This window comes from Aeromicrobium sp. CFBP 8757, from assembly GCF_014841755.1.
Classification (GTDB): domain Bacteria; phylum Actinomycetota; class Actinomycetes; order Propionibacteriales; family Nocardioidaceae; genus Aeromicrobium.
This window is the reverse complement of sequence record NZ_JACYUM010000009.1, coordinates 1-56,900: the sequence shown is the minus strand read 5'-3', so window position 1 is coordinate 56,900 and position 56,900 is coordinate 1. Positions and strand designations below refer to the sequence as shown.

Genomic DNA, 56,900 nt, shown 5'->3' with positions numbered 1-56,900 from the left:
GGCGCGGTCACGGCCCCTACTGTGCCACCACCGCTTCGGCGCGACGCACGGGCGCGACGGTGCCCCGCGGCTCGCCCGCCCGCAGGAAGCGTCCGGTGCCGAGGGTCGTGCCGTACCCCTCGACGAACTCGCCGCGCTCGAACACCACCTCGCCCGAGACGATCGTGGCCGTCACGGCGTCGTCGTTGCGGTTGACCATCCGGCTCATGTCGCCGAACGCGGGCATCAGCGCCTCGTGGTAGCCGTCGACCTCGTCGCTCAGCCCCGCCGGGTCGACGACCACGACGTCGGCCCGGTCGCCGACGCGGATGCGTCCCGCGTCGATCCCGTAGAAGTCGCCGAGCTCGCCGGTCAGCTTGAAGACCGCCTTCTCGACCGACATGAACGGCCGCCGCGTCGACTGCGCCTGGTTCACGCGGTTGAGCAGGCGGATGCCGAAGTTGTAGAACGCCATGTTGCGCAAGTGGGCGCCGGCGTCCGAGAACCCGATCGTGATGCCGTAGCGGTTGATCAGCTGGTCCTGGACCTTCGGACGGGCGTTGGCGATGTTGGTCTTCCAGCGCAGCCGCGTGCCGTGCTCGACCACGAGGTCGAGGTAGCAGTCGACGGGGTGCAGGCCGCGGTCGCGGGCGACCTGCCCGATCATCAGGCCGACCAGCTCGGCGTCGGGGCACTCGGTGATCTCGGCGTCGTCGAAGTCGCGATGCCACACGCGCGGCGAGAAGCGGCGGTCGAAGTCGCGCCGGAACCAGCGGCGGTACGCCTCGTCGCTCAGCAGCTCGTTGCGCCCCATCTCCTCGCGCAGGTGCAGCGCCTCGCGTCCCGACCCGAACTCCTCGAACACGACCAGGTCGATGCCGTCGGCCCACACGCGGAACGTCGTCGGCAGGTGCTGCCACGTGAAGCGTCCGCCGCCCAGCTTGTTGGCGATCATCGCGAGCGGGGCGAAGATGCGCTGCACCCACGGCTCGGCCTTGGTGTCGGCGGCCGCGAGCAGCGACACCTTGAGCGGCTTGCGGACGCGGCCCATCGCGGTCGTCAGGTAGAACGCGATGTCGTACTTCTTGTTCAGGTTCGGGACGCCCTGCAGCACGCGGTCGCGCCGGCGGAGCACGCGGCTGAGACCGCGGAACTCCTTCCAGCTCGAGTACGTCGACGGCAGCGAGCGCGAGCGGTAGCGGTCGCCGTCGAGCTTGTCCCACGGGTTGGTCATGGTCGAGATGCCGAGGAAGCCGGCGTCGAGGGCGTCCTCGAGGCGGCGCTCGATCTCGGCCTGCTCGCTGCGCGAGGCCTTCTGCGCCGGGTCGGTCGACCGGCCCATGCCCATGACGCTGGCCCGGACGTCGGAGTGCCCGAGGAACGAGGCGACGTGCGGGCCGAGCGGCAGGCGCTCGAGCGCGTCGACCCAGCCCTGCGGCGTCGACCACGTCTTGGCGTCCTCGAGGGCGCCGAGGACGTGCGTGCGCGGCAGCGCCTCGACGCGGCTGAACAGGTCGGCGATGTCGAGCGGGGACGAGTAGACCGTCGAGAGCGAGCAGTTGCCGACGAGCACCGTCGTGACGCCGTGGCGGACGGACTCGTTGAGGCCCGGTGCGACCTGCACCTCGGCGTCGTAGTGGGTGTGCGCGTCGACGAAGCCGGGCATGACCCACTGGCCCGTCGCGTCGACGACCCGGGTGGCGGGGCCGGCCCGCAGTCGTCCGTCGGTGCTGACGGCGACGATGCGGCCGTCCATCACGCCGACGTCCGCCACGACGCCGGGCGCACCCGTGCCGTCGTAGTAGGTGCCGCCGCTGATGATGAGATCGAGCTCGTACATGTGGCCTCCGTCACATCGGGAGCCCAACATAGCGAGTGTTCACTCGCTATGTCTAGGGGTCGCGTCGTCGAGTGCTGGAAACCCGGCGCCGAGCGGTGCGTCGTGGTCGGACACGCCGTCCCAGAACGTCCACCCCGCACCACTCGGCGAGAGGGGGTCAGGTCGAGAGGAAGGTCTGGAGCAGGTCGTGGCCGCGGGGCGTCAGGATCGACTCGGGGTGCATCTGCACGCCCTCGACGGGGTGGGTGCGGTGCCGCAGCCCCATGACGACGCCCGAGGCCGTGTGCGCCGTCGCGAGCAGCTCGTCGGGCAGGGTCGCGGGGTCGACGACGAGCGAGTGGTACCGCGCGCACACCAGCGGCGACGGCAGGCCCGCGTAGACGCCGAGCCCGTCGTGGTGCACGAGCGAGGGCTTGCCGTGGACGACCTCGGGCGCCCGCACGACCGTCGCGCCGTAGACCTCCGCGATCGCCTGGTGGCCCAGGCACACCCCCAGCGTCGGCGTCGACGGCCCGAGCCGGCGGATCGCCTCGACGCTGATGCCCGCCTCGGACGGCGCACCCGGCCCCGGCGAGACGACCAGGTGGGTGAAGTCCCCCCGCTCGCGCGCCGCGACCAGCTCGTCGACCGACACGGCGTCGTTGCGGACGACCTCGGCGGCGCCACCGAGCTCGCCGACGTACTGCACGAGGTTGTAGACGAACGAGTCGTAGTTGTCGATGAACAGCACCCGCGCCCCCGTGGGCGGTGGGCCCGCGACCCGTCGCGGCGCCTGACGGGTCGCGGAGCCACCGCCCCAGCGGGCCCGCAGCTCGGCGCGCAGCCACGACGTCGTGCGGCCCGCGGGCCACGCACCGACGTCGGCGCACGACGTCACGGGCACGACACCGCGCAGCGCGTTGGTCACGAACACCTCGGTCGCCGAGGCCACGTCGGCGAGGGTCAGCCGGCGCTGCAGCACCGGCACGCCCGCCTCCCGCAGGATCTCGACCACCCGTTCGCGCGCCGTGCCCGGCAGGATGCGGCCGTCGACGGGCGGCGTCAGGACGGCGTCGTCGTGGACGACGAACAGGCTCGCCCGCGACGTCTCGAGCACCGAGCCGTCGGCGGCGACGAGCAGCAGGTCGTGGTCGGGCGGACCGTCGTGCTCGAGGGCCCGCCGGTCGGCCCACTTGTGCTGCCCCAGCCCGTCGGCCACCACGCGCGGCTCGAGCGTCCACGAGTCACCCGCGGGGTCGAGCAGGCAGGACGTCATCGTGACGTCGACGTCGATCGACGCCGCCGCGGCCCGTGGCACCGCGTCGATCCGCAGCCGGTGCGGGCCCCGCAGGGCCGCGGCCCGGCGGGCGACCGCCTCGTCGAGCCCGCCACGGACCGGACGCCCGTAGACCGCGCGCACGCTGGCGTCGAGGCGGGCCAGGTGGGCGTCGGGGTCGACGACCCTCCCGTCGAGCACGAGCAGCGTGTCGTACACGCCGAGTCGCTCGTCGGCCGCGACCGTGCGGGGCGCCTCGACGTCCGCGGCCGGCGCGGGCCCGGCATCGTCGGCATCGTCGGCGGTGTCGTCGGCGACGAGGTCGAGCACTCCCCCGATCGCCTCGACCAAGGGCCGCGCCTTGACGAGGCACTCGGCGTACTCGGCCGCGGGCGTCGAGTCGGCGACGACGCCCCCGCCCACGCCCAGCCACACGAGGTCGCGCGAGGCCGGGAACTCGAACGTCCGGATCACGACGTTGAGCTCGAGCCCCGCCCCGGGGCTGACGTGCCCGATCGCACCGGTGTACGCCTCGCGGCCCGTCGCCTCGAGCTCGTCGATGACCTGCATCGCCCGCACCTTGGGCGCCCCCGTCACCGAGCCCGGCGGGAACGTGGCCCGCAGGAGGTCGGAGTCGCGGACCCCCGGCTCGAGGTGGGCGACGACGTCGGAGACCAGGTGCCACACCGCGTGGCGCTCGGCCCGGACGGCCGACGGCACCCGCACCGAGCCCGGCACGCTGACGCGGCCGAGGTCGTTGCGCATCAGGTCGACGATCATGATGTTCTCGGCCCGGTCCTTGGCCGAGGCCACCAGCTCGTCGGGATCCGACCCGAGGGGCGCCGTGCCCTTGATCGGGGACGTCAGCACCTCGTCGCCCGTGCGGCGCAGGAACAGCTCGGGCGAGAAGCTCGCGAGGGCGCCGTCGGGGGCGTCGACGAAGGCCGCGTACGCGGGTCGCAGCCGCTCGACCCCGGCGCAGAAGACGTCGAGGGGGTCGCCCGAGAACGACGCCTCGAGCCGGGCGCAGAGATTGGCCTGGAAGATGTCGCCGGCCGCGACGTGGGCCAGCACGCGGCCGACCGCCGCCCGGTGCCCCGCGGGCGTCGGCGTCATCTCGAAGGAGCCGACGACGTGCGGCCGGGGCGACGGGTCGGGCCCGGCCAGCGCCCGCACGATGCGCTCGTCACGCTCGGGGTCGGACGTCAGCGACTCGAGCCACCACGCGCCGTCGCACCGGCGCAGCACGTGGTCGTAGAACGCCAGGCGGTGCTCGGGCTGGGGCTGCGGACGAGGGCCGGTGTCGCCGATCTGCTCGAGCCGCCGCCCGAGCCGGTACCCCCACGCGCCGATCCACCCGCCGCCGAAGCCCGCGCCGGCCGCCACGGGGTCGACGTCGATGCCGTCGAAGGGGTCGCCCTCCAGCACCTCGACGGGGTCGAAGGCGATCAACGCCTCGCCGTGGTGCCACGCACCCATCAGGGCGACGAGTCGCTCGCGCCCCCTGAACCGGCGCAGCACGTCGAGCGGGTCGGCCTGCAGGTCGAGGCGGCGACGCGCGATCTCAGTCGGTGCGCGTCTCGTCAATGACCTTCGCGCCCAGCTCGCGACTGAGCAGCGCCTCGGGGTCGAGCTCCTCGACCTGGACGACGGGGTCGTCGCGGTCGGCGGACGCGTCGGGGTCCTCGCGGGTCGCCGGCGAGTGCTGCTCGCTCATCGCCGCACGCACCGAGTCGGGCACCGCGACGGGCGGGCCGCTGCGGGTCGGCGCCGTCGGCGCGGGGGCGGCCGGCCGGCCGTGGTCGTCGTCGTGGTCGTCGGGGACACCGGGTCGTGCCCCGGGGTCGACGATCGCCTCGATGCGCCACGTCACGCCCAGCACCTCGTGCAGCGCGCGCTGCACGTAGTCGTCCGAGCCGCTGCTGAGGAAGGAGTCGCGGGCGCCGGTGTTGACCAGCGCGATCGTGAGGACCTGGCCGTCGAGCGCCATGACCTGGGCGTTCTGGCTCAGCATGATCCACGCGAAGCGGCGCATGTCGCGGATCTTGTCGAGGATCTCGGGCCACAGGCGCCGGACGTCGGAGATCGTGAGCTGGCCCGGCGCCGGGGCCGGCTCCGCGGCCGGCTCGGCGACGGGCGTCGGCTCGACCGGGGCGGGCTCGGCCCGCTCGGCCGCCGGGGCGGGCTCGACGGCCGGGGGCTCGTCGGCCGGTGCCGCCGGCGCCGGGGTGGGCTCGGCGGGCGCGGCCGGCTCGGCGGGGGCCTCGACGGCGGCGGGCGCCGGGGTCGGTGCCGCGACAGGCGCGGGTGCCGGGCTCGGGGCGGGGGCGGGGGCCGCGACGGCCGCCGGTGCGGGCGCGCCGCCGTCCACCCCGAGCCGCCGCTCGATCCGGTCGAGCCGGGCCTGGAAGCCCTGCGTGGAGTTGTCGGCGCCCGGCACCAGGATGCGCGCGCACATCAGCTCGAGCAGCAGCCGCGGCGCCGTCGCGCCGCGGAACTCCATCAGCGCGGCGTTGACGATGTCGGCGGCGCGGGTCAGCTCGGACGGGCCGAAGCCGTTCGACTGCGTCACGAGCCGCTCGGCACGGTCGCCCGGCACGTCGAGCAGGCCCTTGTCGAGCGCGTCGGGCACCGCCGCGACGATGACGAGGTCGCGCAGGCGCTGCAGGAGGTCCTCGGCGAAGCGGCGCGGGTCCTGGCCCGACTCGATGACCTTGTCGACGACGCCGAACACCGTCGACCCGTCGCTCGCCGCGAAGGCGTCGATGGCCTCGTCGAGCAGCGAGTCGGGGGTGTAGCCCAGCAGCTGCACCGCGAGGTCGTAGGTGACGCCGTCGGGCCCGGCGCCGCCGAGCAGCTGGTCGAGGACGCTGAGCGTGTCGCGCACCGATCCCTGGCCGGCACGCACGACGAGCGGCAGCGCGGTCGGTGCCAGCGCGACGCCCTCGGCGGCGCACAGCTGCAGCAGGTAGTCGCCCAGCGCCTTCGGCGGGACGAGCCGGAACGGGTAGTGGTGCGTGCGCGAGCGGATCGTGCCGATGACCTTGTCGGGCTCGGTCGTGGCGAAGATGAACTTCAGGTGCGGCGGCGGCTCCTCGACGAGCTTGAGCAGCGCGTTGAAGCCCTGCGGCGAGACCATGTGGGCCTCGTCGATGATGTAGACCTTGTAGCGGCTGCTGACGGGGGCGAAGAACGCCCGCTCGCGCAGGTCGCGGGCGTCGTCGACGCCACCATGGCTCGCCGCGTCGATCTCGATGACGTCGATGCTGCCGGGCCCGCCGCGCGCGAGGTCGCGGCAGCTCTGGCACTGCCCGCACGGATCGGAGATCGGCGCCTTCTCGCAGTTGAGCGCCCGGGCGAGGATGCGGGCGCTGGTGGTCTTGCCGCAGCCGCGCGGACCGGAGAACAGGTAGGCGTGATTGACCTTGTTGGCCGCCAGGGCGTGGCGCAGGGGGTCGGTGACGTGCTCCTGGCCGATCACCTCGGCGAACGTCTCGGGCCGGTAGCGGCGGTACAGCGCGAGGGGGGCATCCACACGTAGAGACTAGCCACCGCCCGCGACATCGCGGCGGCGACGGCGTCCTGGCGGTCAGGACGCGACGGCGTACGGCGTCAGCAGCTGGTCGGTCGGGGCCCGGTCGTCGGTCAGCGCCCGCGCGTCGCCGATCCACGTGCGCAGCTCGGTCCCGGTCACGACGCGCCACGGGACGTCGCGCTCGGACAGGCGCGACGTCAGCCCGGCGGCGTCAATCGGGACGTCGGACGCCACGATGACGAGGTTGCCGCCGCCCTCGAACCGGAAGGCGTCGGGGTCGCCGGCCACCGCGACGTGCTCGAAGACCCCGGCGATCGTCCGGGCCTCCGCCCGCGCGAAGTCGAGCGGCCCGTAGTCGATGACGTTGGCGACGTAGGTGCCGTCGTCGGTCAACACGCGCCGCACCTCGGCGATGGCCTCGGACGTCGTCAGGTGCCACGGCGGGCTGATGCCGCCGAAGGCGTCGCCGACCACGAGGTCACGGCTGGCGGCGTCGAGCCGGCCGAGGCCCAGCCGCCCGTCCTCGACCCGCACCTGCAGGTCGGGGCCGGTCTCGAGGCCGAGCCGGTCACGGTCGACCTGCACGACACCGGGATCGATCTCGGAGACGACGCTGCGACTCCCCGGACGGGTGGCCGCGAGCCACCGCGGGATCGTGAGGCCGCCCCCGCCCAGGTGGTAGGCGTCGACCGGCCGGTCGTCCGGGTGCACGGTGTCGACGGCCGCCGCGATCGTCCGCACGTACTCGAACTCGAGGTGCGTGGGGTCGTCGACGTCGACGTACGAGTGACGCAGGCCGTCGAGCACGAGCGTGCGTCCCCCGTCGCGCTCGGGATCGGCCACGACGGAGGCGCAGTGGTAGGTCGTCTCGACGTCGCACTCATCGGGCACGACGGCGGTCGCCAGGCCCCCGACGACCACGAGCGCCGCCGGACCGATGCCGAACCTCCAGCCCCGCACGAGCACCTCGACCGCGACCGCCGACACGACCAGTGCCGCGCCGAGACCCACGAGGATCCCCGTCACGGGGACCGTCGAGACCAGCACGAACCCCGTGACGACGGTGCCGAAGATCGCACCGGCCGTGCCGATCCCCGACAGGCGCCCGACCACGGCGCCGGTGCGGTCGAGATCGGTCAGGCGCAGCTTCGTGACCATGGGCGTGACGGCCGAGAGCAGCATGCCGGGCACGAGGATCGCCGCCGCCGCGACCAGCAGCACGAGGTCGTCCGAGCCGCTCGCCCCGGCGGCCCGCACGGTCGACGGCGTCGCCGCGACGACGACTCCCGAGATCGCCAGCAGGGGCCCGAGCGTGCGCCGCGGCGGCACCGTGTCGGCGGCCCGGCCACCGATCCACGACCCGATCGCGATGGCCGTCAGCGCGATGCCGATGACCAGGGTGTTGGTCTCGAGCGTCAGGCCCAGGTAGGGCGCGAGCAGGCGCAGCGCGACGAGCTCGACCACCAGCACCGCCGCCGACGAGCCGAAGACGAGGCCCGCCGCGGCGGCGTCGCCGAGCGACGCGGCCTCCCGGCCGTCGTGGTCCGTCACGTCGCGGGCCCCGTCCTCAGGCCGTGATGTCGTGCGCGCGCATCCACGTGTCGACGGCGGAGTACGCGGCCTCGCGGGGCTCGGCCTTGGAGATGAAGACGTCGTGGCGCGCCTTGTCGATCGGGACGACCGTGACGGCGTCGCCCAGGCAGCCGGCCCAGCGCGCGATCTGCTTGACGTCGAGCACCGCGTCGGCCTCGTCGACCCGCGGGGACCACTCGCGCGCGAACCACGACGTCGTCGAGCGCAGGACGAGCGAGGGCACGCCGATGTCGAGCCCGCGGTGCAGCTGCGCGTGCCCGCGGCGCACCGCGGTCAGCCAGCCGTACGACACCGGGAAGCCGTTGAGCGGCTTGAACGCGGTGTTGAACTCCCACTCGCCGTGCCCGCTGACGTGCAGGCTCGTGCCGTAGGCGTCGGTGAAGGGCAGCTTCATCATCGACGTGGGCCTGAGCTTGGCGACCAGCGCGATCGCCTGCGTGCCGCCCGTGCGCATCCACGGCTTGCCCTGCAGGTCGAACCACGGGCTGTTGAGCACGAGGCCCGCGATGCCGGCGCCCCGTGAGCCGCCCGGACGGCGGTTGAGCCGGTCGAGCCACAGCGGCAGGATCAGCCCGCCCGTCGAGTGCGCCGACAGCAGGACCGGCTTGCCGCCGGTCTCGTCGCGCACGATCGCGAGCGACGCCTCGAGCTCGCGGTCGTACAGCGCGAGGTCGGACACGTAGTGGCCCGTCTGGCCCTCGCGGCGCGAGCGGCCGCACTTGCGCAGGTCGAGCGCGTAGAACGCCAGGCCGCGCTCGGTGAAGAACTCGGCCATCTCCTTCTGGAAGAAGTAGTCGCTGAACCCGTGCACGTAGATCACGGCGCCGCGGACGTCGTCGGGCGCGGTGCGTCGCACCAGGGTCGCCTCGACGACCCCCTCGCCGTCCGGGTCGTCGCCGAGGGCGATGGTGTGCTGCTCGTAGCCGTCCCCGAGCTCGTCGGGCTCCCACCGTGTCATGTGCTTCTCCTGCGCTCGCGGGCCGTCAGCCGAACCCTACGCGGCGGACGGCAGGACCGGGTTGGGTGCACGACGCCCGCCCCCCATCATGGACGTGTGACGAGCACGCGCCAGATGCACCAGACCCTCGACCTCGCCCTCCGTGTGGGCGAGATGCTGCTGTCCAACGGCGCGGGTGCCGCCGACGTGACCGCCACGATGGACTCGGTCGCCCATCACCTGGGCATGCGCCAGGTGACGGTCGACGTCACCTTCACGACGCTGACGCTGAGCCACCAGGCCTCGTTCGACGAGGCGCCGCTGTCGCTGACGCGGCACGTGACGCACCGCGAGACCGACTTCGACGACCTGACCCGCGTCGACCACCTCGTCGCCGACCTGCTCGACGACACGATCGACCTCGACGAGGCCCGCATCCGCCTGGCCCAGATCTCGTCGACGGGGCACCGGGCCCCCCGGTGGGCCGTCACGCTGGCGTCCGGCGTCGTCGGGGCCGGCATCGCCCTGCTGATCGGCGGCGACCTCGTCGTGACGGTCATCGCCGCGATCGCCGCGATGGGCATCGAGGTGCTGCAGCGCTACATCTCGCGGCTGCGGCTCCCCCACTTCTACGCGCAGGCCGCCGGCGGCCTGTTCGCATCGCTGCTGGCCGTCGGCGTCGCGGCCTCGCACGTCGAGGCCGACTCGTCGCTCGTCATCACCGCGAGCATCGTGATGCTGCTGGCGGGCCTCGGCCTGATCGGCGCGATCCAGGACGCGCTGACGAACTTCTACGTCACCGCCAACGCCCGGGTGCTCGAGGTCATGATGTCGACGATCGGCGTCATCGTCGGGGTCAGCGGCGGGCTCACGTTCGGACGGCTCGTCGGCGTCGAGCTGACGGTCGAGCCCGGCGCGTCCGGCCTGTCGCGCCTGCCCCTGATGGTGGCGGGCGCCGCCGTCGCCGCGGCGGCGTTCGCCTTCGCCGCCTACGCCCCCCGCCGCGTGCTGCTGCCCATCGCGGCGATCGCGGGGGTCGCGGCCGCGATCTACCTGCTGATCGCCGAGCGCGACGTCGGACGCGCGTGGCCGGCCGCCGTCGCGGCGATCTTCGTCGGACTGGTCAGCTACGGCGTCGCGGGACGCGTCAACGTGCCGCCCCTGGTCATCGTGACGGCCGCGATCGTCCCGCTGCTGCCGGGCGTCTCGATCTACCGCGGACTGGGCCTTCTGGCGGCCGACGACCTCGCCGGCATCCTGGCCATGATCACCGCGATCGCGGTGGCCATCTCGCTCGCGGCGGGGGTCATCCTCGGCGAGTACGTCGCGCAGCCGTTGCGGCGCGAGGCGCGTCGTCTGGAGCAGCGCCTGGCCGGGCCCCGCCTGGTCGGCCCCCTCCGCGCCCGCACCAAGCGCAAGTAGCCGCCAGGGCGCGGCGGCGCCGTGACCGGTCACGGCCCGCGTCCCTGAGGCGGGCTTCGACCCCGAGTGGTAGGAATGGCGTGTTACCTGCCAGTAGGCCGAGGAGACCCATGAAGCTTCAGCTGTCCGACGAGGACATCGCATTCCGCGACGAGATGCGCACGTTCTTCACCACCCAGATCCCGCAAGACATCCGCGACACGGTCGCCGCACGCCGCGAGCTGTCCAAGGACCAGATCGTCCGCTCGATGCAGGCCATGAACGCCGCCGGCATCGCGGTGCCGAACTGGCCCGTCGAGTGGGGCGGCAAGGACTGGACCCCGCTCCAGCGCCACATCTGGCACGAGGAGATGCAGCTGGCCGGCGTCATGCCGCCGCTGGCGTTCAACGCCTCGATGGTCGGCCCCGTCATCGCCGCCTTCGGCTCGCAGGAGATCAAGGAGCGCTTCCTGCCCAAGACCGCCAACCTCGACATCTGGTGGTCGCAGGGCTTCTCCGAGCCCGACGCCGGCTCCGACCTCGCGTCGCTGCGCACGACCGCGGTGCGCGAGGGCGACGAGTACGTCGTCAACGGCCAGAAGACGTGGACGACCCTCGGCCAGTACGGCGACTGGATCTTCACGCTCGTGCGCACCGATCCCGACGTCAAGAAGCAGGCCGGCATCTCGTTCCTGCTGATCGACATGACGTCGCCGGGCCTGACGGTCCGCCCGATCGAGCTGATCGACGGCGGCCACGAGGTCAACGAGGTGTTCTTCGACGACGTGCGCGTGCCGGTCGAGAACCTCGTCGGCGAGGAGAACAAGGGCTGGGACTACGCCAAGTTCCTGCTCGGCAACGAGCGCGTCGGCGTCGCCCCCGTGGGCTCGACCAAGCGCACGCTGGCCCAGGCCAAGGAGTACGCCAAGACCGCCGGCCCCGGTGGCACGTCGCTGCTCGACGACCCGCTGGTCGCGGCGCAGATCGTCGACCTCGAGAACGACCTGCTGGCGCTCGAGCTGACGGCGCTGCGCGTCGTCGCCAACTCCGCCGACGGCAAGCCGCACCCCGCCTCGTCGGTGCTCAAGCTGCAGGGGACGGTGCTGCAGCAGGCCGTCACCGAGCTGTGGGTCGACCTCGCGGGCCCCAACGCGCTGGCCACGGGTGCCGGTGACGGCTCCGACGTGCCCGACCTGGCGCGCGTCGCCACGACCAACTACCTCAACTACCGGAAGGCGTCGATCTACGGCGGCTCCAACGAGGTGCAACGACAGATCATCGCCGGGACGATCCTGGGACTGAGGGGCTGACATGGACTTCACACTCGACTCCGAGCAGACCGCGCTGCGCGACGCCGTCCGAGGACTCCTCGGCAAGGCCTACGGCTCGTCCGAGACGCGCCGCGAGGTGACCAAGACCGATCCCGGCTGGGACGAGAAGACCTGGCAGCGGCTGGCCGAGATGGGCGCCCTCGGGCTGCCCTTCGCCGAGGAGGACGGCGGCTTCGGCGCCGGACCCGTCGAGGTGTCGGTCGTCGCCGAGGAGATCGGACGCGTCATCGCGCCCGAGCCGTACGTCGAGGCGGTCGTCCTCGCCGGTGGCCTGGTCGCCGCCGCGGGCACCGCGGAGCAGCGCGCCGAGATCATCGGCGCCCTGGCCGAGGGCACGCTCGTGCCGGCCTTCGCGCACACCGAGGCGCAGGGCCGCTACGGCCAGCGCGCCTACGCCGTGACGGCCTCCCACGACGGTGACGCGTGGACGCTGTCGGGCGTCAAGGAGCCCGTGCTGGGCGGCGCCCGCGCCGACCTGCTGGTCGTCAGCGCCGACGTCGACGGCGCCACGGCGCTGTTCCTCGTGCAGCCCGACGCCGCGGGCCTGACCCGCACGTCGTACTCGACGTTCGACGGCGGACGTGCCGCGCACGTCGCGTTCGACGCGACGCCGGCCACGCCCCTGGGCGAGGCGGGCGCCGACCAGTCGGCCGTCATCGCGCAGGCCGTCGCCGCGGCGCAGATCGCGTACGGTCACGAGGCGCTGGGCGCGATGGCGTTCGCGCTCGAGACGACGACGGAGTACCTGAAGTCGCGCAAGCAGTTCGGCGTCCCGCTCATGACGTTCCAGGCGCTGACGTTCCGGGCGGCCGACATGTACGTGTCGCTCGAGCTCGCCCGCAGCACGGTCACCTGGGCGACGCTTGTCCTGCTCGACGGCGACGCCGACGCGACGATCGAGGCGGCCTCCCGCGCCAAGCTGCAGGTCAGCAAGGCCGGGCGGCACATCGGCCAGGAGGCGATCCAGCTGCACGGCGGCATCGGCATGACCGCCGAGTACAGCGTCGGCCACTACACGAGCCGTCTCACGGCGATCGACCACGCCCTCGGCGACGGTCGCCACCACCTCGGAGCGCTCTCGGCGACGCTCGACGACCACGAGGTGCTCGAGCCCCTGCCGTAACCCCGGCAGGTGGCCCGGCCACGCACCACCGCGAGGGGCGGTGTCCCACCCACGTGTCCGCTCGCGGACGCGTGGCCGGGGCACCGCCCCTCGGCGGTTCGGCTCGGTGAGCGCGGCTGGGACCGCCGACGTAGCGTGGCGGGACGATGAACTCCACCGGTCGATGGCTGCTCGTGGTCGGGGTGGCCGCCGCCCTGGTCGCCGCCCCGATCGTCGTCCGCGTGCTCCCGGCCTCCGGCTCGGACGTCACCGCGGCCGCGCTGGGAGAGCGCATCGCGGCGTCGTCATCGGTGCCGTGGTCGGGCGAGGTGCGCACGCGCGGCACGCTGCAGGTGCCCGACACCGACTCGTTCGGAGGGGTCGTCGACCTGCTGGGCGAGAGCAAGACCCTCCGGGTCTGGTGGCGCGACGCGACCCACTGGCGGGTCGACGACACGCGGCAGACCGGTGAGTCCGACCTCGTCCGCGACGACACGTCGCTGACCCGCTGGGTCTTCGAGTCGGGCACCGCGACCATCACGCCGTACGCCACCGTGCGCCTGCCCGACACGTCCGACGTGCTGCCGAGCCGGCTGGCCGCACGCCTGCTCGGCGGGGCCACGACCGACGAGCTGAGCCGTCTGCCGTCGCGCCGCGTGGCGGGCCGCAGCGCGGCGGGCCTGCGGCTGACGCCCGCCGATCCCGCCTCGACGATCGACCGCGCCGACGTGTGGGCCGACGAGGAGTCGGGGCTGCCCCTGCGGGTCGAGGTCTACGGCAAGGGCGACGTGCTGCCGGTCGTCACGTCGGCGCTCACCGACGTCGACCTCGACCGTCCGTCCGCCGACGTCACGACGTTCGAGGTGCCCGCCACCGCCACGGTGCGCCGTCGCGACGTCATCGACGTCGCCGCCGGCGCCAACGCCTTCGCGCCGTTCGAGCTGCCGGCCGAGGTGGCCGGTCTCGAGCGCACGGGCGACGAGGACGAGCTCGGCGCGGTCGGGGTCTACGGACGGGGGCCCACCGCGCTCATCGTCATCCCGTTGCGGCGCGGGCTGGCCGGGCAGGTGCGCGACCAGCTGTCGACGGTCGCCTCGGCCCGCGGCGGCGACGCCGGGACGGCGCTCGAGGTCGGTCCGCTGTCGGTGCTGCTGACCGAGGGCGGACGACGGTCCCGCGGCACGTTCCTGCTGGCCGGCACCGTCACCCCCGAGACGCTCGCGCAGGCGTCCACCGAGCTCGCGCAGAAGGTGACGTTCCGATGATCCGCACCCGTGGTCTGACCAAGCGCTACGGCGCCCTCACCGCGGTCGACGACCTCGATCTCGACGTCCGCGAGGGCGACGTCTACGGCTTCCTCGGGGCCAACGGATCCGGCAAGACCACGACGGTGCGCATGCTGCTCGGCCTGGTGCTGGCGACGTCCGGCGAGATCGAGCTGGTCGGACGTCCCATGCCGGCGTCCCGCAGCGCGGCCCTGCCCCACGTCGGCGCGCTCGTCGAGGGGCCGGGGGCTTACGGGCACCTGTCCGGGAGGGCCAACCTGGCGGCGTTCGACCGGGCCGCGTCGGCCACGTCGCGCCGGGTGAGGTCGCGGCGCATCGTCGAGACGCTCGACCAGGTCGGCCTCGACCCGTCCGACCGGCGCCCCGTCCGCACGTACTCGCTCGGCATGCGCCAGCGTCTTGGTCTCGCATCGGCGCTGCTGCGTCGTCCCGCGCTGCTGGTGCTCGACGAGCCCACCAACGGCCTCGACCCGCAGGGCATCCGCGAGATCCGCGAGCTGCTCCTCGCGCTGAACGCCCAGGGCACCACGATCTTCCTGTCGAGCCACCTGCTGGCCGAGATCGAGCAGATGTGCACCCGGGTCGGCGTCCTCGACCGCGGGCGGATGGTGCTGCAGGACGACGTCGCGTCGCTCGTCGCCCCCACCGGCCGCGTCGCGGTGCACACCCCCACCCCCGAGTGGGCCGCCGAGGTGCTGGGGGCGCGGGTCGAGGACGTCTCCGGGCCCCGGCTGGTCGTGGTGTCCGACGACGCTGCCGGCATCAACGCCGAGCTCGTCGGGGCGGGTCTGCGGGTCGACGAGATCGGCCCGCTGCGGGTCAGCCTCGAGGACGTCGTCCTGCGGGCGAGCACCGAGCACGCCGGGGCACGCGCATGATCCGCCTCGAGCTCACCAGCATGCTGCGCCGCCCCCGCACCTGGGTCACGATCGCGATGCTCAACGCGCTGCCGCTCGTCGTGGCGATCCTGCTCGCCGTCACCGACCTCGGCCCGCGGCCCGGCACCGGGCCGCCGTTCCTCTCGGCCGTCCTCACCGACGGGACGCTGTTCCCGCTCGCCGCCCTCGGCATCGTGCTCCCCCTGTTCCTGCCCGTCGCCGTCGCGGTGATCGCCGGCGACGCGATCGCCGGCGAGGCCCAGGCGGGCACGCTGCGCTACCTGCTGATCAGCCCCGTCGGCCGCACCCGGCTGCTGGTCGCCAAGCTCGCCAGCACGATCGCGTTCGTCCTGCTCGCGGTCCTGGTCGTCGCCGTCGCCGCCTACGTCGAGGGCCGCGTGCTGCTCGGCTCGGCCGACCCCTCCGGCAGCGTCACGAGCGTCTCGGGCTCGACCCTCAGCCAGACCGAGATGATCCAGCGGACGGTCGTCGCGCTCGGCTACGTCACCGTCATGATGCTGGGCGTCGCGGCGATCGCGCTGTTCTTCTCGACCGTGACCGAGTCGGGCGTCTCGGCCGCGCTCGGCACCGTCGCGATCCTCATCGGCTCGACCGTCCTGCTCGGGCTGGACGCCGCCGACGTGCTGCAGCCCTACCTGCCGACCCGTTACTGGCTGGCCTTCGTCGACCTGTTCCGCGACCCGATCCGGTGGGACGGCGTGCTGCGCGGCCTGGCCTCGCAGGGTGCGTACCTGGTGGTGTTCCTCGGGGCCGCCTGGGCCAACTTCACGACCAAGGACGTCAACACCTGACGTCCTGCGGGATGCGCGGCTGCGCGGGCAGCAACGTCGTCCGCAGCGCGGCCAGCACCACCGGGTCGCCCGGCAGGTCGCCGTGCGACGCCGTCGCGGTCGGGCAGAACTCCTGCACGACGAGGTCCAGACCGCCGTCGAGCCGTGACGACTCCGTCGGCGTCACGACACGGTCGGACGTCGACCGCAGCGTCACCCACGCGGGGCCCGCGGGCGTCTCGTCGCCGGCGTTGAGCGCGCGGAGCAGGTCGCTGTCGGGGGCCAGCTGCTCGCAGGCCGTCGGGCAGCTGCCGGCCACCTCCGCGGCGAGCGCGGCGACGTCGGTGCCGTGCTGCGGCGACCCGATCGACACGACCCGTCGCGCCACGGCGGCGCCGCCCTCGTCGCGCGCCCACAGGCGCGCGACGACCCCGCCCGCCGAGTAGCCGACGACGTCGACCGAGGCGGCGCCCGTGCGACCCATGGCCCGCGACGCCGCCGTGCCCAGGCGGACGGCCTGCGCCCGCAGGTCGCCGGTCCCGCCGCCCGACGGTGCGACCACGACGACGTCCCGACCCTGCGACCTCAGCTCGGCCACGAGCGGGTCGAGCGAGGCGACACGCCCGCCGTAGCCCGGCACGACGAGCACGGGCCCGGGCTCGTCCTGCGCCGCGACGTCGTCCTCACCCGTCACCCGCACCCCGACCACGACGGACACGGCGACCACGGCAGCGACCAGGGCGGCGACGACCGTCAGCGCCAGACGACGACGGGGGCCGGAGAGGTGGTCGAGCACCCCTCCATCGTGGACCCGATCGCCGCGCGGCGCTCGCAGCCATGAGCGCACAAGACCTGCGGCCCGGGCCCGTCGAGTGATCGAACACACCGACAAACCACTAGCCTGCATGCATGCTTGACACACCCGATGATGGACCGCCCGTGCCGGTCTGGCGGTACGATCACCGTCGGCCAGTCTCGATCGCTCTGCTCGTCCGCGAGTGGGCACCGGTTGGGCTGCGCAGCTCCACTGGGTCCGTCCTCGCGTGAGCGGGCGCAACACAGGCCGGCCAGACGGTGAGCTCGGGCGGTTCCTGACACTCGTGAAGGAGGTCTCCGCCTTCTTGGTCGTGGGCGGAGTCAACTTCGGGGTAGATCTGCTCGTCTACCAGGTCACGTATTCACGGCTCGACCAAGGCGCTCTCGTCTCCAAGGTCGTGTCCACTGCCGTGACATCGACGCTCGCATACTTTCTTCATCGTCACTGGTCCTTCTCTCACCGCGCCAGAACCGGTTTGCGTCGCGAGTTCGTCTTGTTCGTAGTGCTGAGTGCACTGTCATTGTTTCTCGGTCTCGCCCTCATCGGGATCGTTCGTTACGGATTTGGTCGCGTCGATGTCGCTTCGCTCCAAGCGGCCAACATCGTCTCGATCATCACCGGTGCGATCTTCCGTTTCTGGGCTTACAAGCGCTGGGTCTTCCTGCCGCCGGCACGCGACGAACAGCGCGCCAGTTGACCTCAGGCCAGCTACGCGCTGCTAGCGTGAGGGCCTGTGGAGCCTGAGCTCTGCGCCGAATTTTCAAAAGGAGACGACCTGTGACCGATCCCGGCCAGGATCCCGGCGTGTACCGACCCGGATACTTCGAGACCAGACTTGCTCCGAACAAGAACAGGCAAGGCATCTGGCGGCACATCTGTGACTACCTGGGCCGCTGGATCGCCAAGGACGCCGATGTGCTCGAGCTCGGCGCTGGATGGTGCGACTTCGCAAACCTTGTGAAGGCCCGGGCAGTCACAGCCATGGATATCGACGCCGTCGTCGAGAAGGCCGCTGCTCCGCACGTGCGCGCGGTCGTCGGTGACTGCACCGACCTCTCCCGCTTCGCGGACGCCTCGTTCGATGTCGTCTTCGCATCCAACCTGCTCGAACACCTGGAGCGGCCCGTGAGCGACGCGCTCTTGGCAGAGTCTCACCGGGTGCTGCGTCCCGGTGGACGTCTGATGCTGCTCCAGCCGAACTTCAGGCTCAACCCCGGTGGCTACTTTGACGACTACACCCATGTGGCGATCTTCACCGATCAGTCACTTTCGGACTACCTGACCGCCTCCGGTTGGACCGTCGAGCACGTCGCCGCACGCTTCCTGCCCCTCACGATGAAGTCCAAGGGGGCAGGGCTCACGTTTCTAGTGCCCTGGTACCTCCGGTCGCCGGTCAAACCCCTTGCCGGGCAGATGCTCGTCGTCGCGCGGCGGTGAAACACGCCGAGACCGGCCGGCGAGTCACAGTCACCCCACCGGACGATGTGGACAGGGCCGGGCAAAGCTCCTGGCGATGGGCGGCCCTGCTGGTCCTGCCCTATCTCCTGCTGTCCCTGGCGTGGGTCTTCACGAACCCGCCCGGCGCGGCTCCAGACGAGCCCGACAACCTCGTCAAGGCGCTGGGGAGCAGGACACTCACAGCGGGGGAAGCCGGCCCGCCCGCGGCGACCGACGAGCCGTCTCTGCTCGTCAAGCGCAATGCTTCGATAACCCGCCTCTACGACATCCCTGGACGACTGGCGGGGATCTCGGACTTCACGTGCTACGCGTTCAAACCCACTGTCACGGCGGCGTGCCTGCCAGACGATCCACCACAGCACGACGGCTCCGTCGTGATCAAGACCCCCATTGGGGCCTATCCTCCGTTTCTGTACGTGCCGGTCGGCTGGGTGGCATCGCTGGCAGAATCACCCCAGTCCAGCTTCGTTCTGGCGCGTCTGGCTGTCACAGCGATCAGCTCATTCCTGCTCCTCGTGGGAGTCAGGCACCTGATCCGGTGGTTGGGGCGCAGCGCTGTCATCGGCGTCGTGGCGGTCCTCACGCCGATGGCTCTCTTTACCATGTCTGTGGTCTCACTGAGTGGGATCGAGCTGACGGCTGCACTGGCCGTCGCTGCGGTCGTGGCAGTTGCCATGCGGAGACCCGCGTCAGTACACGCTCCATCGACCCACTGGACACTCCTGGCCGCTGGGGCGTTTCTCGCCCTTAGCCGCCAACTTGGCGTCGTGACGTTGGCCGCCTTCGTCATCGTGCTGCTCGTGGTCACCGGCTGGGATCGCGTCAAGCGACTCCTCCTAGATCGGCAGCGGTCCTTCGTCGTGACCGTGGCAGCCTTGTTTGTCAGCGCTGTGGCAGTGGTCTGGTGGGAGCTGACCTACGACCACCCCGCCGACGTCGGCCCCGTGATCAACCGAGCGGCGGTGACCCCGTTCATCGACGGCTCATACGACTTGATGAGATCAGCGATCGGCAAGTTTGGCTGGCTGGACACGCCTCTTCCCGGCCTCGCTGTCGGAATGTGGATCTCGATCTGGCTAGGCACGCTGGTGGTTGGAGCGCTCGCCGCACGTCGCAGGGACTTCTGGCTCATCGTCGCCGGGCTGATCGCTACGTGGATCCTCTCCTACTTCATCTACGCGAGCGTCTTCTTCACCGTCGGTGCAGGAGTCCAGGGACGTCAGTTCCTCCCGTTCGCCACCTTCGCGTTCGTCGTCAGTGGAGCCGTACTGGCCGACCGGTTGCCCAACGTCGGACAAGCAGCGTCCGATCGGTTCTTCATCCTGGTCGGCGTAGCGGCCGGTTTCTCACAGGCCTACGCGATCTACTGGAACGCACGCAGGTACGCGGTCGGCACCGATGGCCCGCTATGGTTCTTCTCCGAAGCAGCATGGTCCCCGGTGCTCGGCTGGCCCGTTTGGATACTGCTCGGGTGCCTGGGCGGCGGCCTGTTGACGTACGTGACTATTCGTTACCGCCCGGGATCCCCCTCGGGCGCGCAGCAAGAAAGTTTGGTACACCATGTGGCACGGTAGGTCTTTAACAGTCATTCTCCCGACGTACAACGAGAAGGACAGCATTGCCGAATGCATTCGCGGTTTCGAGAGCCTCGGCCTCGTCGATGAGATCATCGTCGTCAACAACAATGCTGCCGCAGGCACGTCCGAGGAAGTAGCCACGACGGGCGCGCGGGAGGTGGTCGAGACCCAGCAGGGCTACGGAGCCGCGATCCAGCGTGGCCTCCGAGAGGCCCGTACCGACCTGGTGTGCGTGTGCGAGCCCGACGGGACATTCGATCCGCGAGACCTCCGCAAGCTGCTCTCGTACTCGGACGAGTGTGACTTCGTCGTGGGGTCTCGTACCGTCTCCACCTTCATCTGGGATGGCGCCAATATGGGCTGGTTCCTGCAGGTCGGCAACTGGTTCGTCGCAAAAATGATCGAGGTGCTGTTCAACACCACATCGCTGTCCGATGTGGGTTGCACGTTCCGCGTGCTGTCTCGTGAGCTCGTCGACGAGCTGCTGCCTACGTTCCGAAACACCGAGTCAGCCTTCGGCCTGGAGATGCTCCTGCTGGCGGTGATCCGGCGCGTCAAAGTGGTCCAGATTCCCGTCAACTACTTGCCCCGCGTTGGCGAATCATCCGTCACCGGTGATCTGAGCAAGACGCTCAAGCTCGGCTTCCTGATGATGGGCATGATCGTGAAGGCACGTGTGTGGCACGGCGAGCGACGCCCCAAGGCGTACCGCACCCTGCGCCACTGACCTGCGGACCTACTGGTCTTCGCCAACGGGCACGTGGGTGTCCACTCGGATCTTGTGAGAGGTGAGATCCTCCTGTCTTCAAGGAAGGTCGAGATCGTCTGGTTGCTATTGCGCTCCTGAGGATCGGTCCTCGCACTTCACCGACTGGGCGTTCATCCAGGGCACGGACGTCCCTTGGAGATGCGGGCCGAGCTCGTCAGCGCACGACCGGCTCGATGCCCACATCGGCCCAGCTGTGCGGGTTCTGTCGGCACGCAGTCCCCCTCGGTCGACGATCGTCGGACCGTTGCTCGTGCTGCCGGACGTCTCCCACTGCCGACCGCGAGCGGTCAACGATCGCCGCTGGCTTGTGGGCAAGGACAGAAGCATCGTTCGCGGACGCCGCCTCCGAGGTCACGCGAGTCCTCGAAAACGGCAGGCGCCACTAGCCGCGGCCCGACCAGGTCGCGCACCGCGCGTACACCCCGACGGGAAACGATCACTGAGTCGAGGACATCTGGCGCCGCCAGGAAGACAGATAGGACCCCTCGCGTACCCGACAGAGACCGCCGACCCTTGCTGCCTTCCGGCCCTGGGGGAGTTGAGCGACATATCGCCACGCGAGGGGCTTCCTCAAGTATACGGGACCTGAACGACGAGTCTGGCCGAGGGGCGGGCTGCATCGTGGTCGATTCCGGCGCCGCCGGCAGACCCACCCCGCGGCGAGGATGCGACCCACAGTTGCCGCGCGGCACTGGAGGCACCCGAATGATCTCGAGCGGAGGCTACAGGTAATCTTAGTGACGGAGGATTCGCATAGTGGCCTAGTGCGCTCGCTTGGAAAGCGGGTTGAGTGAAAGCTCTCAGGGGTTCGAATCCCCTATCCTCCGCCAACTAGGCGTCGTGAAGCGTTCCACGGCGATCGCGAACCCCAGGCAACGCTTTGCCGCACTTTCTCGGTGTCGATTCGAGACGATAGGCCCTGGACGAGAAGTGCTTCGGCGCACTCGCAAGCAACTATGCGCACTAGGATGTGCGCCTCGCGTGCATCGGGGTACCTCAGTAACCGGATCAGACCAGGGCAGAGCCAGTCACAGTTGCTGGACAGCTCTGGTGCATGACACGAAACCGTGCGGCCGAAGGTGTTGATCCGGTCGAGGTCGATCGCCGGCCGGCCGGTCCCGAGAGGTCGGCGGCGATGCAGCATGACGTTCTCGGCACCCGCACGATCGCTACCTGGAGAAGAAGGCCCGGGGGCGGAAGCCATTCGAGGTCACACCATCCTCGCGATGGCTGATGAGGATGGCGCCAGCAAGCGAACTGGTCGGTCCGATGTCCGTCGGTTGGCGCGCGCTCGGCTAGGTGGTGACGAACGGCTACGCCTCGTCGTCGTGCGAGCCGGACCCGCGTCCGCGCTCCCACGCCGTGACGAGACCGAAGGCGACCAGGACGACCATCCAGCCCACGACCGCGTCGACGACCCAGTGGTTGCCGGTGCCGATGATGACGACCGACATCATGAAGGCGTAGGCCAGCCCGATCAGCTGCACGATCCTGGGCACACCGGCCATGATCAGCACGATCGCGACCCACAGCGACCAACCCGCGTGCAGCGACGGGAACGCGGCCAGGTCGTTGGTGATGTCGCCCATGCCCTTGGGCGCCGATCCGTTCTGGCTCCACCACCCGATGTTCGAGTGCAGGCTCAGGATGTCGTGGTAGCCGTACTGCACCAGCCGCGGCGGTGCCGTCGGCATCAGCAGGTAGAACGACAGACCGATCAGCGACGCGAGCACCAGCGCGCGACGCGCCGTGACGTACAGGGGGCGGCTGCGGCGGTAGAGCCACACCAGCACGCCGAGCGTCACGAAGTAGTGGGTCGTGGCGTACCAGTAGCTGCTGGCCACGCCGATCCAGTCGTGCGCGAAGAAGATGTCGTTGAGCCACGACTCGATGTCGATGCGCCACGACTTCTCGAACGTCAGGATGTCGAGGGCGCGGCCGCGGGCCGGGGCGAACGCGGTGTCGGCGAAGGTCCGCGACACGACGTACCCGACGTAGAGCACCGCGATCAGCGCGATCTCGACGCCGGCACGACCGACGACGGGCAGCAGCGCGGCCGTGCGGGATCGCTGGACGCTCTGCGCCTGCTGTGTCGTCTGCGCCATCGCGCCTCCTGTGGCACCTGGTCTCACACGTGCGGACGAGGCCCAGGTGACTCGTCCCGTGTCGATTCTGCTGAGGTGTTACCCCTCAAGGCAACCGGGGTTCGCCCCGAATTCTTCCCCGAGTACCCCCGTCGTGCGATTCAGAACACGATACTGCCTGTCACCTCCGGCGCCTGAACAGGTTCTTGACGAGCTCGCGCGCGATCGTGCGGCTGGCCTCGCCCACCGCGCGGTCGACCGGCGACATCCTGCGTGAGCGCGAGCGCGAGGACGACCGCGGCGCCCGCCGGGGCGCCTGCTTCTCGAGCCGGTCGGCCTCCTTGCGCACGCGCGCGTCCTCGGCCGCGCGATCGGCCTCCGCGGCGCGCGCCGCCCCCTGCTCGCCGAGGATCTCGCTGGCCGAGCGGGGGTCGACCGCCGCGCCGTACCGGGCGAGCAGCGGCGAGCCCGCCACGGCGGCGGCGACCTGGTCGGACGGCGTGGGCTGCATCGAGCCCTGCGGCGCGCGCAGTCGCGTCCACGCGACCGGCGTGGGGGCGCCGCGATCGCTCATGACCGTGACGATCGCCTCACCGATGCCGAGCGACGTCAGCACCTCCTCGAGGTCGTACGACGTGGTCGGGTACGTCGAGACGGTGGCCCGCAGCGCCTTGGCGGCGTCGGGCGTGTGGGCCCTCAGCTGGTGCTGAACGCGCGAGCCCAGCTGGGCCAGCACGTCGCCCGGGACGTCCTTGGGCGTCTGCGTCACGAAGAAGATGCCGACGCCCTTGGAGCGGATGAGCCGCACGGTCTGCGTGATCGTCTCGAGGAAGTCGTCGGACGCGTCGGCGAACAGCAGGTGCGCCTCGTCGAAGAAGAACACCAGCCTGGGCTTGTCGGAGTCGCCGACCTCGGGCAGCTCCTCGAACAGGCGGCGCAGCAGGTACATCAGGAACGTCGAGAACAGCGCCGGCTTGTCCTGGACGCCGGGCACCTCGAGCAGCGACACGATGCCGCGGCCGTCGGGCGCCGTGCGCAGGAAGTCGGACACCACGATCTCGGGCTGGCCGAAGAAGTCGTCGGCCCCCTCGTCGGCGAAGCCGATCAGCTCGCGCAGGATGACCCCGACCGTCGCGGACGACAGCCCGCCGAGCGCCTTGAGCTCGGCCTTGCCGGCGTCGCCGGTCAGGTGCGTCAGGACGTCGCGCAGGTCGCCGAGGTCGACCAGCGGCAGCGAGGCCGACCGGGCGTAGTGGAAGACCAGGCCCAACGACGACTCCTGCGTCGCGTTGAGCCCCAGCACCTTGGCCAGCAGCGTCGGCCCGAACGCGTCGATCGTGGCCCGCACCGGCAGCCCCGTGCCGACGCCACCGAGCGCGTAGTACTCGGTCGGCGAGGCGACGGGCTGCCAGTCCTGGCCGACGCTCCGCGTCCGCGCCAGCAGCGCGTCGTCGGGCGTCCCGGCCGTCGCGATGCCGGAGAGGTCTCCCTTGATGTCGGCCGCGAAGACCGGCACGCCGTTGGCCGAGATCTGCTCGGCCAGCACCTGCAGCGTCTTGGTCTTGCCCGTGCCGGTCGCCCCCGCGACGAGGCCGTGGCGGTTGAGCATCGCCAGCGGGATGCGCACCGGCGCCGACGGGACGGGCACCAGGTCGGGCGGCGTGCCGTCGAGCAGGGCACCCATCTCGATCGCGACGCCGTCGAAGGCGTAACCGGCCCGCACGAGGTCGGCGATCTGCGACCCCGCCGCCGTGTCGGACGTCGTCGGGGCGCTCGCGGCGGCGGACGCCCTCGCATCGGCCGCGGCGGCCGCGAGCTCGTCGGCCCGCTGCTGCGCCGCCTGCGCGGCCGCGAGCGCGTCGGCCGCGGCCCGCGCCGCCTCGTCCGCGGCGGCCTGGGCGTCCTCACTCGTCGTCATGGCGTCAGGTTACCGCCGGGCGGCGGTCCGACTGCTTACACTGATCCGGTGATCTTCAGGAGGGTGAGCGAGGGGCGCCCCTATCCGGAGCACGGGCTGACACAGAGCTCGTGGGCCGAGATCTCCCCCTCCCAGGTGCGTCTGGACGATCTCACGACCACCAAGACCACGCTCGACCTCGAGCACCTGCTCGACGACGACTCGACCTACTTCGGCGACCTGTTCGCGCACGTCGTCAGCTGGCGGGGCGAGCTGTTCCTCGAGGACGGGCTGCACCGCGCCCTGCGCGCGGCCCTGCAGCAGCGCAACATGCTCCACGCCCGCGTCCACACGATCGGCAAGCACGTATGAGAACCGGTATGAGAGTCCTGACCCTGACGGTCGCCACCGCCGTGTTCCTGCTCGGAGGAGTCGTCGGCTTCCGGCTGCTGACCGCGAGCACCGGCGACGCCGTCGAGGCTGCCCCGACCTGCAGGAACGAGGTCATCACGGCCGGCGACCCGATCGACAGCAACGTCATCACGGTCAACGTCTTCAACGCCTCGTCGCGCTCCGGCCTGGCCAACCGCGCGCTGATCGAGCTGCAGGCCAACGGCTTCCGCGGCGGTCAGATCGGCAACAGCGACAGCGCCGCGGCACCGCGACGCGTCGCGATCCTGACCGACACGCCCGACGACCCCCGCGTGGCCCTGGTCGCCGCGCAGTTCAAGGACAAGGTCGAGTACGCCGCCCCCGACATCACGGTCGAGGACGGCATCATCGTCGTGGTCGGCGACCGCTACCGCGGTCTCAAGACCGGCGCCGCGACGTCGACCACCAGCGCGACCGACATGACGGTCTGCGTGCCGGTCGTCCCGCTCGCCTGACCCCGCCGCCCGCCCCGCGGGTCAGCGGGAGTCGCGGCCCCAGCCGGCCAGACGTCCGTAGCGGCCCACGGCCCGCAGCCGCGCCTCGGCCTCCTCGCGCACCGAGCGCTCCGCCACGACCAGCAGGTCGTCCTTGACGGCGATCCGGTCGGTGCGGTGCGGCACGAACGTGCGATCGTCGCGGACGATCAGCGAGATCGACGCCCCCACCGGCAGCCGCAGCTCGCCGACCTCGACGCCGGCCAGACGTGATCCCGTCGGCACCCGGATCTGCAGCAGGTCGGCCGAGACCCGCTCGAGCGGTGCGGCCTCGACCTCGACGTCGCGGGCCTCGTCGGTCAGCACGCCGCAGGCGGCCGCGAGCTGGGCCAGCGGAGCGGCCTGCAGCAGCGTGTAGATCACGACGGCCACGAAGACGACGTTGAACAGGTCGCGCGATCCCGGCACCTGCGCCGACAGCGGGATCGTCGCCAGGACGATCGGCACCGCGCCCCGCAGGCCGGCCCAGCCGACGAAAACCTGCTCGCGCGGGCTGCGGCCGAACCAGACGGCGCACGCCATGACGGTCAGGGGACGTGCGACGAACGTCAGGATGGCGCCCACCACGAGCCCGTGCCAGACGTGCCACCACTGCAGCTCGTCGGGGCTCGCCAGGAGGCCCAGCATGACGAACAGGCCGATCTGCGCCAGCCAGCCGATGCCCTCGACGAACGAGCGCGTGGCGGTGCGGTGCGGCAGCTCGGCGTTGCCGAGGATCAGGGCCGCGACGTAGACCGCCGCGAAGCCGCTCGCGTGGATGCCGGCCGCCGCGCCGTACGCCAGCACCGCGAAGGCGAAGACCACCAGCGGGTAGAGACCCGATGCCGGGAGCGCGACCCGGCGCAGCAGGTACCCGCCGAGCCAGCCGATCGCGATGCCGATGACGGCACCGACGACCAGCTCGAACACGATCAGCCCGATCAGGTAGCCGATGCCCTTGTCGGCCACCTCGCCGGCGCTGATCGCGACGACGAGCACGACGATCGGGGCGTCGTTGAGCCCCGACTCCGCCTCGAGCGAGCCCGTGACGGACGACTTCAGGGGCACGGTGCGCAGCACCGAGAACACCGCGGCGGCGTCGGTCGGCGTCAGCACCGCCGCGATCAGCACCGCGAGCTCCCAGTCCATGCCCAGCAGCAGGTGGGCCCCCAGGGCGACGACCAGGACGCTGATCGCGGACCCCAGCGTCGCCAGCAGCAGGCCGTAGCCGAGATTGGGCCGGACGTGCTCCCACTTCGTGGTGAGTCCGCCCTCGGCCAGGATCAGGACGAGGCCGCCGAAGCCCAGCGCGTGGGCGAGCTCGACGTCGGCGAACTCGATGCCGAGGCCCGAGCTGCCCAGCACGAGCCCCAGGCCGAGGTACACCAGCAGCGACGGGAGCCCGATGCTGACCGACAGCCGCACCGCGAGGATCGCGAGGATCAGGACGGCCGCGCCCACCAGGAGGTACCGGTCGAGATCATGGACGTCCACGGGTCCTCCTTCCACGGGCTCGACCGAGCCCTGATTCTATCGGTCGCGACGACGTGTCCCGACCGGTTCGGGTGGCGGTGCACCCCGCGCTCGCCTTGACTGGCACCGTGGACCGACGCAGCGCACTCGCGATCATGGCGCTCGGCGCCCTCGCCGCGGCCTGCTCGAGGCGGGGCGGCACGGACGACGACGGTGGACGGGAGACCCGCGTGGAGATCATCAGGTACGGCGACGACCCGTCGCAGCGGGCCGAGCTCACCCGGCCGTCGGGGTCGTCGAAGGGTGTCGTGGTCGTGATCCACGGCGGCTTCTGGCGCGACCAGTACGACCTGTCGCTCGGCCGTCCCCTGGCGACGTCGCTGGCCGCGGAGGGCTGGACGGCCTACAACGTCGAGTACCGGCGGGTCGGCAACGGCGGCGGCTGGCCCGAGACGTTTGACGACGTCGCCGCGGCGATCGACCGGCTCGCCGAGGTCGACGGGGTCGACACCGCGAAGGTCGTGACGCTCGGTCACTCCGCCGGCGGCCACCTGGCCGTCTGGGCGGCCGGACGCCCGCGGCTGACCGACGAGCGCTGGACGTCGCCCGCCGTGCCCGTGACGGCGGCGGTCTCGCAGGCCGGCGTGCTCGACCTCGCCGCGGCGATCGCCGCCGACCTCGGATCCGGCGCGGTGCAGCGCTTCATGGGCGGCACGGTCGACGACCGCTACGCCGAGGCCGACCCGGCGGCCCTCGTGCCGCTGGACGTCCCCGTGCGCTGCGTCCACGGCACCGACGACACCACGGTGCCGCTGAGCCAGTCGACCGGCTACGTCGAGCGGGCGACGGCCGCGGGTGCCGACGCGACCCTCACCGAGGTCGAGGGCGACCACTTCGTCGTCATCGACCCCACCTCGCGCGCGTGGGCCCAGACGCTGGAGATCCTGGACGCGCTGTGATCTACGGTCTGCTGGTGCTGGTGTTCCGGGGCGTCAACGCCGTCGGCGGGCACCGCACCGTGCGCGTCGGCCGCGAGCGCCTGCCGGCCGAGGGCGGCGCCGTGCTGGCGATCAACCACACGAGCTACGTCGACTTCACGTACCTGGGCATCAGCGTCCGCGACGTCGACCGCCGCCTGATCCGCTTCATGGGCAAGATCGAGCTGCGGCGCAACCCCGTCGTCCGCTGGCTCATGTGGGGCTGCCGCGTGATCCCCGTCGACCGGTCGGCCGGTCACGACGCCTACCTCGCAGCCGTCGAGGAGCTGCGGGGCGGCGAGGTCGTCGGGATCTACCCCGAGGCGACGATCAGCCGCAGCTACGAGATCAAGCGGCTGAAGACGGGAGCGGCCCGGATGGCGCTCGAGGCCGACGTTCCGATCGTCCCGTGCATCGTCTGGGGCTCGCAGCGCATCGCGCCGAAGGGCGCGGCGAAGCACTGGGGCCGCACCGGCACGCCCGTCATGGTGGCGCTGGGCGAGCCCGTGCCGCCGGCGGGGACGCCCGAGCAGCTGACCGAGGCGCTGCACGCCGCCATGACCACGCTGCTGCACGAGGTGCAGGACGCCTACGGCGACCACCCGGCCGGAGCCGACTGGGTCCCCGCGCGGCTCGGGGGGTCGGCGCCGACCCTCGCGGAGGCCGACGCGCTCGACGCGTCGGGCGACTGACACGTCCCTCGCACGCCCCCGGACGCAGGAGACGGGCGCCCGACCAGCGTGTGGTCGGTGCGCCCGTCTCGGGAACGACTTCAGCTCTTGAAGGCGTCCTTGATGTTCTCGCCGGCCTTCTTGACGTCAGACTTGGTCTGGTCGCCCTTGCCCTCGGCCTCGAGCGACTCGTCGTTGGTCGCCTTGCCGGTGGCTTCCTTGATCTTGCCCTTGGCGTCTTCGGCCGCGTTGCTGATCTTGTCACCGAGTCCCATGGGGGGCTCCTTTCGTCGACTGCTGACGCGGTACCCCGGGCTGCGGGGCCTCAATCGGGCCGATCACTGAGAATCTGCTGAAGTGCCGGGCGTCGCCTCGTGGTGCCGCCGGCCGTGCGTGCGGCGGTCCTCCTTCATTTCCGCCTCGAACAGGTGCCGGCGGCCCGCCGCCAGCCGGTCGCGCGCCGCGCGCTCGTGCTCGGCGAACGCCGCGTAGTAGCCCGCGTCGTACTCCTCGACGACCTGGAACGACCACCGCCCCTCGAGGATGTTGCGGCCCACCAGGTCGGTCTCGATGGCGTCGGCGACGTCGGCGTGCCCCGCCTCGCGCAGCAGGTCGACGGCCTCGCCCAGCGCCAGGTCGGCGGTGCCGCACCGGCGGTGGAAGGCGTACAGGTGCCCTCTCGCCTCCTCGACGGTCTCGAGCGCCTCGCTCAGCTTGCCGAGCGCCTCGACCGTCGCGTCGCTGACGTCGGGGGGTCGTACGTGGTCGGCATCGGGTCCGTCGCTCATGTCCTCACGCTAGGTCGGATCGACCGACGGGGCACGTCAGGGAGCCGGACGCCTCAGACGCCGTGCCGCGACGCCTTGGCGTCGTAGAGGCGGTGGTCGGCCCGCTCCAGCATCGACTCGGCCGAGTCCTCGGGCTTGGCCATCGCTACCCCGGCCGACCAGGCGCCCGGCGAGCCGGCCTCGAGCCGGTCGACGATCGCGCGGGCCTGCTCGAGCGTCGTCTCGGGCAGCACGATCAGGAACTCGTCACCGCCCGTGCGACCGACCGAGTCGTGCTGGCGCACGCCACCGATCCAGTGCCGCGTGACGGCGGCGAGCAGGTCGTCGCCCGCGCCGTGCCCGTGGGCGTTGTTGACCTCGCGCAGCCCGTCGAGGTCGATCACGACGACCGAGATGGGCCGCTGACGACGCGTCGCCCGGGCCAGCTCGCGGGCCAGCACCTCGGTGATGCCCCGCCGGTTGAGCGTGCCCGTCAGCGGGTCGGTGCGGGCGAGGCGGTCCATCCGTGCCTTGACGCGCGCGAACACCTCGGTCGCGACGACCGTCTGGATGAGCATCGACGCCGCGAACGGCACGAGCGTCGGACGGTCGTGGTGCAGCACGGCGACGAGCCACCAGAGCGCTCCGGCGTAGAGCACGACGCGTCCGACCACGGGCCGCAGGAACCAGATCGTGTAGACGCCCACGATCGGCAGGATCGTGCCGTTCGCGAAGGCGCCCAGCATCAGGTGGGTCGTCCACGTCAGGCAGCCGACGGTCGCGAGCTGGACGACCGTCATGACGAGGGCCTCGTCGACCGTGAACCGCGCGCCCCGTGCGAGCGTCCACACGAACATCAGGACGGCCACGAGCGCCAGCGCGGCGATGACCCCGCGGGGGTTCTTGCCGGGCGTCCACCACACGGCTCCCGCCACGAGGAGCACCGCCCCGCTGCCGTACATCGCCGCCGTCGCGGTCGTCAGCGGCGGCAGCGCTCGCAGCGCCCGCCCCGCCCTCGTGCTCGTCCACTCCATGACATCGCTCCCGACGCGATCGTATGAGCACTGCGGGGGGCGGGGCGAGCGGTCGGGGCAGAACCACCCGACCGGGCCAGGCGGTCTAGTCCGAACGAACCTCGAGCGCATGGGCCATACGACGGATCGCGTCGTCGAGAAGGGGCGGCGATGTCGCGAAGTTCAGTCTGACGTGCCCTGCACCACCGGATCCGAACGTCAGACCGGAGTTGAGCGCGACCCGGGCGTGCTCGAGGAAGAACGCCGCGGGGTCGTCGCCGAGACCCAGCGCCCGGCAGTCGAGCCAGGCCAGGTACGTCGCCGACCCCCGCGCCCAGCGCACGTCGGGCAGGTGCTCGTCGAGCAGGTCGCCCAGCAGCCGCCGGTTGTCGGCCAGGTCGGCCACGACGGCGTCGAGCCAGGGCACACCGTCGCGCAGGGCCACGGTGTGGGCGAGCACGCCGAGGTGGCTCGGGCCGTGCGAGACGATCTCCGGCAGCCGCGCCAGGTCGGCGGAGGCCTCGGGACCCGCGACGACCACCGCAGCCTTGAGACCCGCCAGGTTCCACGCCTTCGACGCCGACGTGACGACGAAGGCGTCCTCGGCCCCGGCGACCGACAGGTAGGGGACGAAGCCGTCGGGCACGAGCGGGCCGTGGATCTCGTCGGCCACGACCCGCACGCCGTGCTCGCGGGCCAGGGACGCGACGGCCCCCAGCTCGTCCGCGGTGTGCGTGACGGCGGTCGGGTTGTGCGGGTTGCACAGCAGGTAGGCGGCGCGGCCCGCCGCGACGCGGAAGGCGTCCTCGAGGGCCGCGAGGTCGAGACGGCCGTCGGCGCCGAGCGGCGCCTCCACGACGGTGCGACCCACGTGCTCGACGACGTCGAGGAACGGCGGGTACACGGGCGGGCTCACCACGACCGGCCCGCCGGGCTCCGACACGAGCCGCAGCACCTCGGCGATCCCGGTCATGACGTCGGCCGCGTACGCCGTGCGCGACGGGTCGAGACCGTCCCACCCCCACCGCCGCGCGGCGAAGTCGGCCAGGGCCTCGGCATACCCCGTTCCGTGGGGGTAGCCGGTGTCGCCGCTCTCGATCGCCGCGGTCAGCGCGGCCCTGATCGACGCGTCGGGGACGACGTCCATCTCGGCGACCCACAGGGGCAGGACGTCGTCGGGGTACTGCCGCCACTTGATGCTGGTACGACGGCGAAGAGTTTGTTCGTTCAGGTCGCGGAGGGGATGGAGCGGGCGCATGATTCCATCATCGCTGCGAACGTGACACAGGTCCTGTTGCATAGCCGAAGGCAAAGTGTCACTCTGAGTTACAGGCCTTAGTGAACACTTGTACACCGAAGGGGACGTCCATGACCGCACCACTCATCGAGCGATCATCGGCGGTCCGTCGGCTGCGCCAGCTCGGCAAGGCCATGACGACGCCCCTGCTGCCCGACGACTACCTCGCCCTGATCAACCCCCTGTGGTCGCAGCGCGAGCTGCGCGGCCGGGTCGAGAAGGTCGTCCCCGAGACCGAGAACGCCGCGACCCTCGTCATCCGTCCGGGCTGGGGCTGGACGTTCGACCACGCGCCGGGCCAGTACATCGGCATCGGCGTCGAGATCGACGGCCGATACCACTGGCGCTCGTACTCGCTGTCGTCCGTGCCGCTGGTCGAGGGCAAGACCGTCAGCATCACGGTCAAGGCGATGCCCGAGGGCTTCCTGTCCGACCACCTGGTCAACGGCCTCGAGCCCGGCACGATCGTGCGGCTCGCCGCGCCCCAGGGCGACTTCACGGTGCCCGACCCGCCGCCGGCCAAGATGCTGTTCCTCGTCGGCGGCAGCGGCATCACGCCCGTCATGTCGATCCTGCGCACGCTCGACCGCCGCGACTCGATCCCCGACGCCGTGCTGGTCTACTCGGCGCGCAACGAGGACGACATGATGTTCGTCCACGAGCTGCGGGTGCTGGCGCTGCGGTACCAGAGCTTCACGTTCTACGAGCGGTTCACCGACGCCGACGGCATGCTGACGGCCGACCAGCTCGACGACGTCTGCCCCGACTGGGCCGAGCGCACCACCTGGGCCTGCGGCCCGGCCGGCATGCTCGACGCGTTCACGCAGCACTACGAGACGTACGGGCTGTCCGACCAGATCCACGTCGAGCGGTTCACGCTCGCGACGGCCGACGGCACCGCGTCCGGTGGCGAGGTCACGTTCGGCGTGGGCGGTCCCACCGTCGACGTCGACGGCGCCACGACCCTGCTCGAGGCCGGCGAGAAGGCCGGCGTCAACATGCTGTTCGGCTGCCGCATGGGCATCTGCCACACGTGCGACGTCCCGCTCGCGTCCGGCCGCGTCCGCGACCTGCGCAACGGCGACGAGCACGGCGAGCCCGGCGAGTACATCCAGACCTGCGTGTCGGTCGCCGCCGGCGACTGCACCCTGTCGCTCTAGTCATCCAGCGCGTGCTCCCGCACGTGCCACCCCCGCACGATCCAACCCACCGAAGGAGAACCAGCATGGCGTTCTCAGACGTCCGTGAGTACACCCACCTGTCCGACGAGGAGATCGAGGCGATCGGCGCCGAGCTCGACGAGATCCGCCGCGAGGTCGAGGCGTCCCGGGGCCAGGCCGACCGCGACTACGTCACGCGGGTCATCACGCTGCAGCGCCGGCTCGCCGCCGCCGGCCGCATCACGCTCTTCGCGAGCTTCTTCCCGCCCGCGTGGCTGCTCGGCACGCTGATGCTCGGCTCGGCCAAGATCCTCGAGAACATGGAGATCGGCCACAACACGATGCATGGCCAGTGGGACTGGATGAACGACCCCGAGATCCACTCGTCCAACTGGGAGTGGGACACGACGCAGCCCGCCGAGCAGTGGAAGCACTCGCACAACTACATCCACCACCAGTTCACCAACGTGCTCGGCCACGACAACGACGTCGGCTACGGCATCCTGCGCATGTCGCGCGACCAGAAGTGGACGCCGTACAACCTGGGGCAGCCGATCTACAACTTCATGCTCGCGGCCTTCTTCGAGTACGGCGTCGCGCTGCACGACCTCGACATCGAGTCGATCCGCAAGGGCGAGAAGGACCCGAAGCTGCTCAAGAAGCAGCTCAAGCAGATCGGCGACAAGATCGGCAAGCAGGCGTTGAAGGACTACGTCATGTTCCCCGCGCTGACCGGGCCGTTCTTCCTGCAGACGCTGACCGCCAACTTCACGGCCAACATCATGCGCAACTTCTGGTCGTACATGATCATCTTCTGCGGCCACTTCCCCGACGGTGCCGTGCACTTCACGGAGGAGGAGCTCGAGGACGAGACGCGCGCCGAGTGGTACCTGCGCCAGATGCTCGGCTCGGCCAACTTCGACGGCGGGAAGTTCCTGCACCTCATGAGCGGCCAGCTCGGCTACCAGATCGAGCACCACCTGTTCCCCGACCTGCCCAGCAACCGCTACGCGGCGATCTCGGTCAAGGTCAAGGACATCTGCAAGCGCTACGACATCCCGTACACGACCGGACCGCTCTACAAGCAGTACGGGCAGACGCTGCGGACCATCATGAAGCTGTCGCTGCCGAACCGTCGCACGAGCGACAACCCGGCGCCGGTCGCACCCCGCGAGAAGCGACGCCTGCGCGACGACGAGCGTCCGACGCGCCGCTCGGAGCTCGGCAAGTGGTCGGGCGCGGCGTCGGTGTGACGGCGGGGCTCGCCGGGCGTCCGTCGCTCGGCGGGCTCCCCGTGCCGTTCGCGTGCGAGGACGACGGCGGGGCGCTCGACCACTCCTCGGTCGTCAAGCGTCGTGCGATCCGGTGCGCGCTGAGCCGCGTGTGCGGGATCTGCGGCGACCCGCTGACCCGTCCGGTCGCCTTCATCGGCGGCTCGGACGAGGCCGACGCGGGCCTGTTCGCGTTCCCGCCCGTCCACCTCGACTGCGCCCACGAGGCGCTCGACCTGTTCGTGCCGATCGGCGGGAGGCACCTCGGCCACCCCGAGGCGCCGCTGACGTGGGCGCTCGTGACGACGGGCGGCTTCGACCTCATCCGTCCGACCCGCCGCGGCGACCCGGTCGCCTTCCACCCCAACTCGGTCCTCGAGACCCAGCTGCGCGACTGAGCCATCTGCCGGCGGGTGAGGTCAGGGGACCCGGGCCGTCCAGCCCGGGTCCTGGTACTTCGACACGGCGAGCGCGCTCGCCTGTTCGAGCGTCGGGTCGTCGATCTGCACCGTGGTCAGGCCGTAGCTGGCCTCGAAGTGGCCGAGCATCGCCGACACGACGGCTCCGCGGCTCATGCCGGTCTGGCTGCGGATCGGGTCGACCCGCTTGGCGGCGCTGACGTGCCCCTTGTCGCTGAGCTTCTCGCGGCCGATGCGCAGGATGTCGAGCATCGCGGCTGCGTCCATGTCGTACGACATCGTCACGTGATGAAGCACGACACCACTCGCGAGTCGCTTCTGAGCGGCCCCGCCGATCTTGCCGAGCGGCGACGCGATGTCGTTGAGCGGGACGTAGGTCGCCTCGACTCCGAGCTCTCGCAGCGCCCGGACGACCCACGCGTCGAGGAAGGCGTACGAGTCGGCGAACGACAGCCCTTCGACCAAGGTCGCCGGCACGTACAGCGAGTACGTGATGGTGTTGCCGGGCTCGACGAACATCGCGCCGCCACCGGAGATCCGCCGCACGACCGTCGCCTCGTGGCGGGTCGCCGCCTCGACGTCGACCTCGTTCGACAACGACTGGAACGAGCCGATGATGACGGCGTTCGACGCCCACTCCCAGACACGGAGCGTCGGGCTCCGCAGGCCGTCACCGACCTGGCGCGCGACGACCTCGTCGATCGCCATCTGCATCGCGGGGTGCTGGGGTCCGGCCTCGAGCAGCTCGAACGAGTGGTCGTGCCAGGCCGTCGAACGTCCCAGCGCCCGCAGCACCGCGTGGGCCACGGCGGGCGGGTCGAAGCCCACCATGACGGCGTCGCCCCGTGCGCGGTCGACCGTCTCGACCAGCGAGCCGAGACTCGCGTCCGCGGGCAGGCCCTCGAGCGCATCGGACATGTGACCCAGTGCCTCGTCGGGCTCCAGGAAGAAGTCACCACTCAGGACGACGTCACGGATGGCTCCGTCGACGACCTCCAGGTCGGCCACCACGAGCTTTCCGCCCGAGACCTTGTACTCGCCGTGCATCGTCGTCGACCTGCGGTCGACCCGATCAGGCGATCGCGTCGAGTGCTGCGAACTGCGCGTCGGTCAGCTCGATCGCGGCGGCGCCGACGTTGTCCTCGAGGTGCGAGACGGTCGACGTGCCGGGGATCGGCAGCATGACCGGCGAGCGCTTGAGCAGCCACGCGAGCGCGAGCTGGGACGGGGTCGCGTCGTGCTCGGCGGCGAGCTTCTCGAGCGGTCCGCCGTCCTTGACCAGGCCACCGGTCGCGAGCGGGAACCACGGGATGAAGGCGATCCCCGCGGCCGTCGCGTGGTCGAGCAGCTCCTCGGCCGAGCGGTCGGTCAGGTTGAACAGGTTCTGGACCGACACGATCTCGGCCGTCTGCTGCGCCTGCTCCAGCTCGGCCACGCTGACCTCGCTCAGGCCGATGTGCCGCACCTTGCCGGCGTCCTGCAGCTCCTTGAACGCGCCGACCTGCTCGGCGATCGGCACCTCGGCGTCGATGCGGTGCAGCTGGATCAGGTCGATGCGCTCGACGTCGAGCTTGCGCAGGCTCAGCTCGACCTGCTGCTTGAGGTAGGCCGGACGGCCGACGGGGATCCACTCCCCCGGGCCGGTGCGCGTCAGACCCGCCTTGGTCGCGATCACGACGTCGTCGGCATACGGGTGCAGCGCCTCGCGGATGATCTCCTCCGAGACGTTGGGACCGTACGAGTCGGCGGTGTCGAAGAACGTCACGCCGAGCTCGACGGCCCGACGCAGGACGGCGACGGCCTCGGCGCGGTCGCGGGGCTCGCCCCAGACGCCCTCGCCGGTGATCTGCATCGCGCCGTATCCCAGACGCGTGACGGGCAGGTCGCCGCCGAGCTGGAAGGTTCCGGACGGGGTGGCAGAAGGTGTGGAAGTCATACCAAGGTCAAGGAGGCCCCAGCGACGGATATTCCGCGGACTACTTCCAGACCCGCACGAAGTCGACCGTCGTGGTCCCGACGTCTGGCGTCGCCGCGGTGACGGCGTTGGCTCCCGCACCCAGCCCCTGGGTCATGACCAGCATGAACTCGCCCTCGAACGCCTTCTTGGCGGCGTCGTCGGAGATCTGGTGCGTCACACACGGCACCCCGTTGTACGCGATCGAGATCGTCGTCGGGGTCCACTCCAGCGTGTAGGTGTTGAGCACGGTGGGGTCGGGGATCGTGCAGTAGTTGTTGGTCACGCTCGGGTCCCAGTGCCCGTAGTGGACGTAGGGGATGGCCCGGTCCGGGTACTGCGAGTAGAACTCGGCCACGTCGATCTCGCCCGAGTAGGGGAAGGCCGCGGCGGGGTTGGCCGGGTAGAGCCACAGGGCACCGTGGTGGCCGGCGACCTTGGTGGCGGGGAATGCGGCGCGGAACTCGACGCGCCCGCGCGCCTGCGCGAACATGCCGACGGTGCTGACGGATCCCGCGGTGTGCTGCACCTGGGCGTCGCCGGTGGGCCCGGCACCCTGGCACGTGAAGGGCGCGGCCTCCTTGCGCACCGTCAGGTGCAGGGCGCCGCCCGACACCGAGACGTTGGCGGGGTCGTCGACGTAGCAGTCGGCGCCGATCTGGTAGCCGTTCGTCGGGCTGAACGCGGTCTGCTGGGGCAGCCACTTCGCCCGGTCGAGGGTGCTGCCGTCGAACTCGTCGGAGAAGGTGCACGTCCACGGCGAGCCGTGGGTCTTGACGAGCGCGGCGTCCTGGCACGACGTGCTGGTCGTCGCCAGGCTCGTCGCGGGTGCGCGCTCGGGGGCCGGCGCAGACGCGGGGCTCACCGCGGGGCTCGCCACGCGGGGGGCCGTCGCCGGCACCGCCTTCACGCGAAGGGTCTGCGTCCGGCGAACCGTGCGGACGGGGCCGGGCCGCCCCTTGCGGACCTCGCGGTAGGTCACCTTCGTGGTGACCTTGTACGAGCCCGCCGGCACGCGGGCGAGACGGACGCCCCGGGCCATCCAGGCCGAGCCGCGTCGCACGTCGACCGTCGCCTTGGTGACCCGGACGCCCTTGCGCGCCGCGAATCTGGGCGCGACCCGCGCCGTGTCGCTCGTCGAGACGGTGGGGCTCGCGAGCGTCCTGATGGTGACCGGCGACGGACCGGCCTGTGCCGGACCTCCGACAGCCATGAAGCCGATGACCAGGCTCGTCGCCATCATCACCGTGCGTGTTCGACGTGCCGCATGCGTGTGTCGCATCTGTGACCCCTCTGACCAGATAGCGAGGTCGACCCCACCGGCGGCCGTCGGGACGACGGACTCACGGTCCAGGTGCGTCGAACCCCGCCGAAGCGGGTCTCCCATCGATGCGCCGAGCCGTGTGCTGGAACTGCTGATCTCCCTCTGGTTCCAGAGTCTAGTGCAGGACGGACCAGAGGGTCAGGTGAAATATGAGGAGACCGTCACGTTCGCTCCCGGCAGGACGACCCGGTCCGCGCGATGATGGGCCCATGCGACGCGTACCGCTGGGCGACAGCGACCTGCAGGTGTCCGAGATCATCCTGGGCTGCATGAGCTACGGCGACCCCGCGCGGGGCACGCACCCGTGGTCGCTGCCCGAGGACGAGAGCCGGCCGTTCATCCGCCGCGCCCTCGAGGCCGGCATCACGACGTTCGACACCGCCAACATGTACTCCGACGGCTCGAGCGAGGAGATCGTCGGACGCGCGCTGGCCGACTTCACCCGCCGCGAGGACGTCGAGATCGCCACGAAGGTGTTCTTCCCGATGGGCGGCGACCCGTCCACGGGCGGTCTCTCGGCGTCCGCGATCGCGCAGCAGATCGACGACAGCCTGCGCCGCCTCGGCACCGACTACGTCGATCTGTACCAGATCCACCGCTGGGACCCCGACGTCCCGATCGAGGAGACGATGGAGGCGCTCGACCGCGTCGTGCAGTCGGGCAAGGCACGCTTCATCGGCGCCTCGTCGATGTGGGCGTGGCAGCTCGCGCAGGCCCAGCACGCCGCCGACCTCAACGGCTGGACGCCCTTCGTCTCGATGCAGGACCAGTACAACCTGGTGCAGCGCGAGGACGAGCGCGAGATGCACCCGTTCTGCCTCGACGAGGGCATCGGCGTCATCCCGTGGAGCCCGCTGGCCCGCGGACGGCTGACCCGCGACTGGGACGACCAGAGCACCGCGCGCAGCGGTTCCGACCACGTCATGGAGAAGTTCTACGGCCACACCGACGAGTCGGACCGGGCGATCGCCGGCGCGGTCGCGTCGATCGCGGACGCCCGCGGGGTCTCGCGCGCCCAGGTGGCCCTCGCGTGGGTGCGCCAGCAGGACGTCGTCACGGCCCCCATCGTCGGGGCGACCAAGCCGCTGCACCTCGACGACGCGATCGCCTCGGTCGACCTGGTGCTCGACGACGCCGAGCTCGCCGCCCTCGAGGAGCCGTACGTGCCGCGACGCCCGGGCTTCTGAGCCCGGCGGCCGTTGCCGGGGTCGCGCCCGTGGCGGTACCGTCCACACATGGCCGACGTGACGCAGGACACACCTGACGTCCCGGGCCGACGCCCGTGATCCCCCTCGCCGGGACGGTCATCGGCGCGCTGGACGCCGCCCTGTCGTCGCGCGTCGTCGCTCCCGTGGGTCCCCGCGCCGCCGTGGGGCTGGCCAAGGGCCTGGTGCGCCACCAGTCGTCGCCCGCGGTGCTGCTGGCGCACAGCGCGAGCCGGTGGCCCGACCGTCCGGCCGTCGTCGACGACCTCGGCACCGTCACGGCGCGCGAGCTCTACCAGCGCGTCCGGCTGCTCGCGGGCGTGCTGCACGCCCGGGGCATCGGTCGCGGCAGCACGATCGGGCTGCTGTGCCGCAACCACGCGGGATTCGTCGAGGCGGCCTTCGCGGCGATGTGGGTCGACGCCGACCTGGTGCTGCTGAACACCGACTTCGGCGCCGACCAGCTGGGCGACGTCGGCCGTCGCGAGGGGCTCGACCTGCTGGTGCACGACGCCGAGCTGCAGCGCGTCGTCACCCGGTCGGGCCTCGACGTCCCGACGCTGGTCAGCGACGGCCACGGCTCGGGCTCGGTCAGGGGGGCGTGCGACTTCGGGCACCCCGCACCGCCCAGCCGCCGTCACACCGGGCGGCTCGTGATCCTCACGTCCGGCACCACCGGCACGCCCCAGGGCGCACCGCGACGATCGCAGGGCGCGGCCTACGTCGGTCCGCTGAGCACGATGCTGCGGTCGATCGGTCTGCGCACCGGCGACCCCGTCCTGGTGCTGCCGCCGCTGTTCCACGGCCTGGGGCTGGCGTACCTCGTGATCGCGATCGCCCTCGGCTGCCCCGTCGTGCTGATGCGGCGCTTCGACGCCGAGGAGGCCCTGCGGGCCGTCGAGCGTCATCGGGTGCGCGTCATGTTCGCGGTGCCCGTCATGCTGCACCGCATGCTCGACGTGCCGGCGGCCGTCCGCGAGGGGCTCGACCTGGGCTCGCTGCACGCCGTCCCGTCCGGAGCGGCGCCGCTCAACCCCGTCCTGGCCGGACGCTTCATGGACGTGTTCGGCGACGTGCTGCTCAACATGTACGGCTCGACCGAGATCGGCTGGGCGACGCTCGCCGACCCGCACGACCTGCGCGCGGCACCCGGAACCGTCGGCCGACCCCTGCGAGGCGTGTCGGTCCGTGTCGTCGACGACGACGCACACGACGTGCCGACGGGCGCGGTCGGACGCGTCGTCGTGCGCAGCCCGATGACGGCGCCGTCGGGGGCGACCAGCAGTCGCGAGGTCGTCGACGGGCACGTCGGCACCGGCGACGTCGGGCACCTCGACGGGCACGGTCGTCTCTTCGTCGACGGTCGCGACGACGACATGATCGTGTCGGGCGGCGAGAACGTGTTCCCGGGCGAGGTCGAGGACCTGCTGCACGGACACCCCGGCATCCGCGACGTCATGGTGCACGGGGTCGACGACGAGCAGCACGGGCAGCGTCTGCGGGCCGTCGTCGTGCCGGAGCCGGACGGCGGCCCGTCCCCCGACGTGATCCGCGCGTACGTCCGCGACCGGCTCGCGCGGTTCAAGGTGCCGCGCGACGTCGAGCTGGTCGACGAGCTGCAGCGGTCGGCGACGGGCAAGGTCCGCCGGGGTCAGTGATGCCGGGCGGCGGGCGTCAGGCCCAGTCGACGAGGTGCAGGCGCTGCACGCCGGGGACGCCCTTGAGCTCGGCCTCGCGCACCTCGAGCACCGTGACCTCGTGGTCGCCGAGCGCGTCGACGACGGCCTCGCTCACCAGCACCTCGCCGCCGTCGGCCTGCGCCGCGACCCGGGCCGCGAAGGCCACGTTGCGGCCGAAGAGGTCGCCGTCACGGTGCACCGCCGACCCGCGGTGGGCGCCGATGCGCACCCGGACGCCCGCCAGCCGGCCGCGGCGCACGCCCGCCAGCGACCGCTCGATGTCGCACGCCGCCGCCACGGCCTGCGACGCCTCGGCGAAGGCCACCATGAAGCCGTCGCCCTGCGTCTTGATGACGTGGCCGCCCTGACGATCGATCGCCTTGGTGAGGAGACGGTCGTGCCGCGCGAGCAGCTGCACCCACCCGTTGTCGCCCAGACGGTGGTTGAGCTCGGTCGACCCCTCGATGTCGGAGAACATGATCGTGACGGTGCCGTCCGCGGCGGCGAGCCGCGCGAGGTCGGGGCGCTCGACGTCCGCCCACAGCGCCAGGTCGTCGATCGAGCTGCGGATGACGCCCTTGACGCCGTGGTCGCGCAGCTTGATCGCGGTGCCGACGACGCCGCGCACGGCCTCGGTGGGCGTCGGCACGGTCAGGCGTGGCCGCGACGACTGGTCCTCGAGCCACCGGACGCGTCGGCGGGCCCGGCCCAGCATCGCCCGCAGCACGACCACGAGCACCGCGAGGGCGCCGCACAGCGCTGCCAGGACGATCTCCAGGACGGACACAGCGCCACGCTAGCGCCTGGCGATGTGGCGCGCCGGACGATCGTGGGTCCACGCCGCGACGCTGTCGCACCGCCACCGATCCCGATGTTCAGCAGGTCAGCCTGCCCGGCGCGTGACGCGGGGCCGCCGATCGTTCACCGGACGTTGGCCCGAGGTTGCCGCACGCGTCATGCGGCGCCCGTACGGTGGAACACGAGTCGGAGGGCAGCACGGCCTCCGGTGCACGCAGAAGTCCCCGCCGTTACCGCTCCGGCCGGGGACTTCGGTGCGTCACGGGGTCTTCGACCCACGCGAGTGCTGCATTCCGGAGCCCGAGTGGTGCGGTCCGGACAGACACGCCGTCCCGGAATGTCCGGTCCGCACCACTCGCGAGTCCTGGGAGTCGGGGGCTACTCGGGGCCGGTGCTGTAGACGATGGGGTCGTCGTCGACGGGTGCGGCGGGCTCGTCGAGCACCGAGGCCGGCTTGGTCGGCCTGGCCTTCGGGGCCGGGGTCTTCTGGTCGACGGCCTTCTGGGCCTTCGTCGCGCCGGCCGCGGGCTTCTTGGGCGTCGCCTTCTTCGCCGGACCCTGACGTGCCGTGGCCCGCTTGGCCGTCGAGCGCGTCGCCGGGTTGGCGGTGGCCGGGGCGGGATCGGCGAGCGTCGTCGTGGCACCCGGGGTGGGCTCGGGCGCCGGCGCGGCCGGCTGGGTCACGGGGTCGGCCACGACCGAGGGCTTCGGCGGCGTGATGTCGACGACCGGTGCGACGTCCGTGGGCGCCGGCGCCGGCTCGTCCGGACGCCTGACCGGCTCGTCGTGCGCGCCGCTGCCGCCGGGCAGCACGCGGTGCAGCAGGCCGGTGGCGACGCCGACGCCGGTGCGCAGCACCACTCCGGCGAGCTGCTGGGTCAGGTGGAGGGGAAGCGTGACGAGGGTCGGGATCAACGGGTGCTCCAATGTCGGGGGTGGGAGTTCTCGTGGTCGTACCCACGACACCGGAGGTCACGCGGTCGGGACCGTCACGTCCTCCCCGTCACCGCGTCCCGTCCACCGTCAGGCGCTGTGCGCGGGGTAGTCGGTGTAGCCCTCGGCCCCGCCGCCGTAGAACGTCGCGGGGACGGGCTCGTTGAGCGGCAGGCCCTCGGCCAGGCGCAGCGGCAGGTCGGGGTTGGCGATGAACGGACGGCCGAACGCGACGGCGTCGACCAGGCCCGCCGCGATCAGCGTCTCGCCCTTCTCGGCGCTGTAGCCGCCCGCGCCGACGATGACGCCCGGGAACGCCTCGCGCAGCTCGCGCCGGAACGGCTCGTCGAGCGACGGGCCGCCGGCCCAGTCGGGCTCCGACAGGTGCAGGAACGCGAGGTCGCGCGACGCGAGCTGCGCCGCGACGTACAGCCCCATCTCGCCGCCCTCCGCGTCGTCCAGGCCGTTGAAGGTGCCCTTCGGCGAGATGCGGACGCCGACGTGCGCGGCGTCCCACTCCCCGATCACGGCGTCGACGACCTCGAGCAGCAGACGCGCGCGGTTCTCGAGCGATCCGCCGTGCTCGTCGTCGCGGTGGTTCGACTCGGCCGACATGAACTGGTGCAGCAGGTAGCCGTGGGCGGCGTGGATCTCGACGGCGTCGAAGCCGGCCTCGCGGGCGTTGCGCGTCGCGGCGCGGTAGTCGTCGACCAGGCGCGGCAGCTCGTCGGTGCGCAGGGCCCGGGGCGTGGGGCAGCTCACCCGCTGGGGGGTGCCGTCCTCGCCGCGCACCGTCGTGCGGTTGCGATAGGGCAGGGCGCTCGCCGAGACCGTCGGCTCGCCGCCGTGGAACGACTCGTGCGACACGCGGCCCACGTGCCACAGCTGCGCGGCGATGCGTCCGCCCGCGGCGTGCACGGCGTCCGTGACCCGGCGCCAGCCGGCGACCTGCTCGGCGCTGTGGATGCCCGGCGTGTCCATGTAGCCCTTGCCCTCGGGCGAGATCTGGGTGCCCTCCGAGACGATCAGACCCGCACCCGCGCGCTGCACGTAGTACTCGACCATCAGGTCGTTCGGCACGTCGCCGGGTGGGGTGGCGCGCATGCGCGTCAGCGGCGCCATGAGCACGCGGTTGGGCAGGTCGAGCGCCCCCACGCGCAGCGGGGTGTGCAGGACGTCGGGTGCAGAGGTCATGCGCCGAGCCTACGGAACGCCGCGTCGCGGCCTCCGTGAGCCGTTCCGTCCGACACAATGAGCCCATTCAGCCGCGGCGACGTCGCGGCGGGGCCGGTGAGGAGACGCCGTGAGGTCTGGGTGGCGGGTGTACGCGGCCGCGTCGACGACCGTCGCCGTCGTCTACCTCGCGATGCCGTCGGGCACCCCGGCCGACCTGCTGTACCTGGCGGTCGGCCTGTCGTGCGTCGCGGCGATCGTGCTCGGCGCCGCCCGCAACCGGCCCTCGACGGCGACGCCGTGGTTGCTGCTGGCGGCCGGACAGGGCGCATGGGTCACCGGTGACGTGGTCTACGGCGGGCTCGCGGCCGACGGCAGCACGCCGTACCCGTCGCTCGCGGACGTCCCGTACCTCGCGTCGTACCCCCTGCTCGCCGGCGGCATCGTCCTGCTGATGCGCACGCAGCGCCGCACCCGCGACCTCGCCGGGGTCGTCGACACCGCGATCATCACGGTGGGCTTCGGGCTGCTGTCGTGGTCGTTCATCGCGGGGCCGCTGATCGAGGACCGCACGACGACACAGCTCGGTCTCGTGGTCGCGATCGCCTACCCCGCCGCCGACATCGTCCTGCTGGCCCTGGTGCTGCGCCTCATGACGGGGCAGCACACGTGGAGCCCCGCGTTCCTGCTCCTGGTGTCCGCCACCGGCACGTCCGTGGCGGCCGACACGATGTTCGCGGCGTCCGCGGGCAGCCACGCCGGATCGTCGGCCGTCATCGAAGCCTTCTGGCTGGGCTCGTACGTCCTGTGGGGCGCGGCCGCCCTGCACCCCGACATGGTCACCCTGACCCGTCCGGCGCCCCGGGGGCCGACGCCGTTCACGCTGGGACGCCTGGGGGTGCTCGCGACCGTCGTGCTGCTCCCGGCCGCACTGCTGGCCAGTCGCGAGCTCGTCGGCGTGCCCGTCGACCCGACGACCCTGGTGGTGGCCTCGGCGGTGCTGGCGTTGCTCGCGATGGGCCGCATGGCCTGCGACATCGACGAGATCCGGGCGACGGCGCACCAGCGCGACTCGCTGCGCGACGACCTGTTCGACCGCGCCACGACCGATCCCGTCACCGGTGTGGCCAACCGGCCGTTCGTCCTGCAGCAGATCTCCGCCGCGCTCGAGCGGGGGGTGCGCGACGGCACCCCGTCGGCGCTCGTCGACGTCCACCTCGGCGGGGTGGCGCGGATCCTCGAGGACATGGGCTTCGACCACCGCGACGACACCCTGCACGCCGTCGCCCGACGGATCGAGCAGGTGCTGGCGGCCGACGACGTCCTCGCCCGCGTCGGGCCGGAGGAGCTCGTCGTGCTCGTCGAGCGGCTCACGCCGTCGTCCGACCTGGCCGGGCTGGCCCGCGACATCGTGCGGACGGTCGACACGCCCCTGCTGATCGGCGGTCGGCAGGTCGGCGTCTCCGCCGCCGTCGGCATCTCGGTCAGCCTGGACGGCAGCACCGACGCCGACGACCTCCTGCACCAGGCGCGCCTCGCCGCCCGCCGGGCCCGGTCGAGCGGGTCCGAGCGCATCGAGTTCTTCGACGCGACGCTGCGCCAGGAGGAGGCCGACCGCCTCGACGTCGAGACGGGGCTGGTCGAGGCCCTCGCCACGGGCGGTCTCGAGATCCACTACCAACCCGTCGTCGGGGTGCGCACCGAGGTCGTCGACGGCTACGAGGCCCTCGTCCGCTGGGACCGACCGGGCCACGGCCTGCTGCTGCCCGACACCTTCATCCCGGTCGCCGAACGGTCCGACCTCGTGTGCGAGCTGGGCCGCTGGGTGCTGCACGAGGCGACCCGCCAGCTGGTCGACTGGACGCGCGGCGACCCCATCGGCGCCGGCGGCCTGACCGTCGCGGTCAACGTGTCGGGCCGCCACCTGGCCTCCGGCACGATCGTCGACGACGTCGCCGATGCCTTGCGCGCGTCGGGCCTGGCGCCCCACCGGCTCACGGTCGAGGTCACCGAGACGGTCCTCGTCGACGAGCCGCGCGCGACCCTGCACATGGCGGCGCTGCGCAGCATGGGCGTCAGCGTCGGCATCGACGACTTCGGGACGGGGTACACCTCGATCGCCCGGATGCGCTCCCTGCCGGCCGACGTCGTCAAGATCGACCGGAGCCTGGTCGCCTCGACCGAGCAGGGCGCGAGCGAGCTGCTCGCGCTGGTCGTGCACGCCGCCCACGCGTGCGGACTGCTCGTCGTGGCCGAGGGCGTCGAGCAGCGGCACCAGCTGGACGCCCTGCGTGGGCTCGCGTGCGACTCCGCGCAGGGTTATCTTTTCTCGCGCCCCCTGGCAGCAGATCTCGTCCCGCACCGCAGCGGCACACCGAAGGAGCTCGCATGAGCACCGCGCCCACGAAGCGAACGTTCAGCCCGGCCGATCCCGCCAACATCGACGCGGTCCTCACGCAGCAGGAGCGCGACGTGCGCGACGCCGTCCGCCGCTTCTGCGACGACCGCGTCGAGCCGCACGTCGCGACGTGGTTCGAGGACGGCGAGCTGCCCGTCGTCCGCGAGCTGGCGGTCGAGCTCGGGACGCTCGGCGTGCTCGGCATGCACCTCGACGGCTACGGCTGCCCCGGCATGACGGCCACCGAGTACGGGCTCGCGTGCCTCGAGCTCGAGGCGACCGACTCGGGGCTGCGGTCGCTGGTGTCGGTGCAGGGCTCGCTCGCGATGTTCGCGATCCACCACTGGGGCTCGGAGGAGCAGAAGAACCAGTGGCTGCCCGAGATGGCCGCCGGTCGTGCGATCGGCTGCTTCGGCCTGACCGAGCCCGACTCGGGCTCCGACCCCGTCTCGATGCGCAGCCGCGCCCGCCGCGACGGCGACGACTGGGTGCTCGACGCCCGCAAGATGTGGATCACGAACGGCTCGGTCGCCGACGTCGCCGTGGTGTGGGCACAGACCGACGAGGGCGTCCGCGGGTTCGTCGTCCCGACCGACACCCCCGGCTTCTCGGCTCCCCTGATCAAGCACAAGATGTCGCTACGCGCCTCGGTGACCAGCGAGCTCGTGCTCGAGGGCGTCCGCCTGCCGGCCGATGCCGTCCTGCCCGAGGTCGTGGGGCTCAAGGGGCCGCTGACGTGCCTCAACGAGGCCCGCTACGGCATCGTGTGGGGCTCGATGGGCGCCGCGCGCGCGTCGCTGCAGTGCGCCCTGGAGTACGCCGGGCAGCGCACCCAGTTCGGCCGGCCGATCGCCGGCTTCCAGCTGACGCAGGCCAAGCTCGCCGACATGACGCTCGAGGTCGTCAAGGGCACCCTGCTGGCGCTGCACCTCGGTCGCGCCAAGGACGCCCACGGCCTGCTGCCGGTCGAGGTCAGCCTCGGCAAGCTCAACAACGTCCGCGAGGCCCTCGACGTCTGCCGCACCGCCCGCACGATCCTCGGCGCCAACGGCATCAGCCTGGAGTACCCGGTCATCCGGCACATGAACAACCTCGAGTCGGTCCTGACCTACGAGGGGACGTCCGAGATGCACGCCCTCTCGATCGGCCAGGCCCTCACCGGCATCCCCGCGTTCCGGTAGGGCGACACCGGACGCTCAGAAGTCGCCGGACCCCGTGACGAGCAGGACGACGGAGAAGATCCCGACGAGGATCGCCGCGACGGCGGCCGCCAGCGCGCACACCGCCAGCACGAGCGAGATCCAGTCTCGCCGGCCCGGCAGGACACGTCGCCATCGACCGAGGCGTTCTGTGAAGGTCACGACCAGACGATAGCCGCGACGGGGACGGCCCGAACGACGAGCAAGGCCCCCGTCCTCGCCGAGGAATCGGCGGGAACGGGGGCCCTCATCGTGCGGTGGCGGTGGGATTTGAACCCACGGTGGGCGTGAACCCACACAACATTTCGAGTGTTGCACCTTCGGCCGCTCGGACACGCCACCGCCGAGTACCTTACCCGAGGCCTGCCGAGGCGCCGAACCCGCGTCCTGCGCGACAATGGCGAGGTGCAGACCTCCACGATCGACGAGCTCGTCGGACGCGCCGCCGGGCTCGTCACCCCAGGGCGCCGCGCCGTCCTCGGCCTCTGCGGCGCACCCGGCGTCGGCAAGTCGTCGCTGGCCGTCGCGGTGGTCAAGAAGCTCCGCGCGACCGGGGTCGAGGCCGTCCACGTGCCGATGGACGGCTTCCACCTCGCGGACGTCGCGCTGGTCGAGCGGGGCCTGCTCGACCGCAAGGGGGCGATCGAGACGTTCGACGGCCACGGGTACCTCGCGCTGCTGCGACGCATCCGCGACGACCGCGACCACGACGTGCTCGCGCCGACGTTCGAGCGCGAGCTCGAGCAGCCGATCGCCGGGGCCATCACCGTGCCGCCCGCCGCGACGATCGTCGTGACCGAGGGCAACTACCTGCTCGACGAGACCGAGCCGTGGCTCGAGGCACGGTCCGTCATGGACGCGGTGTGGTTCGTCGACCTCGACGACGACCGTCGCCGTTCGCGCCTGGTCGGCCGGCACGTCAAGCACGGGAAGACCAAGGCCGAGGCGCAGGCCTGGGTCGACACGGTCGACGAGCCCAACGCGCAGCGCGTCATCGCCCGCCGCGGTCAGGCCGACCTGGTCGTCAGGGTGTGACCCACGGGTCGACGTCGACCCCGAACACCCAGCGACGCCCGGGCCACTCCGTGAGCGACCACACCTGACGGCGCTGCGGCCAGTGGGCGATGTCCTCGGGGCCCGTCGGCAGCACGCCGCGGTGCCGGTGCAGGTGCCCCGGTCGCCCTACCCACAGGTCGCCCGGGCGCCCCTCCCCGGCGCTCGCCGTCACGACCCACGTGTCGCCGACCAGCGTGGCGCCCTGCATGCGGGGCTGCCCGTCGTGCAGCTCGGCGGCCGTCGACCGACCGTGCTCGTCGCAGCTCAGCAGCCGGGTGTCGCGGTCGAGCGGGTAGCGGACGAGCCGGTGGGTCGGGCTGTCCTTCGTCCCGTACTCGCCGGCGACGAGGCTGTCGGTCTCGGCCCCGCGGTCGAGCGACAGGAACGAGTACGTCAGCGGCGCGTGATCGGCGTCCTGCTCCGCGGCGTAGGCCGACGCCTGTGGCAGGACGTAGCGGTAGCCGCGCGAGCGCACCCGGTTGCGGACGTGCGTGAGGTCGTCGAGCCGGAACACCCTGACGCCCGCCCCGCTGCCGGCGACGAAGAGGTGGTCGCCGTACCAGACGATGCCGCCGGCGTGCACCCGTACGGGCCGCAGCAGGTGCACCGGCCCGACCCGCACGGGCTCGACCAGCAGCACGTGGCGGTACGTCGGCGCGGGCCCGTCGACGTCCGCGACGACCGTGATGCGCGAGCCCAGCAATCGCCGCGCGAACCTGCCGTGGGCGTACCAGCTCGTCAGCAGCACCCCGCGCCCGTCGACCGTGCCGGACGACTCGTCGTGACCGTAGGCGTCGGCGGACGTCGTGATGCCCTGAGGCCACCAGCGGTCGGTCGCGGCGTCGCGGGCGTCCCACACGAAGCCCTCGGTCGCCGCCTCGCCCGGCACCTCGACGCGCCGGCCCGTGCGGTTGGTGTCGGCCAGGACGGCCCGCAGGCCGACCCGCCGGAAGCCCCGCCCCAGTTCGCGCAGCGGTCCGAGCGCGGCGAGACGGAACCGGGAGGCGAGGTCGTCGGGCACGGATCCACCCTAGGCGGGCCGCGACCATCCGCGATCCGTGACGCTCACGGCGTCACGGACCGGGGATGACGCCGTAGGCGTCACAGATTGCGCGGCCGGGTCAGGCCCTGGGGCCCTCGGCGATCGAGCGGAACGTCTCGCTGAACAGGTCGAACTCGTCGTCCCTCGACCGTCCCGTGCCGGTGCCCTTGAGCAGGCTCGCCAGCTCGCCGGTGGCCCGCTCGATGCGCTGCTCGAGCGCCGGCGCGCCCTCGGAGCCCCAGTCGTGCGTCGACGCGAACACGCCGGTCGGCACGACGAGCGCCTGCAGATAGGCGAACAGCGGTCGCAGGGAGTGGTCGATCGCGAGCGAGTGCCGGGCCGTGCCGGCCGTAGCCGCGAGCAGGACGGGCTTGCCGATCACGGCATCGGTGTCGATGACGTCGAAGAACGACTTGAACAGCCCCGGGTACGACGCCTTGTAGATCGGCGTCGCGACGATCAGCCCGTCGGCAGCGGTCACCTTGTCGAGGACGTCCTGCAGCCGCGGCGAGGCGAAGCCCGTCAGGGTCGCGTCGACGACGTCGTGCGCCAGCTCGCGCAGCGTGACGACCTCGACGGACACGTCGGCCGCCTGCCGGCCCAGCGACTCGACGAGCCGGTCGGCGAGCAGCCGCGTGCTCGACGTCTCGCTGAGGCCCGCGGTGATCGCGACGACGGTGGTCATGCGTCGGCCTTCGCGAGCGCCGCGTCGCGCGCGGCGACCCGGTTGGCGTGGGTCGGCGCGTCGGGCACGCCCGCGGGGCGCCGGGCGTCGAACTCGGCCCGCAGCGTCGGCAGGATCTCGCCCAGCAGGTCGAGCTGCTCGAGGACGGTCTTGAGCGGCAGGCCCGCGTGGTCGACGAGGAACATCTGGCGCTGGTAGTCGCCGAAGTAGTCGGCGAACGCCAGCGTCTTCTCGATGACCTCCTGCGGGCTGCCGACGACGAGCGGCGTCTGCGCCTGGAAGTCCTCCAGCGACGGCCCGTGCCCGTAGACCGGGGCGTTGTCGAAGTAGGGACGGAACTCGTTGACGGCGTCCTGGCTGTTCCTGCGCATGAAGAACTGGCCGCCGAGGCCCACGATCGCCTGCTCCGGCGTGCCGTGCCCGTAGTGCTCGTAGCGCTGCCGGTAGAAGTTGATCAGCCGGATGTAGTGCTCCTTGGGCCAGAAGATGTTGTTCGCGAAGTAGCCGTCGCCGTAGTACGCGGCGATCTCGGCGACCTCGGGCGTGCGGATCGAGCCGTGCCACACGAACGGCGAGACGCCGTCGAGCGGTCGCGGGATCGACGTGAAGCCCTGCAGCGGCGTGCGGAACCTGCCCTCCCAGTTGACGACGTCCTCGTCCCAGAGGCGGCGCAGCAGCTGGTAGTTCTCGATCGTGAGCTCGACGCCCTTCGAGGGGTCCTTGCCGAACCACGGGTAGACCTGGCCGGTGTTGCCGCGGCCCAGGACGAGGTCGGCGCGACCGTCCGACAGGTGCTGCAGGGTCGCGTAGTCCTCGGCCATCTTGACGGGGTCGTTGGTCGTGATGTGCGCGATCGACGTCGACAGGATGATGCGCTCGGTCTGCGCGGCGATGAACGCGTGCAGGGTGCTGATGGCCCCGGGGACGAAGCCGGAGTCGTGGTGCTCGCCGACCGCGAAGACGTCGCCGCCGATGTCCTCGACCTTCTTGGCGATCGTGACCAGCGCCTTGAGCTTCTCGTTCTCGGTCGGGATCGCTCCGTCGGTCGGGTCGACCGTCAGGTCGCCGACGCTGAAGATGCCGAACTGCATGCTGTTGCCGCCCATGTCGAACTCCTCCGCCACGCCCTCGGTGGCTTGTTTAAACTTCAACTAGATTAGCATGTCCGGTATTCCCCGCTACTCGACGTGCGGCTGGCCCGTCGACGCGCTCGTCCCGCCGTCGACCGCCAGCGTGGCACCCGTGATGTAGGCGGCGTCGTCGCTCGCGAGGAACAGCACCGCCGGCGCGACGTCGTCCGGCCGGCCCGGACGTCCCAGGGCGACGCGGTTGGTGAACTTCGCGATGAGCGCCTCGTCCTCCGTCATCCCCTCGGTGATCGGCGTGATCGTGAACGCGGGTGCCACCGAGTTCAGGCGCACGCCGCGGCTGCCGTAGTCGAGCGCGAGCGACTCGATGAAGTTGCGGACCGCCGCCTTGCTCGCGTTGTAGAGCGACTGGCCCCAGTCGCCGCGCAGCGCCGACACCGACGAGACGCCCACGAGGTTGCCGCCGGTCTTCTCCAGCTCGGGCAGGGCGTGCAGCGCGAGGTGCACGAACCCGTCGATGTTCGTGGTGCGGATCTGCTCCCAGTGCTCGCCGGCGGTCTCGGTGAACTCGCCGCTCGCGAACGCCGCAGCGTTGTTGACCACGACGTCGAGCCGGCCGAAGTGCTCGACCACGGCCGCCACGAGCGCCTTCGCGTCGTCGGGGTCGCCGATGTCGGAGACCACGGCGAGCGTCCGGTCGTCCGGCCGGCCCTCGAGGGTCTCGCGCAGCTTGTCCTCGCGGCGGCCCGAGATCGCGACGTTGGCGCCGTTGTCGAGGAAGGCCAGCGCGATCGCTCGGCCGATGCCGGTCCCACCTCCGGTGACGAGGACGGTCCGGCCGGCGAAGTCGTACGAGTTGTGGGTCATGCCCGGTTCAACGAGCCGCGGACGTCAACCATTCCGGGCCACCACGTCTCGGAGCAGGTGCTTCTGCCAGCCGGCCTCGCGGCCGACCTCCCGGAATCCCAGCTGCTCGTTGACGTCGAGCATCGGCCGGTTCTCCTCGGCGTTCCAGGTGACGACGGCCTCGACCGCGGGGAACGCCGCCACGAGCTGATCGGCATTGGCCCTCTTGAGCCGCATCCCCAGACGACGACCGCGGTGATCGCTCAGCACCAGCGTGTCCTCCTGCACCGCGACCACGTCCCCCGCCGACACCACGATCTCCGTGAAACCCGCCAGGACGCCCGACGAGGCGTGCCGGGCGGCCGCCGTCAGCATCGTCCGGCCGCTCGACGCGATGCGGTCGTCGTGCTCGCGGACCCGGTCGCCGTCCCACGGGTCGGCCACCGCCACCATCCCGGCCGACGGGGCGTCAGTGCTCATGCGGGTGCGCAGCGCCGCCAGCTGGTCGACCCACTCGTCCGGCGTCGGCCCGGCCCACGTCAGCAACCGGTAGTCGTCGTCGAGGTCCGGCACCTCGGACGACCCGCCAGCCCGCAGCCGGTCCGCGGCGAGCAGGCTGATGCGGCTCACCTGCTCCAGCGCGTAGCCGTGCGCCTGCAGGAAACGGACTCCCGGGTCGTCCGCCGGCAGGTCGCCGAAGCCGGTCGGCGGCTCGACGCGCTCGCCCCCGTCACGCACCGAGTGCGCGACGGCCACCTTAAGCACCGGCGCGCCGGCGTCGGTGGCGGCCGCCTCGGCTGCGGCGAGCAGCGCCGTCCCGACGCCACGACGTCGGTGGATCGGCAGCACGTCGACCATCAGGTGCGCCCCGGCCTCGGGCGTCAGCGGACGCGTGGTGATCATCGCGCGCCCGACCAGTGCGCCGCCGTCGCGCGCCACGAGGTGCCGGCGCACCCGGGTGGGGGTGCTGACGTACTCCGAGAGCATCTCCTGCGGCTCCATCACCAGCAGGTCGGTGCCCAGCGTGTGCGACTCGACGCCGTTGCACAGCGCGGCGTACTCCGCGAACGCGTGGCCGCCCGGGCCGTCCAGCGCATCGGGCATCGCCAGCTCGTCGATCGTGAGGCTCATGCGGCCCGACGCTACGTCACGATCTCCCGCAGGGCCGCGTCGGACGCGAGCAGGTCGGCGCGGTCGAACGTCGACGTCGACGCCATCAGCTCGTCGGCCCCCGTGCGCGCGACGATGTCGTCGAGCAGGCCGCGGACGGTCGCCGGCGAGCCCGCGACGGCCTGGTCGAGCGACCTCTCGACACGCTTGGTCAGCTGCGCACCCCACGACTGGGCGCGGATCGACGCGACGGGCTCGAGCGGCGGGAACTCGCCGGTCTGCCGTGACCGCGCCATGGCCCACGCCTCGGGCAGCGCGAGCTCGCGGGCCGTCGCGTCGTCGTCCGCGACGTGCACGTCGAGCGAGATCGTGACGTACGGATCGGCGGCCATCGGGCTCGGCCGGAAGTCGCGCCGGTACGCCGCGATCGCCTCGGCACCCTCGTCGGTGTGCAGGACCGGACCACCGACGACGACGGGGAGCCCGAGCCGCGCGGCGATCGACAGGCCCCGCCCGGTCGCCAGCAACGACATCGGCACCGACGTCGTCGCGACGGGATGCGCCGTCACGGCGGCGTCGCCGTCGAGCAGACGTCGCAGCTCCGTCACGTCCGCCTCGAACGTGTCGGTCGCGTCGAGGTCGGCCCGCAGTGCCTCGCGGACGGGCGCGGTGAAGCCCACCGACCGCCCGACGCCGAGGTCGATGCGGCCGGGGTGCAGCGCCTCGAGCATCAGGAACTGCTCGGCGACCACGAGCGGCTGGTGGTTCGGCAGCATGACGCCGCCCGAGCCGAGCCGGATGCGGGACGTCCGCGCGCCGATCGACGCCAGCAGCACCGGCGGCGAGCCGCTCGCGATGCCCGGGACGGCGTGGTGCTCGGCGACCCAGAAGCGGTCGTAGCCGAGGCGCTCGGCCTCGACCGCGCGCTCGACCGATCCCGTCAGCCCCTCGGCCTCGGGGCGACCGTCCCGCGTCCGCGACCGGTCGAGCAGCGAGAGCCTCACTCCGCCGACACGTCGATCAACACCTTGCCGACGACGCTGTCCTCGACCGCGGCGTGCGCGTCGGCGGTCCGCTCGAGCGGGAAGCGGACGAGCGGCAGGCCGGCGTCCTCGCCGACCGGCAGCGCGCCGTCCTGCAGCGCCGCGGTCACGTCCTCCGCGGCGTTGCGCAGGGCCGCCGGGTCGAGCGTGTAGAGCAGCAGGAACTGGTAGCGGATGTTGAGCACGAACGTCTGCACGACGTCGAGCTCGACGGTGTCGCCGCCGTTGTTGGCGTAGACCGCGACGGTGCCGCCGTTCTTGATGACGGCCTGGTTCAGGCGGGCGTTGACCGCCGGCGACACCTCGACGACGATGTCGACGCCGTCGGGCGCGACGGCCCTGATCCTGTCGGCGGTGTCGCCCGCGGTGTAGTCGATCGCGTGGTGGGCGCCGGCCGCCGTCGCGAGCGCGGCCTTCTCGTCGCTGCTGATCGTCGTGACGACCGTGGCGCCCGCCCACCGGGCGAGCTGGATCGCGGCGTGCCCGACCGCTCCCGCGCCGCCGGCGACCAGCACCGTCCGGCCCTCGAGCGCACCGGGCGACAGGCGGATCGGGCCGCCGTCGGCGACCGTCAGCGCGCGGTGCGCCGTCACGGCCGGGACGCCCAGCGAGGCGCCGACGTCGTGCGAGATGCCGTCGGGCAGGCGGACGACGCGGTCGGCCGGCACGACGGTCAGCTCCTGGGCCGTCCCCGTCGGACGTCCGTGCGCCGCGAGCTGCACCCACACGCGGTCGCCGACCGCGAGGCCCTCGACACCCGCGCCGACGGCGTCGACGACGCCGGAGCCGTCCTGGTTGGGCACGACCTCGGCGAACGGGGTCGGCTGGCCCGGGTCGGCCGCGCGCGACTTCCAGTCCGTCGGGTTGACGCCCGACACGACGACCCGCACGCGCACCTCGCCGTCACCCGGCTCTCCCGGCTCCCGCTCGACGAGCTCGAGGACGGACGGGTCACCGGTCTGGCTGTACACGATTGCTCTCATGCTCAAGTGCAACGTCGACGCCGCGTGGTTGTTCCACCGGTGCCCCGATTCCACGGGCCCGTGGTGCTCAGCGGTGGGTGGCGAAGAAGGCCCGCAGCAGCTCGGACGACTCCGCGGCCCGGACGCCGCTGACGACCTCGGGCCGGTGGTTGAGCCGCCGGTCGCGCACGACGTCCCACAGCGACCCGACCGCACCGGCCTTGTCGTCGAACGCCCCGAAGACCAGCCGGTCGAGGCGCGACGCGACGATCGCCCCCGCGCACATCGTGCACGGCTCGAGCGTCACGACGAGCGTGCAGCCCTCGAGCCGCCACTCGCCCCTCGCCGCCGCGGCCTCGCGGATCGCGACGACCTCGGCGTGGCCCGTCGGGTCGCCGTCGCGCTCGCGGGTGTTGCGCCCGCGCCCGATCACGGCGCCCGAGGCGTCGACGACGAGGGCGCCGACGGGCACGTCACCGTCGACGACGGCCTGCCGGGCGAGCTCGAGCGCCTCGCCCATCCAGAGGTCGCGACTCACCCGAGGACGGCCTCGAGCTCGCCACCGAACCCCAGACGTCCGGCCACGTCGAGCAGGATGTCGTCGGGGTAGAGGTCGTCGTCGTCGCACAGCTCGTCGAGGTCGGACGCCGTCATGCCGAGGTCGCTCAGGATCCCGAGGTCGCCCACCGCGTGCGGGTCGTCGGAGTCGGCGAGGGGCGGGAGGTCGAGCAGGTCGGCCACGCCGCCCGCCAGCGGCCAGTCGTCGATCGCCGTGACGTCCGACAGCATGACCCTGACCTGGGTGCCCGAGCGCCGCACGATGACGAAGAAGTCGTCGTTCATCGACACCAGCCCCAGCACCCCGACGTCGGACGGGAAGCGGCCCAGGGCGTCGCTGAGGTCGTCGACGTCCTCACCCAGGCGCGGGTTGAGCTCGACGACCTGCCACTGCCCCTCGTCGTGGTAGGCGGCGACGGCGAAGTCGACATCGTCCTCGGCCATGGTGTGCCTCTCGTGAGGGAAGGTCTCCCCGGTGGGGAACGTCTTCCCTGCGATGGTGACAGACCTCCCCTCGCCGCCGCCAGCCCCGGCCCCCGCACCACTAGGCTCGGGGCATGCACGTACACGTCGCCGACCACCCGCTGATCTCGCACAAGCTCACGCTGCTGCGCGACGAGAGCACCGACTCCCCGACGTTCCGGCGTCTGGCGGACGAGCTCGTGACCCTGTTGGCGTACGAGGCGACGCGCGAGGTGCGGGTCGAGGCCGTCGACGTCAAGACGCCCGTCGCGATGGCGCGCGGCGTCCGGCTCAGCGACCCGCGGCCCCTGGTCGTGCCGATCCTGCGGGCCGGGCTCGGCATGCTCGAGGGCATGCAGCGCCTGCTGCCGACGGCCGAGGTCGGCTTCCTCGGCATGGTGCGCAACGAGGAGACGTTCGACCCGGTCACGTACGCCGAGCGTCTGCCCGACGACCTGACCGGACGCCAGTGCTACGTGCTCGACCCGATGCTCGCGACGGGCGGCTCGCTGGCGGCGGCCATCCACTTCCTGGTCAAGCGCGGCGCCGACCACATCACGGCCGTGACGCTGCTCGCGGCGCCCGAGGGCGTCGAGCGCATCGAGGCCGAGCTGGCCGACCTCGACATCCCCGTGACGCTCGTGACGGCCGGGCTCGACGAGAAGCTCAACGAGCTGGGCTACATCGTCCCGGGCCTCGGCGACGCCGGCGACCGCCTCTACGGCGTCGTCGGCTGACACCTCGCCCCCCGTTCGCCAGGGAGCGAAGCTGGGGTACCACCCCCTCGTTCGCCAGGGAGCGCAGCGACCGTGAGGGCGAAGCCCGAGGCGCACCACAGCAATCAGGCCTGCGTCACGTCGCCTCGCTTCGCTCACGGTCGGCCGCAAGCGGCCTCCCTGGCG

The 56,900-nt window shown here is 71.9% G+C and carries 53 protein-coding genes, 2 tRNA genes, 1 other RNA gene and 1 pseudogene (1 of these 57 running past the window's edge); 24 read left to right on the top strand and 33 right to left on the bottom strand.

The features are described from left to right. From IFT73_RS17305 to IFT73_RS17280, 7 genes and pseudogenes are all read right to left on the bottom strand, one after another. Positions 1–11 carry the start of a TetR/AcrR family transcriptional regulator gene (locus IFT73_RS17305; RefSeq protein WP_371811320.1) on the bottom strand. Its footprint begins 589 nt before the window's first position, so only the first 11 of its 600 coding nucleotides appear in the window; the start codon lies at positions 9–11; the stop codon falls past the left edge of the window. A 5-nt stretch (positions 12–16) separates the two neighbouring features. Continuing rightward, complete coding sequence (locus IFT73_RS17300; RefSeq protein WP_192168696.1) at positions 17–1,819, bottom strand: amidohydrolase family protein; 1,803 nt, start codon at positions 1,817–1,819, stop codon at positions 17–19. A gap of 157 nt (positions 1,820–1,976) precedes the next feature. Then, entirely contained in the window at positions 1,977–2,549 is a 573-nt protein-coding gene (locus IFT73_RS19700) for an aminodeoxychorismate/anthranilate synthase component II (protein WP_371811321.1), read from the bottom strand. A 147-nt stretch (positions 2,550–2,696) separates the two neighbouring features. Beyond that, positions 2,697–4,661, bottom strand: a pseudogene (locus tag IFT73_RS17295) (aminodeoxychorismate synthase component I); the annotation flags it as partial. Next, positions 4,639–6,609 (bottom strand): DNA polymerase III subunit gamma and tau, encoded by a 1,971-nt coding sequence (locus IFT73_RS17290; protein ID WP_192168694.1) that lies wholly within the window; start codon positions 6,607–6,609, stop codon positions 4,639–4,641. The gene IFT73_RS17290 and the pseudogene IFT73_RS17295, both read right to left, overlap by 23 nt. Positions 6,610–6,663: 54 nt before the next feature. Further along, on the bottom strand, positions 6,664–8,160 hold the full coding sequence (locus tag IFT73_RS17285) for a fused MFS/spermidine synthase (protein WP_192168693.1): 1,497 nt from the start codon (positions 8,158–8,160) through the stop codon (positions 6,664–6,666). A gap of 16 nt (positions 8,161–8,176) precedes the next feature. Then, positions 8,177–9,160 (bottom strand): alpha/beta hydrolase, encoded by a 984-nt coding sequence (locus tag IFT73_RS17280; protein WP_192168692.1) that lies wholly within the window; start codon positions 9,158–9,160, stop codon positions 8,177–8,179. Between the two features lie 96 nt (positions 9,161–9,256). On the opposite strand from IFT73_RS17280, the gene IFT73_RS17275 reads away from it, so the two are divergent. The 6 genes from IFT73_RS17275 (at position 9,257) to IFT73_RS17250 (ending at position 15,949) form a co-directional block, all read left to right on the top strand. Beyond that, positions 9,257–10,561, top strand: a complete 1,305-nt coding sequence (locus IFT73_RS17275) for a threonine/serine exporter ThrE family protein (protein WP_192168691.1) — start codon at positions 9,257–9,259, stop codon at positions 10,559–10,561. Positions 10,562–10,671: 110 nt separating this feature from the next. After that, entirely contained in the window at positions 10,672–11,850 is a 1,179-nt protein-coding gene (locus IFT73_RS17270; protein WP_192168690.1) for an acyl-CoA dehydrogenase family protein, read from the top strand. Between the two features lies 1 nt (position 11,851). Then, the gene (locus IFT73_RS17265) at positions 11,852–12,994 is read left to right on the top strand and encodes an acyl-CoA dehydrogenase family protein (RefSeq protein WP_056604897.1); all 1,143 of its coding nucleotides are present in this window, start codon (positions 11,852–11,854) and stop codon (positions 12,992–12,994) included. A 146-nt stretch (positions 12,995–13,140) separates the two neighbouring features. Continuing rightward, complete coding sequence (locus IFT73_RS17260) at positions 13,141–14,238, top strand: sigma-E factor regulatory protein RseB domain-containing protein (protein ID WP_192168689.1); 1,098 nt, start codon at positions 13,141–13,143, stop codon at positions 14,236–14,238. Beyond that, a complete protein-coding gene (locus IFT73_RS17255) occupies positions 14,235–15,137 on the top strand; it encodes an ABC transporter ATP-binding protein (RefSeq protein ID WP_192168688.1) in 903 nt (300 codons plus the stop codon). Before IFT73_RS17260 ends, IFT73_RS17255 begins: the two co-directional genes overlap by 4 nt. Beyond that, positions 15,134–15,949, top strand: coding sequence for an ABC transporter permease (locus IFT73_RS17250; RefSeq protein ID WP_192168687.1), 816 nt, complete (start codon positions 15,134–15,136; stop codon positions 15,947–15,949). The genes IFT73_RS17255 and IFT73_RS17250 overlap by 4 nt, the downstream gene beginning before the upstream one ends. On the opposite strand, the gene IFT73_RS19695 is transcribed toward IFT73_RS17250, so the two are convergent. Further along, positions 15,939–16,724: a hypothetical protein gene (locus tag IFT73_RS19695; protein WP_197984347.1), complete on the bottom strand. Its 786-nt coding sequence runs from the start codon at positions 16,722–16,724 to the stop codon at positions 15,939–15,941. The genes IFT73_RS17250 and IFT73_RS19695 overlap by 11 nt on opposite strands. A gap of 247 nt (positions 16,725–16,971) precedes the next feature. Between IFT73_RS19695 and IFT73_RS17240 the strand changes: the two genes are divergently transcribed. From IFT73_RS17240 to IFT73_RS17225, 4 genes are all read left to right on the top strand, one after another. Next, entirely contained in the window at positions 16,972–17,442 is a 471-nt protein-coding gene (locus IFT73_RS17240; protein WP_192168685.1) for a GtrA family protein, read from the top strand. Between the two features lie 80 nt (positions 17,443–17,522). Further along, positions 17,523–18,182: a class I SAM-dependent methyltransferase gene (locus tag IFT73_RS17235; protein ID WP_371811319.1), complete on the top strand. Its 660-nt coding sequence runs from the start codon at positions 17,523–17,525 to the stop codon at positions 18,180–18,182. Continuing rightward, entirely contained in the window at positions 18,179–19,777 is a 1,599-nt protein-coding gene (locus tag IFT73_RS17230) for a DUF2142 domain-containing protein (protein ID WP_192168684.1), read from the top strand. Before IFT73_RS17235 ends, IFT73_RS17230 begins: the two co-directional genes overlap by 4 nt. Then, a complete protein-coding gene (locus tag IFT73_RS17225; RefSeq protein ID WP_192168683.1) occupies positions 19,764–20,507 on the top strand; it encodes a glycosyltransferase family 2 protein in 744 nt (247 codons plus the stop codon). The genes IFT73_RS17230 and IFT73_RS17225 overlap by 14 nt, the downstream gene beginning before the upstream one ends. 515 nt (positions 20,508–21,022) lie before the next feature. Here IFT73_RS17225 and ffs read toward each other — a convergent pair. Then, positions 21,023–21,119, bottom strand: an RNA gene (gene ffs, locus IFT73_RS17220) — signal recognition particle sRNA small type. A 172-nt stretch (positions 21,120–21,291) separates the two neighbouring features. Here ffs and IFT73_RS17215 point away from each other — a divergent pair. Further along, positions 21,292–21,379 (top strand) — tRNA-Ser (locus IFT73_RS17215). A 483-nt stretch (positions 21,380–21,862) separates the two neighbouring features. Here IFT73_RS17215 and IFT73_RS17210 read toward each other — a convergent pair. Next, complete coding sequence (locus IFT73_RS17210; RefSeq protein WP_192168682.1) at positions 21,863–22,654, bottom strand: phosphatase PAP2 family protein; 792 nt, start codon at positions 22,652–22,654, stop codon at positions 21,863–21,865. Positions 22,655–22,814: 160 nt separating this feature from the next. Next, complete coding sequence (locus tag IFT73_RS17205; RefSeq protein ID WP_192168681.1) at positions 22,815–24,551, bottom strand: helicase HerA-like domain-containing protein; 1,737 nt, start codon at positions 24,549–24,551, stop codon at positions 22,815–22,817. A gap of 48 nt (positions 24,552–24,599) precedes the next feature. Between IFT73_RS17205 and IFT73_RS17200 the strand changes: the two genes are divergently transcribed. Both IFT73_RS17200 and IFT73_RS17195 read left to right on the top strand, forming a co-directional pair. Further along, positions 24,600–24,902, top strand: a complete 303-nt coding sequence (locus IFT73_RS17200) for a type II toxin-antitoxin system VapB family antitoxin (RefSeq protein WP_056604867.1) — start codon at positions 24,600–24,602, stop codon at positions 24,900–24,902. 8 nt (positions 24,903–24,910) lie between these two features. Continuing rightward, positions 24,911–25,417 carry a LytR C-terminal domain-containing protein gene (locus IFT73_RS17195; RefSeq protein WP_192168680.1) on the top strand — a complete coding sequence of 169 codons (507 nt, stop codon included), beginning with the start codon at positions 24,911–24,913 and terminating at the stop codon, positions 25,415–25,417. A gap of 21 nt (positions 25,418–25,438) precedes the next feature. On the opposite strand, the gene IFT73_RS17190 is transcribed toward IFT73_RS17195, so the two are convergent. Continuing rightward, positions 25,439–26,929, bottom strand: coding sequence for a potassium/proton antiporter (locus IFT73_RS17190; RefSeq protein WP_192168679.1), 1,491 nt, complete (start codon positions 26,927–26,929; stop codon positions 25,439–25,441). A 107-nt stretch (positions 26,930–27,036) separates the two neighbouring features. Between IFT73_RS17190 and IFT73_RS17185 the strand changes: the two genes are divergently transcribed. Next, entirely contained in the window at positions 27,037–27,867 is an 831-nt protein-coding gene (locus IFT73_RS17185; protein ID WP_371811318.1) for an alpha/beta hydrolase family protein, read from the top strand. Between the two features lie 14 nt (positions 27,868–27,881). Next, on the top strand, positions 27,882–28,577 hold the full coding sequence (locus tag IFT73_RS17180; protein ID WP_197984346.1) for a lysophospholipid acyltransferase family protein: 696 nt from the start codon (positions 27,882–27,884) through the stop codon (positions 28,575–28,577). 80 nt (positions 28,578–28,657) lie between these two features. Here IFT73_RS17180 and IFT73_RS17175 read toward each other — a convergent pair whose 3' ends face one another. From IFT73_RS17175 to IFT73_RS17160, 4 genes are all read right to left on the bottom strand, one after another. Continuing rightward, positions 28,658–28,831: a CsbD family protein gene (locus IFT73_RS17175; RefSeq protein WP_192168677.1), complete on the bottom strand. Its 174-nt coding sequence runs from the start codon at positions 28,829–28,831 to the stop codon at positions 28,658–28,660. A gap of 63 nt (positions 28,832–28,894) precedes the next feature. Next, a complete protein-coding gene (locus tag IFT73_RS17170; protein WP_192168676.1) occupies positions 28,895–29,344 on the bottom strand; it encodes a hypothetical protein in 450 nt (149 codons plus the stop codon). Positions 29,345–29,397: 53 nt separating this feature from the next. Then, positions 29,398–30,357: a diguanylate cyclase gene (locus IFT73_RS17165; protein WP_192168675.1), complete on the bottom strand. Its 960-nt coding sequence runs from the start codon at positions 30,355–30,357 to the stop codon at positions 29,398–29,400. 85 nt (positions 30,358–30,442) lie between these two features. After that, positions 30,443–31,594: a MalY/PatB family protein gene (locus tag IFT73_RS17160; protein WP_192168674.1), complete on the bottom strand. Its 1,152-nt coding sequence runs from the start codon at positions 31,592–31,594 to the stop codon at positions 30,443–30,445. A 110-nt stretch (positions 31,595–31,704) separates the two neighbouring features. Between IFT73_RS17160 and IFT73_RS17155 the strand changes: the two genes are divergently transcribed. From IFT73_RS17155 to IFT73_RS17145, 3 genes are all read left to right on the top strand, one after another. Next, a complete protein-coding gene (locus tag IFT73_RS17155) occupies positions 31,705–32,793 on the top strand; it encodes a ferredoxin reductase (RefSeq protein WP_192168673.1) in 1,089 nt (362 codons plus the stop codon). A gap of 65 nt (positions 32,794–32,858) precedes the next feature. After that, the gene (locus tag IFT73_RS17150; RefSeq protein WP_192168672.1) at positions 32,859–34,046 is read left to right on the top strand and encodes a fatty acid desaturase; all 1,188 of its coding nucleotides are present in this window, start codon (positions 32,859–32,861) and stop codon (positions 34,044–34,046) included. Beyond that, positions 34,022–34,462, top strand: coding sequence for a hypothetical protein (locus IFT73_RS17145; RefSeq protein ID WP_192168671.1), 441 nt, complete (start codon positions 34,022–34,024; stop codon positions 34,460–34,462). The genes IFT73_RS17150 and IFT73_RS17145 overlap by 25 nt, the downstream gene beginning before the upstream one ends. Positions 34,463–34,483: 21 nt before the next feature. Here IFT73_RS17145 and IFT73_RS17140 read toward each other — a convergent pair whose 3' ends face one another. The 3 genes from IFT73_RS17140 to IFT73_RS17130 are packed head-to-tail and all read right to left on the bottom strand — an operon-like array spanning position 34,484 to position 37,677. Beyond that, on the bottom strand, positions 34,484–35,530 hold the full coding sequence (locus tag IFT73_RS17140) for a biotin/lipoate A/B protein ligase family protein (RefSeq protein WP_192168670.1): 1,047 nt from the start codon (positions 35,528–35,530) through the stop codon (positions 34,484–34,486). Positions 35,531–35,555: 25 nt separating this feature from the next. Then, a complete protein-coding gene (locus IFT73_RS17135; protein WP_192168669.1) occupies positions 35,556–36,419 on the bottom strand; it encodes an aldo/keto reductase in 864 nt (287 codons plus the stop codon). Between the two features lie 40 nt (positions 36,420–36,459). After that, complete coding sequence (locus IFT73_RS17130) at positions 36,460–37,677, bottom strand: family 16 glycosylhydrolase (protein WP_206759102.1); 1,218 nt, start codon at positions 37,675–37,677, stop codon at positions 36,460–36,462. Positions 37,678–37,970: 293 nt separating this feature from the next. Here IFT73_RS17130 and IFT73_RS17125 point away from each other — a divergent pair, with 293 nt between their 5' ends. Beyond that, positions 37,971–38,948: an aldo/keto reductase gene (locus tag IFT73_RS17125; RefSeq protein ID WP_192168667.1), complete on the top strand. Its 978-nt coding sequence runs from the start codon at positions 37,971–37,973 to the stop codon at positions 38,946–38,948. A gap of 95 nt (positions 38,949–39,043) precedes the next feature. Then, entirely contained in the window at positions 39,044–40,624 is a 1,581-nt protein-coding gene (locus IFT73_RS17120) for an AMP-binding protein (RefSeq protein WP_192168666.1), read from the top strand. A 16-nt stretch (positions 40,625–40,640) separates the two neighbouring features. On the opposite strand, the gene IFT73_RS17115 is transcribed toward IFT73_RS17120, so the two are convergent. The 3 genes from IFT73_RS17115 to nemA form a co-directional block, all read right to left on the bottom strand. Continuing rightward, complete coding sequence (locus tag IFT73_RS17115) at positions 40,641–41,432, bottom strand: adenylate/guanylate cyclase domain-containing protein (RefSeq protein WP_197984345.1); 792 nt, start codon at positions 41,430–41,432, stop codon at positions 40,641–40,643. 389 nt (positions 41,433–41,821) lie between these two features. After that, positions 41,822–42,358 (bottom strand): hypothetical protein, encoded by a 537-nt coding sequence (locus IFT73_RS17110; RefSeq protein WP_192168665.1) that lies wholly within the window; start codon positions 42,356–42,358, stop codon positions 41,822–41,824. A 108-nt stretch (positions 42,359–42,466) separates the two neighbouring features. After that, the gene (gene nemA / locus IFT73_RS17105) at positions 42,467–43,570 is read right to left on the bottom strand and encodes an N-ethylmaleimide reductase (protein ID WP_192168664.1); all 1,104 of its coding nucleotides are present in this window, start codon (positions 43,568–43,570) and stop codon (positions 42,467–42,469) included. 109 nt (positions 43,571–43,679) lie between these two features. On the opposite strand from nemA, the gene IFT73_RS19690 reads away from it, so the two are divergent. Next, positions 43,680–45,941 (top strand): bifunctional diguanylate cyclase/phosphodiesterase, encoded by a 2,262-nt coding sequence (locus IFT73_RS19690; RefSeq protein ID WP_192168663.1) that lies wholly within the window; start codon positions 43,680–43,682, stop codon positions 45,939–45,941. After that, on the top strand, positions 45,938–47,128 hold the full coding sequence (locus IFT73_RS17095) for an acyl-CoA dehydrogenase family protein (RefSeq protein ID WP_192168662.1): 1,191 nt from the start codon (positions 45,938–45,940) through the stop codon (positions 47,126–47,128). The genes IFT73_RS19690 and IFT73_RS17095 overlap by 4 nt, the downstream gene beginning before the upstream one ends. Positions 47,129–47,143: 15 nt before the next feature. On the opposite strand, the gene IFT73_RS17090 is transcribed toward IFT73_RS17095, so the two are convergent. Both IFT73_RS17090 and IFT73_RS17085 read right to left on the bottom strand, forming a co-directional pair. Continuing rightward, positions 47,144–47,308 (bottom strand): hypothetical protein, encoded by a 165-nt coding sequence (locus IFT73_RS17090; RefSeq protein WP_192168661.1) that lies wholly within the window; start codon positions 47,306–47,308, stop codon positions 47,144–47,146. Between the two features lie 93 nt (positions 47,309–47,401). Continuing rightward, a tRNA-Ser gene (locus tag IFT73_RS17085) sits at positions 47,402–47,488 on the bottom strand. Between the two features lie 63 nt (positions 47,489–47,551). Between IFT73_RS17085 and IFT73_RS17080 the strand changes: the two genes are divergently transcribed. After that, a complete protein-coding gene (locus tag IFT73_RS17080; RefSeq protein WP_192168660.1) occupies positions 47,552–48,181 on the top strand; it encodes a nucleoside/nucleotide kinase family protein in 630 nt (209 codons plus the stop codon). On the opposite strand, the gene IFT73_RS17075 is transcribed toward IFT73_RS17080, so the two are convergent. From IFT73_RS17075 to IFT73_RS17035, 9 genes are all read right to left on the bottom strand, one after another. Then, positions 48,171–49,223 (bottom strand): hypothetical protein, encoded by a 1,053-nt coding sequence (locus tag IFT73_RS17075; RefSeq protein WP_192168659.1) that lies wholly within the window; start codon positions 49,221–49,223, stop codon positions 48,171–48,173. The two genes, IFT73_RS17080 and IFT73_RS17075, sit on opposite strands and share 11 nt — an antisense overlap. Before the next feature lie 100 nt (positions 49,224–49,323). Continuing rightward, complete coding sequence (locus tag IFT73_RS17070; RefSeq protein ID WP_192168658.1) at positions 49,324–49,929, bottom strand: CE1759 family FMN reductase; 606 nt, start codon at positions 49,927–49,929, stop codon at positions 49,324–49,326. After that, positions 49,926–51,020 carry an LLM class flavin-dependent oxidoreductase gene (locus IFT73_RS17065; protein ID WP_056609834.1) on the bottom strand — a complete coding sequence of 365 codons (1,095 nt, stop codon included), beginning with the start codon at positions 51,018–51,020 and terminating at the stop codon, positions 49,926–49,928. The genes IFT73_RS17070 and IFT73_RS17065 overlap by 4 nt, the downstream gene beginning before the upstream one ends. Positions 51,021–51,107: 87 nt before the next feature. Further along, positions 51,108–51,884: an SDR family NAD(P)-dependent oxidoreductase gene (locus tag IFT73_RS17060; protein ID WP_192168657.1), complete on the bottom strand. Its 777-nt coding sequence runs from the start codon at positions 51,882–51,884 to the stop codon at positions 51,108–51,110. A 24-nt stretch (positions 51,885–51,908) separates the two neighbouring features. Next, complete coding sequence (locus IFT73_RS17055) at positions 51,909–52,994, bottom strand: GNAT family N-acetyltransferase (protein WP_192168656.1); 1,086 nt, start codon at positions 52,992–52,994, stop codon at positions 51,909–51,911. A gap of 11 nt (positions 52,995–53,005) precedes the next feature. Continuing rightward, a complete protein-coding gene (locus tag IFT73_RS17050; protein WP_192168655.1) occupies positions 53,006–53,977 on the bottom strand; it encodes an MsnO8 family LLM class oxidoreductase in 972 nt (323 codons plus the stop codon). Continuing rightward, positions 53,974–54,999: an NADPH:quinone reductase gene (locus IFT73_RS17045; protein ID WP_192168654.1), complete on the bottom strand. Its 1,026-nt coding sequence runs from the start codon at positions 54,997–54,999 to the stop codon at positions 53,974–53,976. Before IFT73_RS17045 ends, IFT73_RS17050 begins: the two co-directional genes overlap by 4 nt. Before the next feature lie 67 nt (positions 55,000–55,066). Then, positions 55,067–55,498, bottom strand: coding sequence for a nucleoside deaminase (locus IFT73_RS17040; RefSeq protein WP_192168703.1), 432 nt, complete (start codon positions 55,496–55,498; stop codon positions 55,067–55,069). A gap of 14 nt (positions 55,499–55,512) precedes the next feature. After that, positions 55,513–55,980 (bottom strand): tRNA adenosine deaminase-associated protein, encoded by a 468-nt coding sequence (locus tag IFT73_RS17035; protein WP_056604783.1) that lies wholly within the window; start codon positions 55,978–55,980, stop codon positions 55,513–55,515. Positions 55,981–56,093: 113 nt separating this feature from the next. Here IFT73_RS17035 and upp point away from each other — a divergent pair, with 113 nt between their 5' ends. Continuing rightward, positions 56,094–56,735: a uracil phosphoribosyltransferase gene (gene upp / locus IFT73_RS17030; protein ID WP_192168653.1), complete on the top strand. Its 642-nt coding sequence runs from the start codon at positions 56,094–56,096 to the stop codon at positions 56,733–56,735. Positions 56,736–56,900 lie beyond the last annotated feature (165 nt).

Excerpts from the sequence above, each read along its gene's own strand:
- IFT73_RS17160 (WP_192168674.1), bottom strand. The coding sequence starts at position 31,594 with ATGCGCCCGCTCCATCCCCTCCGCGACCTGAACGAACAAACTCTTCGC.
- IFT73_RS17170 (WP_192168676.1), bottom strand. The coding sequence starts at position 29,344 with ATGAGCGACGGACCCGATGCCGACCACGTACGACCCCCCGACGTCAGC.
- IFT73_RS17280 (WP_192168692.1), bottom strand. The coding sequence starts at position 9,160 with ATGACACGGTGGGAGCCCGACGAGCTCGGGGACGGCTACGAGCAGCAC.
- IFT73_RS17140 (WP_192168670.1), bottom strand. The coding sequence starts at position 35,530 with ATGCACGGCGAGTACAAGGTCTCGGGCGGAAAGCTCGTGGTGGCCGAC.
- IFT73_RS17155 (WP_192168673.1), top strand. The coding sequence starts at position 31,705 with ATGACCGCACCACTCATCGAGCGATCATCGGCGGTCCGTCGGCTGCGC.
- IFT73_RS17060 (WP_192168657.1), bottom strand. The coding sequence starts at position 51,884 with ATGACCCACAACTCGTACGACTTCGCCGGCCGGACCGTCCTCGTCACC.
- IFT73_RS17210 (WP_192168682.1), bottom strand. The coding sequence starts at position 22,654 with ATGGCGCAGACGACACAGCAGGCGCAGAGCGTCCAGCGATCCCGCACG.
- IFT73_RS17035 (WP_056604783.1), bottom strand. The coding sequence starts at position 55,980 with ATGGCCGAGGACGATGTCGACTTCGCCGTCGCCGCCTACCACGACGAG.
- upp (WP_192168653.1), top strand. The coding sequence starts at position 56,094 with ATGCACGTACACGTCGCCGACCACCCGCTGATCTCGCACAAGCTCACG.
- IFT73_RS17175 (WP_192168677.1), bottom strand. The coding sequence starts at position 28,831 with ATGGGACTCGGTGACAAGATCAGCAACGCGGCCGAAGACGCCAAGGGC.
- nemA (WP_192168664.1), bottom strand. The coding sequence starts at position 43,570 with ATGACCTCTGCACCCGACGTCCTGCACACCCCGCTGCGCGTGGGGGCG.
- IFT73_RS17255 (WP_192168688.1), top strand. The coding sequence starts at position 14,235 with ATGATCCGCACCCGTGGTCTGACCAAGCGCTACGGCGCCCTCACCGCG.
- IFT73_RS17205 (WP_192168681.1), bottom strand. The coding sequence starts at position 24,551 with ATGACGACGAGTGAGGACGCCCAGGCCGCCGCGGACGAGGCGGCGCGG.
- IFT73_RS17070 (WP_192168658.1), bottom strand. The coding sequence starts at position 49,929 with ATGACCACCGTCGTCGCGATCACCGCGGGCCTCAGCGAGACGTCGAGC.
- IFT73_RS17095 (WP_192168662.1), top strand. The coding sequence starts at position 45,938 with ATGAGCACCGCGCCCACGAAGCGAACGTTCAGCCCGGCCGATCCCGCC.
- IFT73_RS17270 (WP_192168690.1), top strand. The coding sequence starts at position 10,672 with ATGAAGCTTCAGCTGTCCGACGAGGACATCGCATTCCGCGACGAGATG.
- IFT73_RS17300 (WP_192168696.1), bottom strand. The coding sequence starts at position 1,819 with ATGTACGAGCTCGATCTCATCATCAGCGGCGGCACCTACTACGACGGC.
- IFT73_RS17265 (WP_056604897.1), top strand. The coding sequence starts at position 11,852 with ATGGACTTCACACTCGACTCCGAGCAGACCGCGCTGCGCGACGCCGTC.
- IFT73_RS17040 (WP_192168703.1), bottom strand. The coding sequence starts at position 55,498 with ATGGGCGAGGCGCTCGAGCTCGCCCGGCAGGCCGTCGTCGACGGTGAC.
- IFT73_RS17055 (WP_192168656.1), bottom strand. The coding sequence starts at position 52,994 with ATGAGCCTCACGATCGACGAGCTGGCGATGCCCGATGCGCTGGACGGC.
- IFT73_RS17225 (WP_192168683.1), top strand. The coding sequence starts at position 19,764 with ATGTGGCACGGTAGGTCTTTAACAGTCATTCTCCCGACGTACAACGAG.
- IFT73_RS17130 (WP_206759102.1), bottom strand. The coding sequence starts at position 37,677 with ATGGCGACGAGCCTGGTCATCGGCTTCATGGCTGTCGGAGGTCCGGCA.
- IFT73_RS17065 (WP_056609834.1), bottom strand. The coding sequence starts at position 51,020 with ATGCAGTTCGGCATCTTCAGCGTCGGCGACCTGACGGTCGACCCGACC.
- IFT73_RS17165 (WP_192168675.1), bottom strand. The coding sequence starts at position 30,357 with ATGGAGTGGACGAGCACGAGGGCGGGGCGGGCGCTGCGAGCGCTGCCG.
- IFT73_RS17150 (WP_192168672.1), top strand. The coding sequence starts at position 32,859 with ATGGCGTTCTCAGACGTCCGTGAGTACACCCACCTGTCCGACGAGGAG.
- IFT73_RS17045 (WP_192168654.1), bottom strand. The coding sequence starts at position 54,999 with ATGAGAGCAATCGTGTACAGCCAGACCGGTGACCCGTCCGTCCTCGAG.
- IFT73_RS17195 (WP_192168680.1), top strand. The coding sequence starts at position 24,911 with ATGAGAGTCCTGACCCTGACGGTCGCCACCGCCGTGTTCCTGCTCGGA.
- IFT73_RS17135 (WP_192168669.1), bottom strand. The coding sequence starts at position 36,419 with ATGACTTCCACACCTTCTGCCACCCCGTCCGGAACCTTCCAGCTCGGC.
- IFT73_RS17125 (WP_192168667.1), top strand. The coding sequence starts at position 37,971 with ATGCGACGCGTACCGCTGGGCGACAGCGACCTGCAGGTGTCCGAGATC.
- IFT73_RS17260 (WP_192168689.1), top strand. The coding sequence starts at position 13,141 with ATGAACTCCACCGGTCGATGGCTGCTCGTGGTCGGGGTGGCCGCCGCC.
- IFT73_RS17250 (WP_192168687.1), top strand. The coding sequence starts at position 15,134 with ATGATCCGCCTCGAGCTCACCAGCATGCTGCGCCGCCCCCGCACCTGG.